General features: G+C 55.1%; 34 protein-coding genes. 16 read left to right on the top strand and 18 right to left on the bottom strand.

Going from position 1 to position 44,691, the window contains the following annotated elements; genetic code table 11:
* The 5 genes from B2R17_RS20605 to B2R17_RS20585 form a co-directional block, all read left to right on the top strand.
* The coding region (locus B2R17_RS20605; RefSeq protein ID WP_286765452.1) for a hypothetical protein at window positions 1-2,606 on the top strand (2,606 nt) is incomplete at its 5' end.
* A 309-nt stretch (window positions 2,607-2,915) separates the two neighbouring features.
* A complete protein-coding gene (locus tag B2R17_RS28505) occupies window positions 2,916-3,293 on the top strand; it encodes a hypothetical protein (RefSeq protein ID WP_422662599.1) in 378 nt (125 codons plus the stop codon).
* A 6-nt stretch (window positions 3,294-3,299) separates the two neighbouring features.
* Window positions 3,300-5,177, top strand: a complete 1,878-nt coding sequence (locus tag B2R17_RS20595) for a hypothetical protein (RefSeq protein WP_286765451.1) — start codon at window positions 3,300-3,302, stop codon at window positions 5,175-5,177.
* Window positions 5,174-6,847 carry a metal-binding protein gene (locus B2R17_RS20590; RefSeq protein WP_286765450.1) on the top strand — a complete coding sequence of 558 codons (1,674 nt, stop codon included), beginning with the start codon at window positions 5,174-5,176 and terminating at the stop codon, window positions 6,845-6,847. The genes B2R17_RS20595 and B2R17_RS20590 overlap by 4 nt, the downstream gene beginning before the upstream one ends.
* Window positions 6,848-7,118: 271 nt before the next feature.
* Window positions 7,119-8,747, top strand: a complete 1,629-nt coding sequence (locus tag B2R17_RS20585; protein ID WP_286765449.1) for a reverse transcriptase family protein — start codon at window positions 7,119-7,121, stop codon at window positions 8,745-8,747.
* Between the two features lie 68 nt (window positions 8,748-8,815).
* Here B2R17_RS20585 and B2R17_RS20580 read toward each other — a convergent pair whose 3' ends face one another.
* The 9 genes from B2R17_RS20580 to B2R17_RS20540 all read right to left on the bottom strand — a co-directional run bounded on the left by B2R17_RS20580 (window position 8,816) and on the right by B2R17_RS20540 (window position 20,216).
* On the bottom strand, window positions 8,816-9,220 hold the full coding sequence (locus tag B2R17_RS20580) for a cupin domain-containing protein (protein ID WP_286765448.1): 405 nt from the start codon (window positions 9,218-9,220) through the stop codon (window positions 8,816-8,818).
* Window positions 9,221-9,463: 243 nt separating this feature from the next.
* Window positions 9,464-10,630: a hypothetical protein gene (locus tag B2R17_RS20575; RefSeq protein ID WP_286765447.1), complete on the bottom strand. Its 1,167-nt coding sequence runs from the start codon at window positions 10,628-10,630 to the stop codon at window positions 9,464-9,466.
* Window positions 10,631-10,729: 99 nt separating this feature from the next.
* Window positions 10,730-11,227, bottom strand: coding sequence for a hypothetical protein (locus B2R17_RS20570; RefSeq protein ID WP_286765446.1), 498 nt, complete (start codon window positions 11,225-11,227; stop codon window positions 10,730-10,732).
* A gap of 13 nt (window positions 11,228-11,240) precedes the next feature.
* Complete coding sequence (locus B2R17_RS20565) at window positions 11,241-12,053, bottom strand: DUF2262 domain-containing protein (protein WP_286765445.1); 813 nt, start codon at window positions 12,051-12,053, stop codon at window positions 11,241-11,243.
* A gap of 112 nt (window positions 12,054-12,165) precedes the next feature.
* Window positions 12,166-13,632, bottom strand: coding sequence for a DUF1501 domain-containing protein (locus tag B2R17_RS20560; RefSeq protein WP_286765444.1), 1,467 nt, complete (start codon window positions 13,630-13,632; stop codon window positions 12,166-12,168).
* On the bottom strand, window positions 13,629-16,418 hold the full coding sequence (locus tag B2R17_RS20555; protein WP_286765443.1) for a DUF1553 domain-containing protein: 2,790 nt from the start codon (window positions 16,416-16,418) through the stop codon (window positions 13,629-13,631). Before B2R17_RS20555 ends, B2R17_RS20560 begins: the two co-directional genes overlap by 4 nt.
* A 179-nt stretch (window positions 16,419-16,597) precedes the next feature.
* Window positions 16,598-17,824, bottom strand: coding sequence for a multidrug effflux MFS transporter (locus tag B2R17_RS20550; protein WP_008657430.1), 1,227 nt, complete (start codon window positions 17,822-17,824; stop codon window positions 16,598-16,600).
* A gap of 317 nt (window positions 17,825-18,141) precedes the next feature.
* On the bottom strand, window positions 18,142-19,014 hold the full coding sequence (locus B2R17_RS20545) for a c-type cytochrome (RefSeq protein ID WP_349676999.1): 873 nt from the start codon (window positions 19,012-19,014) through the stop codon (window positions 18,142-18,144).
* A gap of 287 nt (window positions 19,015-19,301) precedes the next feature.
* Window positions 19,302-20,216, bottom strand: a complete 915-nt coding sequence (locus B2R17_RS20540) for a metallophosphoesterase family protein (protein WP_286765442.1) — start codon at window positions 20,214-20,216, stop codon at window positions 19,302-19,304.
* 229 nt (window positions 20,217-20,445) lie between these two features.
* On the opposite strand from B2R17_RS20540, the gene B2R17_RS20535 reads away from it, so the two are divergent.
* The 5 genes from B2R17_RS20535 to B2R17_RS20515 all read left to right on the top strand — a co-directional run bounded on the left by B2R17_RS20535 (window position 20,446) and on the right by B2R17_RS20515 (window position 24,250).
* Window positions 20,446-21,387 carry a diacylglycerol/lipid kinase family protein gene (locus B2R17_RS20535; protein WP_286765441.1) on the top strand — a complete coding sequence of 314 codons (942 nt, stop codon included), beginning with the start codon at window positions 20,446-20,448 and terminating at the stop codon, window positions 21,385-21,387.
* Window positions 21,388-21,544: 157 nt separating this feature from the next.
* Window positions 21,545-21,910 (top strand): TraR/DksA family transcriptional regulator, encoded by a 366-nt coding sequence (locus B2R17_RS20530; RefSeq protein ID WP_008668660.1) that lies wholly within the window; start codon window positions 21,545-21,547, stop codon window positions 21,908-21,910.
* Window positions 21,910-22,617: a TVP38/TMEM64 family protein gene (locus B2R17_RS20525; RefSeq protein WP_286765440.1), complete on the top strand. Its 708-nt coding sequence runs from the start codon at window positions 21,910-21,912 to the stop codon at window positions 22,615-22,617. The genes B2R17_RS20530 and B2R17_RS20525 overlap by 1 nt, the downstream gene beginning before the upstream one ends.
* Complete coding sequence (locus B2R17_RS20520) at window positions 22,617-23,579, top strand: phosphatidate cytidylyltransferase (RefSeq protein WP_286765439.1); 963 nt, start codon at window positions 22,617-22,619, stop codon at window positions 23,577-23,579. Before B2R17_RS20525 ends, B2R17_RS20520 begins: the two co-directional genes overlap by 1 nt.
* A complete protein-coding gene (locus B2R17_RS20515; RefSeq protein ID WP_286765438.1) occupies window positions 23,576-24,250 on the top strand; it encodes a CDP-alcohol phosphatidyltransferase family protein in 675 nt (224 codons plus the stop codon). The genes B2R17_RS20520 and B2R17_RS20515 overlap by 4 nt, the downstream gene beginning before the upstream one ends.
* Before the next feature lie 48 nt (window positions 24,251-24,298).
* Here the strand turns inward: B2R17_RS20515 and B2R17_RS20510 are convergent, their stop codons facing one another.
* Window positions 24,299-25,843 (bottom strand): cytochrome P450, encoded by a 1,545-nt coding sequence (locus B2R17_RS20510; RefSeq protein WP_286765437.1) that lies wholly within the window; start codon window positions 25,841-25,843, stop codon window positions 24,299-24,301.
* 191 nt (window positions 25,844-26,034) lie between these two features.
* Between B2R17_RS20510 and B2R17_RS20505 the strand changes: the two genes are divergently transcribed.
* From B2R17_RS20505 to B2R17_RS20485, 5 genes are all read left to right on the top strand, one after another.
* Window positions 26,035-27,309: an SGNH/GDSL hydrolase family protein gene (locus B2R17_RS20505; protein ID WP_286765436.1), complete on the top strand. Its 1,275-nt coding sequence runs from the start codon at window positions 26,035-26,037 to the stop codon at window positions 27,307-27,309.
* Entirely contained in the window at window positions 27,306-27,875 is a 570-nt protein-coding gene (locus B2R17_RS20500) for a sugar O-acetyltransferase (protein WP_286765435.1), read from the top strand. The genes B2R17_RS20505 and B2R17_RS20500 overlap by 4 nt, the downstream gene beginning before the upstream one ends.
* A gap of 372 nt (window positions 27,876-28,247) precedes the next feature.
* On the top strand, window positions 28,248-28,667 hold the full coding sequence (locus tag B2R17_RS20495) for a hypothetical protein (protein ID WP_286765434.1): 420 nt from the start codon (window positions 28,248-28,250) through the stop codon (window positions 28,665-28,667).
* Between the two features lie 130 nt (window positions 28,668-28,797).
* The gene (locus B2R17_RS20490) at window positions 28,798-29,760 is read left to right on the top strand and encodes a methyltransferase family protein (RefSeq protein ID WP_286765433.1); all 963 of its coding nucleotides are present in this window, start codon (window positions 28,798-28,800) and stop codon (window positions 29,758-29,760) included.
* Entirely contained in the window at window positions 29,757-30,920 is a 1,164-nt protein-coding gene (locus tag B2R17_RS20485) for an AAA family ATPase (RefSeq protein ID WP_286765432.1), read from the top strand. The genes B2R17_RS20490 and B2R17_RS20485 overlap by 4 nt, the downstream gene beginning before the upstream one ends.
* A gap of 171 nt (window positions 30,921-31,091) precedes the next feature.
* On the opposite strand, the gene B2R17_RS20480 is transcribed toward B2R17_RS20485, so the two are convergent.
* From B2R17_RS20480 to B2R17_RS20465, 4 genes are all read right to left on the bottom strand, one after another.
* Window positions 31,092-33,689 (bottom strand): serine/threonine-protein kinase, encoded by a 2,598-nt coding sequence (locus B2R17_RS20480; RefSeq protein WP_286765431.1) that lies wholly within the window; start codon window positions 33,687-33,689, stop codon window positions 31,092-31,094.
* Window positions 33,686-34,291 (bottom strand): RNA polymerase sigma factor, encoded by a 606-nt coding sequence (locus B2R17_RS20475; protein ID WP_008668677.1) that lies wholly within the window; start codon window positions 34,289-34,291, stop codon window positions 33,686-33,688. The genes B2R17_RS20480 and B2R17_RS20475 overlap by 4 nt, the downstream gene beginning before the upstream one ends.
* Before the next feature lie 72 nt (window positions 34,292-34,363).
* The gene (locus tag B2R17_RS20470) at window positions 34,364-37,522 is read right to left on the bottom strand and encodes a CusA/CzcA family heavy metal efflux RND transporter (RefSeq protein WP_339886590.1); all 3,159 of its coding nucleotides are present in this window, start codon (window positions 37,520-37,522) and stop codon (window positions 34,364-34,366) included.
* The gene (locus tag B2R17_RS20465; RefSeq protein WP_286765429.1) at window positions 37,519-38,994 is read right to left on the bottom strand and encodes an efflux RND transporter periplasmic adaptor subunit; all 1,476 of its coding nucleotides are present in this window, start codon (window positions 38,992-38,994) and stop codon (window positions 37,519-37,521) included. The genes B2R17_RS20470 and B2R17_RS20465 overlap by 4 nt, the downstream gene beginning before the upstream one ends.
* 741 nt (window positions 38,995-39,735) lie before the next feature.
* On the opposite strand from B2R17_RS20465, the gene B2R17_RS20460 reads away from it, so the two are divergent.
* Window positions 39,736-40,614, top strand: a complete 879-nt coding sequence (locus B2R17_RS20460; RefSeq protein WP_286765428.1) for a membrane or secreted protein — start codon at window positions 39,736-39,738, stop codon at window positions 40,612-40,614.
* Window positions 40,615-40,652: 38 nt separating this feature from the next.
* On the opposite strand, the gene B2R17_RS20455 is transcribed toward B2R17_RS20460, so the two are convergent.
* From B2R17_RS20455 to B2R17_RS20440, 4 genes are all read right to left on the bottom strand, one after another.
* Window positions 40,653-41,825: a DsrE family protein gene (locus tag B2R17_RS20455; protein WP_286765427.1), complete on the bottom strand. Its 1,173-nt coding sequence runs from the start codon at window positions 41,823-41,825 to the stop codon at window positions 40,653-40,655.
* A gap of 63 nt (window positions 41,826-41,888) precedes the next feature.
* A complete protein-coding gene (locus tag B2R17_RS20450) occupies window positions 41,889-42,368 on the bottom strand; it encodes a bacterioferritin (RefSeq protein ID WP_286765426.1) in 480 nt (159 codons plus the stop codon).
* Between the two features lie 128 nt (window positions 42,369-42,496).
* The gene (locus B2R17_RS20445) at window positions 42,497-43,921 is read right to left on the bottom strand and encodes a rhodanese-like domain-containing protein (RefSeq protein WP_286765425.1); all 1,425 of its coding nucleotides are present in this window, start codon (window positions 43,919-43,921) and stop codon (window positions 42,497-42,499) included.
* 29 nt (window positions 43,922-43,950) lie between these two features.
* Window positions 43,951-44,691 (bottom strand): sulfite exporter TauE/SafE family protein (locus B2R17_RS20440; RefSeq protein WP_286765424.1); only part of this gene is annotated, 741 nt, incomplete at its 5' end.

The following is a 44,691-nucleotide window of genomic DNA, read 5'->3' as shown; positions in this document are numbered from 1 at the left end:
GCATCCGTTCGCCTAAAGTGCAGTCTCTATGGCAAGGGGATTGGACATCTTCAGAGGAACGCGTCAATCTCGCTGGATTGGGCCTCCAGATTACGTGGCGAGATACCCTGAGCGTCACGGAAACACTTTCGCAAGTCCGAACGATCGAACGAATTCCAAAAACCCAGGACTACGACCGGTTCATCTCCGACCTCGAATCATCGCGTTTTGATGCGGCCGAGGATCTGCTTGCCGGGCTTCAGTGGGTGACCGACAATGTCGTTGCTTATGGCGCAACTGACCACCAACGCTGCATCGCTCACTGGATCTCCCAAGAAGCATGCAGGCGATTCACCGAAGAAGATGTCCAAGGTGCATTAGTGCTGGCACTACTTTCAGCTGCACAGAATCACTTTGTTTCGCTTTTGGATAAACCACTTTATCTCGACGCACGGCAGGAGGGTGAATGGGTTGATCCGATTGAATCATTGGCGACCGAACAGCGCCGGCGTCTAATCAAGATGCTGGCCGAACAAGCTACCTCGAGCCACCACCGTCAATTTGCAACGCGATCACTCTTGCGTATCGAAGACTTTGAATGGTTGATCGAGGAAAGTGAAGGCAAAAATACTGACATCCCGGCGGCCGATTGGATTCGTTTTGCAAACGGTTTACCGTGGCAAGACAGTGCAGTCTGTGTGAATGCATGGATCGAAGCCGTGATCAAAGGTAATGAAGCGGTCATCCAAGTGCTTGGCCAAGCGACCTTCACAGAATTAGATAGCGAAGAAGCCACGCTGCTGCGTCAGCAGTATCGGCAGCAGCGAGGAGTAGCGTCGCCAGCGCCGGTTGCTTCGCCGACGTACGAAGCCGAGTTGGCCCACGCCCTTGCCGAATGCAATAATGATCCGCTGAATTGGCCGGGAGTATTTCGATATGTTTCTGGCTCCATCGGTCAGCGTGAGTATGCATCCTATCTGCACCTAAACGATGGCTGGAAAAATGCTGAAGAATCAACAAAAACGGAAGTCGTTGAAGCCGCTAAGGCGTACTGTGCAAACTGCGACATCAACAAGCTTTACGAGAGCATTCACCCCACTTCGTTTTGCTCGTCGCCTTTCGGAGCGATAAGTATCATTGCCCATGTGGATCCAAACTGGCTGACCACGCAGGACGAGAATTGGTGGTTGCAGTGGCTGCCGTGCATGCTCTACGACCTTTCTTTTGGTCATGCCTTTGAAGATACCGATCTCCGAGATCAAGTCTATCTTCTTGTCGGCGAATATGCGTCTGACGCCTTGACCAAATCTGCCTGTCGATTGGCAACCGAGGCTTCCGAACGCGACTGGAGAATCGAGCTCTCGCTACCGTTTCTCAAGGGTGACGCTGCTAAACAGACGGCTCAAGCGTTGCTGAAAGATGTTCGTTTGCTGCAGTCAAGATGTGCTTGTACCACCATGGAGTTTATCCTCAAGCACTTACCTGAAGCGTCGAGCACGATTGCCGAAGAATTCAAGTACTTTGCAAAACTTGTTCCGGACGGTGTCTGCGTAAACGCGCAGGAGGTTGCTGTCGCTTTGCTGCTTCATGATCCGGTAACTTTTTTTGAGGAGGTGCTCCCGCAGCTTGCCAATAATGACGACCTGGCAAAGGCGATCATCCGTCGCTACCTATACAAGTCGCGATATAGGGGTTCGGGATACCGATACGAGAAAGACTTTGGATCGGTCCCTGCCGAGAGTATCGGCCGACTCGTTTCCATTATGTTCCGACTCTACCCTGACGAAGCTCAGATGGCGGACGACCCAACATGGCGTCTACAAGAAGAATTTCGCCTACGCGATTCTCTCGTCGACTGCTTGAGGTCGCGACCGGACGCAGTTGCTGAGCTTAGGCGACTCGAAACGGAACATGGCGAACGCGCACCTTGGATTCGCAGAATTCGCGCGATGGCCGAACAGTCATTGCGATCTTCCGTCGGGGATCCTTTGCCGGTAAACGCAGTGCTGGCGATGCTCGCATCTGACGACAAACGGCTGATTTCATCGCCTGCGGAAGTTCAGGCCTCGATTGAGACCGCATTCGATAAGTATTCGAGAGAACTTCGGTCATCAAGTCCTTCACCCGTTCAGCGGCTTTGGAATACACCGAATGGAGAAGCTTCATCGACGAAGTTGGAAGAGGAAGTGTCCGACGAACTGTTGGTCGTAATTAGAGAATATCTCCAGTCGCACGGAGTGGTTGCCGCTCGTGAGATACAGATTCATCGTCGGAACCCGAAAAGCGACACACCAGGATCTCGGCTGGACGTAAAGATCGAAGTTCCGGCGACCGTCTATCAGGAAGGCAAACCAATTGAAATGCCCATTGAAGTAAAACTCTCGCACAACGCGGAGGCCAAGACTGGGCTCAAGAATCAGTTGGTTAATCGTTACATGGACCAACTCGGCGTCGATCACGGAGTCTATGTGCTTGTTTGGATGCAGTCGGATAATCTAGCGGATAAGCACAAGCCAAAATGGAAAACGATTGATCACGCACGGGCTGAGTTACAGCAACAAGCGAAAGACGCTAACGCCAACGGAAAGTCCGTGAGCGTTGTGATTATTGACGCGTCGCTCAGGTGAAGGCACTCACCTCCGGGGGCCGAAAAGGGGACGGGGGTCATTGTTGGGCTCGCGGAGGATGTTCAGCCATGCTTCGCTGTGGAATTGACTCGGAAACGGTTCAGATCAGGGCCGTTGGAGGTCGAGACCGATTGCCCAAGATAGGCCTGTCGATTGTCGGTGTGGCTCCGGTTTCCTGCGCGACTTCGTGCGGTGGGTTGAACGGTCGCTGAAACATCATGGCTTGCGTTTGCTTCGACGATGGGAACGTTGACAGAGCCTTTTCAGGGCGAATGAGATTGAACTCCGCCGTACACACTGGAGAACTTCATGAGATGGTTGCCTGCTGGGCTGATCACGCTCTCTTTGGCAATTCGGGCCGCTCACGGTGACGAAACGGAAGACTCCACCTCTTCGCAGGAAACAGGAAAACTCAACTCGCACGGGTTCGAAGGGCTCGCTGAATTGAGCGAATGTGGATGGCGAGCCGATCGCTATCAGCGACGGCGACCACTTCGCTATCCGGGAAGGCGGCAAGACCGTCGGCTCGGGTGTCGTCACGAAAGTCGTCGCCTAGTTCATCAAACGCAAAACGCCCGCGGTGGAGCAATCTGCTGCGGGCGTTTCTTCGTGTTCTCCGCCGTGCCTTGTCACGGATCAAAACTTGTTATCATCTCCGACAGTATCCACGACGGGACTTGTGAGTAGAGACCGATGGCGAATCAACAAAACACCTCCAAGGCTTCATCGCCGTCGAAAATACTGCTTGATGAGTTGTTCCAGAGTGAAGACGATCAGTTCCTGGACTTGTTCGTTCAGTTTGAATCGTACGAATTCTTGAAACACTTCTCGATCAAATGGATGGAGGACGCGCGGCCCTGGGCGAGAAAACAGTTGATCGAATACCTTCACGGTAGTCTCAACCATCCTGGACACGAGGTCGTCTTCAAACGAACGCTCAAGCTGGCTATCGAGCGAGATGACGATGAACTGATTGCTCACTTTATGGTAGCGCTCGATGGATTGGTGCGTCGAAATCGAACGACATCGTACGTTTACAATTATCGAACCCGCCAGAGTTATCGCCGTGAGTACTTGTTCGCCAAACCAAATCGAACCGTACGCGAGCAAACGGGGAGATTCCAGGAATTCACCTACCGCAAGCAAACATATCGAACGCCGCTTCCGGATTTATTGAATCGGCCGCACAACCGATTGTTCTCGCAAAAAACACGTGCCCACCTGCGCCGCCGAGTCTGGCGTTATTTCCGGTTCATGGCCTACCAGGATGCGACCCGCTACACCGACGCGATGGTCAGCGCCTTTGCACTCTACGACAATTCATATTTCTCGTCCGGAGAGGCGATCCTGGACAATTGGTCGCTAATGCACGCTGGTTTCTTTCATTCACCGGAGATCGCGTTTACGCCCTCGCACACGAACATCGTTGCCGGGCAGTCGCTGTCGAATTTGAAGCCGTCACCCTATCTGCCGGCCGTTTGGGACAACGACGAGGTTGCTGCGAAACTGTGGCTGCTATTGGCGGAAGCGAACAGCCAGTTCATTCGCTTGTGGACGATTGATATGCTGCGGCAAAGACACGCCGATTGGCTATCAAAGATTTCCATCGAAGAATTGGTTCAACTGCTTTCTTGCAGTGATGCGACGGTGGGTGAATTTGCGGTGGAGCTGTTCCGAAACCATAAGTCGCTTGCCCATGTGGAGATGGCAACTTGGCTTCGCTTGCTGCAAGAAGCCGATTTTTCGGTGCTGCCCACGATTTGTGATGCAATGCAAACGCATACCGATCCCAAACGTCTCAGCGACGACCAACTGATCGAAATGACAATGGCTCGTCCGGCCGCCGTCGCGTCCATGGGATTGAAATGGCTCCGAGCACGACAGGAAATGCGTCGAATTGAGCCTGATAAGTTGGCGAAACTGTCGGAAAGCAAGTGCGTTTGGGAATCCGAAAAGATCGCAGACTGGGCACTCGACCAGCTAGCGACCTCCGAATCTTATTCGGCCGAGCGTTTCGTCCAGTTCTTCGATTCGCCGACGCTGCCTATTCGGCGATCAGCTTGCAAATGGCTAGAGTCTGCGAAAACGGAAGTGGAAGCGGCCAAAGGTTCGGAGGCACTTCAACTTGACCCCGTGTTGTGGGCAAAACTGTCGGAGACACCCTACGACGAAGTTCGTTTTTCCTTGGTCAAAGTTCTGGCGGACGTTCTCGATCATGCTCCGCAACGATCTCATGAAGGTGCAATTGGTGACGGCATGAATCTGGATCGCTGGATGCGAATCTATTGTGCCGTTGTCTTGTGCGTTGATCGCGGATCGCGAACCAAGCCAAAAGCGATTCGTCAACTCGCCAAGATCGCCGAGCAGGATCCGCAGCGATGTGAGAGCGTGATGCCGGTTCTCGCAATTGCCGCTCGTTCGATTCGCAATCCCGAACGCTATGCCGCTTTGTCAGCAATCGCGACACTGGTGCAGCAGAAAACAGAACCTCTGGAAGTCGTTTCTCGATGCATGCCCGAATGGAATTGGTCTGAAAGCGACGGTCAGCTCGCTAGTGGAGAGGGAGTATGAAAGTCAGTATGAAATACGCGGGCCGAAGCGCTCTGCTGGACATCAGCGGCGGGGCAAAGCTATTGCAAATGGCTCCCAACTTGGCTCGCCAGCAAGTTTCGTTCGACGGGTCGCTGAACCGACCGATCGAATTTCGCGAGGCAATCAGTGCCCTGCACGACATTGTGATCAACGACTTGCGATTCCAACCACGGGATAAGACGGCGTACCAGCAATGGCTTTCGGAACAGCGGGCACGAGAGCGTACGATCCGACAGACTGCGATGGACCAGAAGCGTCGTGACATCGCCAGCGGCATCGTCGACAAGCCGACCGCGGAGCTAAAGAAAGCTCACGCCGATGCGCTCAAACGCTATTGGTCCGCTCGCAAAACGCTCGATAAACGACTGCGGAAAGAGAACGAGGCATTATGGCGCAAGTTGATGCCGTACGACCCAGTCATCACGGTGGCCGAAGATGTCGTCTTCTTTGAATGTTTCTCGGTTGACCAATCCAGCTATGGGTGCTTGACCGTCGACCGTGGTGACGGGTTTGGCGAAAGTGGCCAAACGCAGCTGGGAACGACAAACGTTGATTATTCCTGGGACCTTTACGACAGCTTCCAATCGCTCCGAACGTATCGTCAAACGCGATTTCAAATCGACCCCGCCGCGTTTGAAGTCTCGACCTCTGGCGGTGGCGACCAACATCGCGAGGAGAAAATTGACTTGCCCAGCGGTTGGCTCAGTGGATTTGTGCGACTGCAATCGGCGATGGCGATGCCAACGAAAAAAGTAACGCTACCGCTTGCAACGATGTATTCCCTGCTTGCGTTTTTGAAACGCAACAAGGCGAAAACCAGCCCCAGAGCGATTCGCTTCGAGTTACGAGAGAACGAGACACCGCGTTTGGTTTTGGAACCGTGGGGAAACACGATCGAAGCGATCGGCGCAACTTATCAAGGTATGCCCACGGAACCGATTCGCGTTTGGGGGCGGCGGCGATTGCTGACGCTTTCCCGCTTGTTACCGCTTGCCGATTCGGTCGATGTCTATTTGCTCGGCACCGGACTACCAAGCTTCTGGGTGGTGCAAATGGGTCCGATGCGTTTGACGCTAGGCTTAAGCGGTTGGACGACGAACGACTGGTCCGCTGGCAGTTCGATCGACATGCTGATGCCACCTCAGAAACCTGAACCAACCTTGGTAGCGTCGGTTGCCGAACATCTTAGCAATCGCCTCGCCGGAACCTTGGATGAGGTCACTCGTCATGCGGGAGTCCCGTCGGCGTTGGCGTCGTCGGCGCTGAACCAACTCGCACTTCGCGGCCAAGTCATCTATGACTTGCACGCTGGTCAATACCGTTGGCGGAGCGTTTTGCCGATGGCACTTTCCGACAAAGAAATCGGGCCGGCGCACCCCGAGTTGCAGGCGGCGGAGTCACTTGTTCGAGCGGGCAAGGCTGAAGTGCAAGAGGCAATGGCGGGACCACGTGGCGGAATCATATTGAACGGTACAGTGGAGGCGACGCCCTGCGAAGCATTGATCGATGGTGATGGCGTGATTCGTCGAGGCAAATGCCTATGCAAATGGCACCGCAAGGCGGGGATTCGCAACGGCCCTTGCCGTCACATCCAAGCATTGCGGATGAGTCACGAACAGCAAACTCATGCCAAAGTTTCGCAAGCTTGAAAACTGATTCAACACCCCTTACAACCAAGGAATAAAGATTAGAGCGAGGCGACGATTCAAGCCTACCTTGCTGCGGCGATCCGCCGTGGTTGAGTTTTGCTTCTCATTCGTCCCCAAGGTCGTTGTTCGTTTGGCCACCACCGCATGGTAGTGCGTCGACCAGGACAAGCCAAGGCTTTCGACGCACTACCATGCGGTGGTGGCCTTGGTGAACGACCTCGGTCCGCAGACGTGAAGTTGAATCGTCGCCCGCTCTGGTCTTTTCAATACGATGGGCCTGTTTCGAGTCTTAAAACAGTTCTTTGCCCCTGGACGCAATCCGCCACAGGATGCGACGCGAGCCCAGGCAACCGCTCCATCATCGATCGACCATCGTGACCTGACACCGCCAACGACTCCGGTTGTCACGACAGGCCCCGATTATGTTCCATTAAACAACTTGCCCGCCATACCTCCGCGAGAATCGTCCGGTTTTGACGGCCTGGATGCGAGTCAGTTTCAACCGCTGACGCAAGACGAAGCGATGGAAGCGACCGCCGAACCGGGGTGGCGGACGGCATACTGGGATCCGCTTGGTGTCATCCCGTCTGCGGATTTGCCGCGCATTCGAGTGATCGACCAAACAATGGTTGGGATGGGGCTGATCGACGCCGATGAACTGGCGCAGATCCACAGCCTCGGCGAGGAGATGTCGAGGTTTCGAACCGACTACTACGCTGTCCAAGACGCGGGTAATCAGGCGGTCCAGCAAACCAGAGACGCTCGCACGGCCAGAAAAGCCGAAATGAAGCAGCGTGCCGCTGAACGCAAGAAGCAACACGATGCCGACGTCGCTCATCGCAAAGCCACTGACATCGTGTTTCTGGGGCGAGGTGTGTCACGCGGACTTGCCGACCGTCGATCTAACATCGAGCGGTTGAAATCAAGCGAACTACCGGTGCTCTCATCGCCTGCCGATGTCGCAAGTGCATTGGGAATCTCAGTGGGAACCCTTCGTTGGTTGGCCTTTCACCATCCGGCCAGCAAGACGACTCACTACCACACATGGACGATTGCCAAACGCTCCGGCGGAGACCGAACGATCAGTCGTCCGCAAAAGAAGCTCGCCGCAGCCCAGCAATGGATCCTTGATTCGCTGCTCAGCCAAATTCCGGTTCATGATGCTGCACATGGATTCGTTCCTGGCCGCAGTACGTTGACAGGAGCCCAGTCGCATGTCGGATCTCAGATCGTCGTCAACATGGATCTGCAAGACTTCTTTCCGACGATTGATTTCGCCCGTGTAGCCGGATTGTTTCGCGCCCTGGGATATTCCCCGGCTGTGGCCACGATCTTTGCATTGCTCTGTACCGAGTCTCCTAGACGTGTGATTCGCAGCGGTGGCGAAACACTGCACGCCGCCGTCGGAAATCGTTCCCTTCCGCAAGGCGCGTGCACCAGCCCGGCACTGTCCAACTTGATCGCCAAGCGACTGGACAAGCGACTTGCCGGAACAGCAAAATCCATTGGCTGGCAGTACACGCGGTACGCTGATGACCTAACGCTTTCGACCAAAGTAAACTCGAGTAAAGTTGGCTACGTCCTTGCTCGAGTTCGCCATTTAGCGAAGGAAGAAGGCTTTGTCGTCAAAGAATCTAAAACGAGAGTCCTCCGCCAATGCACTCAGCAATCTGTGACGGGCATCGTCGTCAACGATCGTCCATCAATTGACCGCAAGACCATTCGAGAAATACGGGCGATTTTGCATCGAGCAAAATTTGAAGGTTTAGAAAAACAAAACCGGATTGATCACCCGAATTTCGCTGGCTGGGTCAGCGGCATGATCGCCTACATCAACATGGTCAACCCGCAACAAGGCGGCAAGCTCCGTCGCCAGCTCGAAGAACTGAGCATGAGGTAAGGCACGTCAATTCCGTCGCACTCCAGCCGAAGCAATAAGGGCATTGTGACTTCGCCTGGGACGATGCGTCAGTCAGCCATCAGTTCAGGGTCTTCGAGATCCGTTTGTATCCAGCTCTCGGAGACGTGAATGTCGGTTGTCTCGAGGGAGCCGGGGCCAACGTTGTGGTATTTGTGTGGAATGTTTGCTGGACCGAGCAAAATGTCGCCCGCTTTTGCTTCGATCTTTTTGTCACCAATGGTGAACAACGCATTCCCGCTGCGGACGATGAACATTTCGTCGTAAGGATGAACGTGCCAGAGAGGCCCGGCTCCAATTTCGTCCGTGCAATAAAACAAGACGGTCACTCCCGTCCCAATGTCCTTGCCCTGGACGTCTCCCTTCCAGAGCTGATCGTGTGATGCCCAATCAGAACGGTGCAAGATCTTCGGCTCACGACCGAGCGAGTTCGCAGTGACGGCGTCGCCTTTCATGACAAGCCTCCAATTCGTTGGTGTAGCGAGAAGCAAATCGTCGAATCAATCTTCCTGTTTGTGTAATTGCCGAAGACATCGAACAACCGACCATCGCGGGTACTCAGAAGCCATAAATAGGAAGACCGAATGTCAGTTGACCAAAGCACCGACGGCGGCTCTGGTCGACGTCAGTCCAGTCATAGACCGCGGGGTAAACCAGCCGACGAGCACGCTCATCGCAATATGCACAGTAGCGCAAGCTTAATCCAGCAAGCCACGTTTTCGCAGCGACGACTTGAGCATGCTGAGCGTGGGGTTGGCTTTTGCCATCTTCTCGGCACAATTGTGAGCAAGCTTCTTTCCCTTCTCTCCTCCGATGGCTTCGCGAAGATCGGCGAGGATTTCGGCGGCGGCTTTGTAGTTTTCCGTGCCGCGAGCAGCCACGGTCTTCTCAGCTTTGGCGAGCCAGGTCTTGGGCGACGCCTTCATCTTTTCCATTCGCGTTTGGCGTTCTTTCTCTGCCTTCGCAGCTTCTCGCTTGGCCCTTGCGAGTTCTTTTTTCCTTTTCGCTGCGTTCGCCTTCTCTCGCAATTCATTCGCCGAAAGAAGCAGCTCATCAAGCGAGTGGCCTCGCACCGTCGTGGGCCAATCAGCGGCCGATCCAGAATCGCGAATCTCGGCAAGCAATTCGGCTTTGAGTGACGCAGGATCCTCTTTCAACAACCGGCGCAATAGAGCTCGCGAACGCGCCTCGCTGATCGAACGGGACCATTCCTGAATCGGATCTTCTTCGTCGGTCTGCGGGACAAGCTTCCGCACGCCATCCGCTGCGGCTCTCAACGTCAACGGATCCAATCCAAAGAACGGCAGCAAATCGCTGCTGCCTGATGGCATCGTGTCCAGACCGTGCGGCACAGGAGGTTCAATGGTCTGTTCTGGGTCTTCGTTGTCATCGTACGCAGCACACAACCACAACAGGTACAACGCTCGCAAATCCCCGCCGATCAGTTGCTCACGGACTTTCGCCAGCGAATCCAAGTAATCATCAAAATCCCAGACGTCCTCGATCTCACCAGGTTCAAGAAAAGGGCAAACTTTCAGTATCCCGGCTTTGCCTTTGGGATCTTTCTTCCAAGCAATCCCGTCGCAGTTGAGAAACGGTTTGAGCGTCGACTTTGAAAAGGGGAGGCCGCTGGGCAATCGCAGTTTGATCTCACGACAACCGTAGTTCGCGTAGGCCAGATGCACATCAAAACCACACCGCAGCAAGCCATCAACGTCACCACCAAACGAACTGTAGTGATACTCAACCGACATCTCCCACCGAGAAAGCTCGGAACGCGACGATTGCTGTGCAGCAAACTCAAGTTGTTTATCATCCAGTGCCCGGTCAACGGCACGGAAGGCTACGTATTGGTATTCGCTCATGGGATCTCGTTGTTGTGGACGCCCAAAAGGGGACGGGGCATTGTTGCGTCGCGGATGGTCTTCGCCCCTGCTTCGTCTTGAAACGGAAAAGGAAACGGTTCAGCTCGGGTCCGCTGGGGGATGATACGGATTGTCAGAGGTGGGCAGATCCGTTGCAACATTGGTTTCGTCTTCCGGCGTGGCTTCGAGTGAAGGAGCGACCGGTCGCCGGAACATCATGGCACGGATCACGAACAGCGCCACGGCGACAATGCAGAAAAGCAGAAAGGCTTGGAAGCCGTAGATCAAAGGGCCCATGGCTCTGTTCGCGCCATCGACGGTCAAACCCATGTAGCCTTCCTCGGTCATTTCAGCCGGATGGGTGTCCGCCCACTCGCGGCGGATCCGCCACTTTTCTTCGATCTCGGACGAAGACCACTGCGTTGCGATGATCGCCAAACCAAAAATCGCAATCGCTTTTAAGAACCGACGGAAAACTTCATTCCGGATCACAGACAACGCAATCAGCACGCCCACTCCTGTGTACAAAACGACGGGATAGCCCCAAGAAAAAGCATTCGTCCGCGACGATTCCCAGACCTGTTCAAACGGGTCCATTGATATTGACTCCTTAACCAGGGATGTCGGAATCAGTGAGGCCTTCGCTCAACGAGCCGCTGATTTGAATCGAGTGACCATAGAAGATATCGCCGTCGTCATGCCAAAATTCAAACTCGCCATCGGGACCAATTGAGATCGACTCCAGCCCCATGCGATCGAGAAATTCTTCCGCGTCCATCTCTTTGCCTACCTCCTGCCAATCGTTCGCCAGCTCCAGCTTTTCGGCGACAGCGAACGCCTCAATCTTCTTTTGCCACTCAGCCGCATCGCGGAAAAGTGCTTCTGCCGTTTCGAGTTGGCTCGCAATGTCGAAACCCTCGTCAGAATCGATTGAAATCTCAACTTCGACTCCATTCCAATCAGCGAGACCTTCGAACCAGCCAATGCTTCGGTTCAACGTCAGGTCGCCAAACCGTTCTGTCTTGATGATGACAGGTTGTTCAAGCTCTTTCGCAATGGATGCGAGTTCGCGATTCTCGATGTTCTGCTGCACGAGTTTGGAAACCACCGCACGAGTCTGATCGACCGACAGCAGCACTTCGAACTGGCGCAGGGTTCCCGCCGCGAAGTCGCGGAAGTAATCAGCCGTGGCCGGAACGGGGCGAAGCAGCAACAGCGTATCACGCCTCAGTGGTTCTCCCATTACCCGCCAAGCCGCAAGTGAAAACAGATGAACGGTGTAGCCTTCCGTTCCAGGCCAACCACTCTGACTCGACTGCGAAACCACCCCTTCGACTACCACCAACTCGGACGAGTACTCACACCCCGCGGCGTCCAACGCTGCAAGTTTATCGCCCATTGGTAGTTGAAAACGCTCGCTCATGGATTGGGTCCGCTCTGCTTCGTCGATAAAAGCCCAACTGTAAGCGTATCGGTCCTTCCGATCACGTTCCAAGTGTTCGTCCAGTCAACCACTCGATCTTTCGACACCAAGTTTATGCCAAAACGTCGTGGATCACTTCACCGTGAACGTCGGTCAGGCGGCGTTGGATTCCGTTGTGGTAAAACGTCAATCGCTTGTGATCCAATCCCATCAAATGAAGGATCGTGGCGTGAAAGTCGTGCACGGTCATCACGTTTTCCTGAGCCCGGAAACCAAATTCGTCGGTCGCACCGTAGCTGAATCCCGGCTTCACTCCGGCGCCCGCCAACCAACACGTGAACCCGTTGGGGTTGTGGTCGCGACCGTACGTTCCGGCTTGGAACATTGGCATTCGACCAAACTCCGTGGCGAATACGACCAGTGTTGATTCCAATAGCCCACGCTGCTTCAAATCCTTGAGCAATCCAGCCACCGGTTGATCCAAGATTTCACCGTGGACGTCGTACTGTTCCTTGAGTTTGCTGTGGCCGTCCCAGTTGATCTTGCCGCCCGATGCGTATGCTCCATTGAACAACTGCACGAACCGAACGCCCCGCTCAATCATTCGACGGGCGAGGATACAATTGTTTGCAAAATCGGCTTTGGTCTTGTTGGAACTGTCAGCACCATACAGCTCGAGAATGTGTTCTGGTTCCCCTGACAGATCCACCACATCGGGAACCTGCAACTGCATTCGAGCCGCCAATTCATAACTGGCCATCCGTGCGGCCAGTTGCTGGTCACCGGGAAAACGATCCTGGGTTTGTTGTTCCAAAAACCGGAGTGCTTCGCGTGATGCGAGTTCCGTGTTGGTGGAGATCGAATCGGGACGGTCCAAGTAGCGAATTGGTTTGGTGGTACTGAACGGTGTGCCTTGAAACGCTGCGGGCAGAAACCCATTGGCCCAGTTGTTCGGTCCCGACTGCGGCATGCCACGCGGGTCCTCCATCGCGACGAACGATGGCAGGTCACGGTTTTCGCTGCCCAAGGCAAAGTTGACCCACGCTCCCATGCTGGGAAAACCATCGAATGTGAATCCCGTATTCATCACATTCTCGGCGGGTCCATGCGTGTTGGACTTGTTCGTCAACGAATGAAAGAAGCACAGGTCATCCGCCATCTCGCCGATGTGGGGCACGAGATCGCAGATCATTTTCCCGCTCTCGCCTCGAGGGCGAAACTTCCATAGCGGCCGCGTCAAATTGCCGTTGGGCCCTTGGAACGACACCAGGTTTTCATTGCCAGGCATCGGCTGCCCGTGAAGACGTTCGAGCTCTGGTTTGAAATCGAACGTGTCAACGTGACTCAATGCCCCCGAACAAAAGACGACGATGACATTTTTGGCTTTCGCCGGAAAGTGAGACTGTCGCGGCTCATAGGGATTCGCTGGATCAATCTCGGGAGCGGGACCATGAGACGATTCGGCCAGCGCCGCTGCCACACCGAGCGCCGACAATCCGCCGCCAGCACTCGCGAGAAAATGACGGCGACTGAAAGTGGATTGCAACGCCGAACGAGGGTGCATGTTTGAAAGCTTCATTGGATATACAGGAACTCGCTGGTGTTCATCAGAATTCGGCAAAGCTGTGCGAGACCATGTTCGCTCGCGAAATCATGCATTTTGCTTCGTTCGACTTCGCTTGGTGAACGGGACAAAGCGATCTGAAAAGCGTGATCAATTTGTTCTGAAAGACTGTCGCCCACTTCGGCTTGAACTCGATCGGCGAAGTAGGACGCTTGCCGATTCACAAAGGGACTGTTGAGCAAACTGAGGGACTGGATCGGCGTGATCGATCGTGTTCGTTTGGGAGTCATTTGCCCGGCATCGGGACAATCGAACGATCCGAAGATATCGACAGCTTGCATGCGAATCTTATGAGCGTAGATCATCCGCCGCCAACCTGATTCATCAAACGTTTCCTTTGCCGTGTAGTCCGCCAGCCCACCGCGTCGGTCAAAGAAATCAAACCCGGGGCCGCCCATCTTCAAATTCAACTTGCCGCTGGCCGCCAACATCGAATCGCGAATCGCCTCGGCTTCGAGACGTCGGGCAGGGAACCTCCATAGCAATCGCGAATCGGCGTCGATGGCGATGCCTTCTGAATTGGGTTGACTTGATTGCTGAAACGTCTTGGATGTCACGATCAATCGATGCAATCGTTTGAGAGACCAACCACCGGCAACAAAGTCCGATGCCAACCAATCAAGCAACTCAGGATGCGACGGTGCGGCCCCCATGACTCCAAAGTCTGATGGAGTTTCAACCAATCCGGTTCCAAAGTGCTTTTGCCAAACCCGATTCACAATGACTCGTGCGGTCAACGGGTGATCGGGACGTGTTAGGTGTTCCGCCAGTGCGACACGACGATCCGGCTCGGGTTGATCCACGTTCATTCCCAGATCCCCCAGTACAACGGGAATCGCGGGAGGCAGTTTCTTGGTTGGTTGCATGGCATCGCCGCGACGAAGCAACCAAGTGGGCTCCGGTGAGCTCTTGAAGCTTGCAGCGTAGACTTTGGGACCGCCCGACAAACGGTTCAATTTCTTTTGCGTTTGACGGATTTGGTTGAGCTTGCCAACCAACGCTTGCACTTGAGCGGAATCCAAATTCGCGAGCTGGATCTGATCTGCCTTTCGCTGGTCGTCTTCACGCAGCATTCGGTCCCTGGGAGTGGCAACCGTCTGCCACTCATCGGATCCCGAAAGTTGTACTTCGATCGTGTAGTCCACCGGCACGCTACTGCCTCGATCCCAGACCACTCGATCGATCATCACTGGCTCTTCAAAGTCGACCTGCAGCCAAGCCGGACCGCCTTTGTCAGAAACCCATGGGAAGGCTTGGCGACGATCCGTCTGACCATCGACCAGATTGTCAAAGTGCCGAGTTTGATTCGCCAACGCGAAACCGGATGCCGATGGTCGAGCACCGCTAGATGCCAACGCTGCATTGCGGGCGGGCTGCTCATCGGTGGCGACCGTCCAAGCCTCGAACTCGTACAACGATGCGGGAGCCCCATTCGCGGTCGCTTGAATGTTCATCCTGACGGAGGATGCAAGTTGCGGAGAAAACGATTCTGTTTGCAGGTCGACCAAAGCCGGCTGCAAATCATAGTTCTGTCGCAAGGTCTCCAACTTGGACCGCAAGGCTTTCAATTGGTCCCGTACCGCGGGGACTTGTGCGACCATCGCATCGTTTTGTTCTCCGCGAAGACGTCGTTCACCATAAGTCAGCCCAGCAAAAACCGCTTGCATGGAATAGTAGTCGCGTTGCAGGATCGGATCGAACTTGTGGTTGTGACAGCGGGCACAGCCGATGGTCAGTCCAAAGAATCCTTGTGAGACCGTGCGAATCACTTCGTCCAGTTCGTCTTGGCGAGCTTGACGCATCGCTTCTTCGTCGCGTCTGATTTGGCCCGGCAAGTTGGCGGGACCGGCGACCAAAAAACCGAGTGCGGCATCTTCGCCCACCGTATCGCCCGCCAACTGTTCAAAGAGAAATCGATCGTATGGTTTGTCGTCATTCAGCGACCCAATGACCCAATCACGGTAGGGCCAAGCGTTGGGGCGAGGCGAATTGGTTTCAAAGCCAACCGTCTCCGCCCACCGAATCACATCCAACCAATGCTGGGCCCATCGCTCGCCATAACGTGGTGAATCCAACAACCGGGTGACGAGCTCTTCGTAGGCGACTTCCAAACCCTCTGGGTGTTCGACAAACGCACGAACCTCTTCAGGGGTTGGAGGCAAACCGGTCAAGACCAGTGAAACGCGTCGAACCAAGGTTGCGGCATTGGCTTGCGTCGACAACTCAAGTCCACGCTGATTCAGCGTCTCGACAACAAAAGCGTCGATCGGGTGCGACTGCGACGTTTGACTCAGCGGCGGTTGGATATCGGCGATGGGCTGCAACGACCAATGGTCGCTTTCGACCTCATCCGCTTCCGCATCCATTTGGCCTGGCCAATTTGCTCCCTCCTGAATCCAGCGTTCCAACAGCGACACCTGGTCCGGTGAGAGTGGCGGTCCCTCCGGAGGCATTTGCAGATCGGGCTCATCCCCGTTTACCACACGGAGCAAAAAGCTAGCATCAGGGTCGTTGGGAACGATCGTCGCTTCGCCATAGTCACCGCCGCGAAGCATGTTGCCGCGTTGATCGAGTCGCAATCCGGACTCGTGTGCGTCTGGACCATGGCATTCCAAACAATGAGCAGCGAAGATGGGCTGAATTTGTTTTTCGAAATCCACCGGTTCCGCATGGATTGATTCGATGTTGAAAACAACGAGTACTAGCGCGAAAAACACGAGCGTCGTTTGTCGATGATTCATGTCGATCCGCCTGCACCTCGAGTCACTCGGTCAACTTGTCCTGCCGCCAACGCAGGTTTGTGAACAACTGCTTCAACCATACAAAACCATCTACGTCGAAGGTCGCGAACGCATTGTAGTCGTTCACGAGGGCGCATCGAGGCATGGCCCGTCGCGAAAGGCGAGATACAACCAATCGCTTATGAAACGGTTGTGCACGGCTGCACCGCAGCACTTTCGACCCATCGCATGACCAGCAATGACAGTGCCCCCAAGACCGCGAAACCGCCTATCAAGGGCAGAATGGTTCCGTTGTAGCTGTGACCGATCAGGATACCCAGCGGCACCGAGATCAACGTTGAAATAGAACCAACCAGTGCGGAGCCTATCCCGGCGACATGCCCGAGCGGTTCCATCGCCAACGAATTCAAGTTTCCAAACAGGATTCCGATGGCAAAGAATATCGCTAGCAGATAAGCCATCGTGCTCCACAAAGGAGGACTTCCGGCGTAAAGAAATGCGAATCCCAAAAAACCAACCGAGGTGACGGCGAGCGATAGCATCGCGCGACCAATCAAGGCTCTCATACCAAATCGCATCACCAAATTGGCATTCATCAGTGAGGCAACACCGGCGGCCGATGCCAACACGGCGAAGTAGATCGGAAACCACGAACCAAGATCGTATTGTTGCTGAAAGATCTGAGCCGCCGAACTTAGAAACCCAAGAAACGCCCCCGAAACTAAACCGGCGACCAGCGTGTAGCCAAACGCGATTCGATTGGTACAAACCTCTCGCGAGACGAGAAGGATTCGCTGGAGCGAGAACGGCATTCGATGCGCGGGCAAGAGTGTTTCCGGCTGTCGCAGTGCGAACCAACCAAACAGCATCAATGCCATGACGGCGAGCACCGCAAAGATCGCTCGCCAATTCGCCACCATCAGAATGGCTTGGCCCAACGTCGGCGCGATCACTGGCACCAGGATAAAAATAGTCATCACGAATGACATCACCCGTGCCATGGCCCGCCCTTCGTATTGATCACGAATCAACGCCAGCGAAACGCTGCGAGGACCGGCGACGCCGAGTCCCTGAACAAAGCGCCCCACCAACACCAACGTGAAGGTCTCGGCAAACAGTGAGATCATCGAACCAACAACAAACAGCCCGAGTCCAGCACTCAGCGCCGACTTTCGTCCGATGCTGTCTGAAAGCGGGCCGAAGAACAGTTGCCCCAGAGCCATGCCGAGGAAAAGCAACGACACGATGAGTTGGCTGTCGTTTTCATGCGTGGCCCCGAGCTCCTCACCGATGATCGGCAAAGCGGGCAACATCGCATCGATCGCCAGCGCAACCAGAGCTATCATCAACGCCATCAGCGTCACGAACTCACCCAACGGCAAGGCAGGTTTTTGTTTCAAATCCATTCCAATCCAAACCTATCTCACCACCATAAAAGTCATCTTCTCAGTCTCGCTTTGATGCACTCGGCCGCTTTGATGCACTCGCACCGTCAGGCACCACATCCATCCAAACTTCGCGAACGAATGAACCCGTCACGCCCCATTCTTGGTTTGGCCAACCGTACGATGGACTTCCAAGTCCGTCGAATCACAACAACGATCTTTGCTCGATGCAGGAGCTAGACATCGCTAAAACGGCCGATCTGAATGAAAAGGCTCTCGGTCGCTTCAACAACTAGATCAAAGCATGACATGGATGACAAAGCGAGAGGCGACCGGGTTCAGTTCGGTGCGAAGTTTGGTCGATTGTGCGAATTCACGTAAGCGGCGATGTCGTATGCTTCTTGGTCGGTCAAATCAGCGTCATCCAGTGGCATCGCGACTTGGAGCCACGACGCCATCTTCTGCACTCCAGCCAATCCGGCACCATCGTTGAAGGATTGATCGCCCCAAACCGGCGGGCCGTCATCGCTTCCCAGACCATCATCGGAATGACACGAAGCACAGCGATCCATGTAAAGCGACTCACCTCGATCAACACTGGGTGGCTTGGGAGGTTCGGTGAGCAACGTCATGTGGTTTGGACCGAGCGGCTTTGCTGGGTTCATCTTCAGCGGCGTGCCCTCTGATAGCCAACTGATGTAGGCGGCGATGGCGACCGGCACTTTCGAACCGTTCGGCGGTCGTGTTCCGTTTTGGCTTCGGATGAAACAATTCAGTATCCGATCTTCGAGCGTGATGACGCTCTTTTCTCTGGGTGAGTAAGCGGGATACGCCGCTGCAACCCCGATGAATGACCCCGCCTTTTTGTGCCGACCGGCGTCCAAGTGACACGATGTGCACTTCAACGAATTGCCAACAAACGGCTTCGAAAGCGGATGCTCATTGGTTGTGTTGACCAGCGACTCACCCAGCCTCACGACTTCGCCGAGTTCTCCTGGAGGGTAGGGCGGGCTCGATGAAGATTGATTCGTTGCAACCAAACGCACGTCGCCGGGATGGCTTGCTGCTGGCGATGCAGTGTTCTCATCCGCCACCGCCATCCAACCCAATGACACCGCAACTGTCCCGAACGTCAAGACAAACAGAACTCGCAACGATCGAAAATCACCAAACCTACGCATTGCACTGTGCCAATGAGGGAACGGAGCCATTGAGGAAACGGAGTTAGATAGAAACAGAACGGCCATCAAAAAGCAGCCAACGAACACCTATCGCGGAGACGGTGATTGACACCCGCAAACGCAGCCCACCCTGCGACCGGTCACTGAGCTAGAGATGGCTTCTCAAAAGCCGGAACCGCCAAGGAACGTGCGGACAAGCACTGACTGGCACTTTCCCAACCGGCGGACTGTGCGGCGGACAGTGCGTTCCAGCACATGGCCGCTCATGTCCCACATACGATCGTCGGTTGTTTTGGGAAAATCCACACAGTTCCGGTCTATGCCCTCGTCGACCGAAGCGTTTGCGGTCGTTGGTTGGACTCAACGGTCTCAGTCGCTCGCGAATAGTGACTCGGTCGAATCGAAGCCGTCTCCAGGCGACGACCACCTCGGGCAAATTCATGTCGGCTCAATGGAGCGAACTGGCCCGTTTGATCGTCAAAGATATGGTGGGTCACGATGATCGTTTGATCGGTCACGTCAATTTCGTTGAAAGAGTTCTTCTCTTTCTCGCGTCCTCGACCACGGCGTGACGTTGTTGTTCCACACTGCACGATCACGATGCCATGAGCGCGACCTGCGCCGGGATAGAAATCGAGTGTGTTGCCGATGAAGGCACGGTGCAAATGGCCGCCCATGATCAGTTCGACTCCGAGTTCGACGAACAAATTGATCGCACGCTTCGCCTTCGGCATCGTTTGATCGTGCAAGTAATCCGGTGCTGGGGCAAAGTGATGATGCGCGACGACGATCTTTGCCAAACCATCCGGAACACGATCAAACGCGTCGCGACAAAAATCGAGCTGGGACGGATGAATGCGTCCATTGCTGATGGCTGATCGCGGAGCGGTGGAATCGAGCCCCACGAAAAGTGCATCCGGAGTTTGCAACACCGTGTTCAATTCGTTGCTGATGTACTGACGGTAATATCGATGCGGGTCCGTCAGCCGTTCCACGATCCGGTATAGCGGAACGTCATGGTTGCCTGGAATGACAATTCGAGGAACATCCGGCAATTGATTGATGAACTCGGCGGCCTGCTGAAACTGTTCCGGCTTGGCACGCTGAGTCAGATCGCCACTGACCACGACCACGTCAGGATCAATCGACGGAGCCGTTCGAAGCAACGCCGAACCAACGTTCGGCAGATAAGGTGGTCCGAAGTGAACGTCGGAGATATGCAAGATTTTCATGGCACACGGATTGCTCGATCAAAGGTTCGTGAAGCGGGTACGGAGAAAGGATTTGGCAACCCCATCAACCGTTTGGTCGTTGGCTTTGGTTCCGTGTTGAAACCGTGGCGACCACAAACGGCTGAAGCACCAAAAAACTCCTCGATACCTGCTTCGTTCCGGGCAGCTTGAACTGGCAAAACCAAGGAAGCTTGCCCCACCGCTCCTCATTGTTGCAATTCGCATACCGATGAACTCATCCGTTTCCATCCTCTGCAACCCTCATGCATCCGGCTGGGATCGCTGTCGCGATGACCTTGAGCGTTCAGCAAGCGAGCGGGGACATCGTTTGGTCAAACTCGATCCAGACGACAAGTGGCTTGACCAAATCCGAGACACCCCGCCGCAACGTCTCTGTATCTTCGGAGGCGACGGGACACTTTCCAAGGTGGTCCAGAAACTCGACCGCGAAAAGATGCTGGATCGATTTGAACTGGGTTTGATCCCGGGCGGAACGGGAAATGACTTTGCTCGCTCGATCGGGATGCACGGACTGCCTTGGCAGGATGCTTATGCCACCGCAACGGAGCAACCAGCAACACCGATTGATTTGATTGACATTCAAAACGGGTCCGCACATCTGATCATCAATGCCGCCACGGCTGGCTTTGGCGGATTGATTTCGGGTGAAGTCAGTTCTGCTGACAAGCAGCGGTGGGGATCGATGGCTTACTGGATCACCGCGGTCACCCATCTGACCTCCTTGCCAAAGTACTCCCTCGAATTGACATTCCAAGATGACACACATGCCAAGTTCGAGGTGTTTGGATTGGCGATCGCGTCAGGTCGGTATGTCGGTGGCGGGTTTCCGGTGGCGCCCGAGGCGACGGTCAACGATGGTTTGCTGGATGTCACCGTCGTGCCGGTGATGCCCGTTTCTGAATTGTTGGCTGCGGGAGTCGATACGACGTTTGGCTGGTATCACGAATCAGGACGAATCGCGACGTTCACCGCCCGCTGGGTTCGCGTCGAGTCCACGCCTCCACTGCCATACAGTTTGGACGGCGAAACCGAACAAAGTGACGGCGTTGAGTTCTCGATCCGCCCCGCTGCGATGCGTGTCGCATGCCATGCCGACGCCGTCGGCGTGCAGTCACCGGGTGCATTCCAAACCGCTACGCAGTCTCCATGATTGAGGCTCCATGATTGAGGCTCCATGATTGAGGCTCCATGATTGAGGCTCCATGATTGAGGCGGCGATGGAACGAAAAAGTTCGCCGATGGTTTGCTTTCAAATTGGCGCGGCAGTTGCTCGCCTATGGGGCATCCAACCCCAATGAGGTGACACAATGACACGAAACGATTTGATTCGCAGCCTGGTTAACAAACTTCAACGTCGAGCAGCGGAAATCCAGGAAATGGTTCGCACCGAGTTCGATGAGTTTCAACGCGTGAACGATCATACGGTAGGCGATGCCGGCGATCGTGGCATTGAATCTCACGCCAGCGAACTGACCAGTCGCATGGCCGAATCAGAAAGCCGCGAACTGGCGGACATCGAAGAGGCTCTGGATCGATTGCGAGACGGTACGTTTGGTGATTGCGAAGATTGTGGCAAATCGATTCCGATGAATCGGCTGCAAGTCGTACCTCACGCTCGCCGGTGTGTGCGATGTCAAAAGGCAAGTGAAAACAGTCAACTGATGGCGGTGTGATGCGACGATGGCTGATCTTGGTGCTGGTCGTGGCACTCCTCGCGACGCTTTGGTATTTCTCGGGTGCTTCCATGCATCACGACACCATCGCAGAAAATGAGAAGTGGCTTCGATCCCTGATCAATGACCATCCGATTCTTTCGGTCGCCGCCGCCACGGGCATCTACATTCTGACATCTTTGATCCCCGGAACGACAGGCAAATCCATCCTCTACGGATGGCTCTTCGGACTGTGGATTGGCCTGGCAATTGTCAGTATCTCACTAACAGTTGCCGCCTGCATTGCGTTGCTATCCGTTCGACTGATGTTTCGCGAATGGGCACTGCGCAAGGTCCCGCGGCTGGTTCGAAAGATTGAGTCAGCTCTCAACGTGGGAGGCCAAGCGACGTGCCTGCTAACACTTCGGTTGCTGCATGCACCCTACACGGGAGTGAACTATTCGGCCGGAGCAACCAACGTACGGATCTCGACGTTCGCATGGACCACGTTGATTGGCATGATCCCCAGCAACGTCGTCTTCGTGCTAGCAGGTTCGCGGCTCCCCAGCGTTGATCGTTTGGGACAGCTCGATCTGTGGACCGTGGTGGATTGGAAAATTCTTCTGATCAGTTCGGTCGTGATTGCGATTCCACTGATTATCACTCATTCATCGCGACGATTTCGTGGGATGGGCGATGAAGCGACTCCCGTCGAAGGAGGCTCGTGATGACTAATGTTGCGATCTCTGTGTTTGGATTGCTGTTGGTAGGAACTGTCTATCGCTTGGCAACGCTGAAAGACTGGACCAGCGACCTTGCTCGCAAACGCTTGGGCAGCTTGCTTTCGTGGTGGATCGTTTCCACTTGGGTTCTGCTCTGTGCAGTTGGTGCAACGATCATCGCCTCGCTATTGTTTGCGACGGTGAGCACGCTTGCATTCCGAGAGTATGCAAGACTTGCTTTTCATCACGACAATGAGAGCAGCCAACCCAACATTCAACGCCACTCACAGAACAAGACACACGCTCTGCCGGCCATGCCAATCATGGCGGTTGGTTACGTCTGCATCGCATCGCTGTACGCGGGGCTCGCCGCGGGCGCGGATTATACTCTCATCCTTTGCCTTCCACTGGCTTGCGTCATCATCGCCGGCAGCGTGCTGATGGTGACGACATCTACGAAACAATTCACCAGCGATGTTGGTGGACTTGTTTATGGTGTCACGCTAACGGGGTGTCTTCCCGCAGCATCGATTTTGCTGCTTCCGTCTGACGCAACTCCGTCGCTCGCAATTCCAGGTTGGTTCTTACTGTTGATTTGCTTGACCGAAGTCAACGACATCACCGCCGCTTGGTTCGGCAGAGCATTGGGACGACACAAACTCGCCCCGACCCTTTCGCCCAACAAAACGATGGAAGGATTCATCGGCGGGACTCTCACCACCATCACGCTAGCCATCCTCATCGGCCCACATCTCACCGCCGTGTCACACGCGACGAGCGGAGTTATAGGTCTGGCAATCGCGATTGCGGGAACTCTCGGCGATCTCAACATGTCCGCGATCAAACGTTCCGCAGGCGTGAAAGACAGCGGCGATGTCTTGCCCGGGCAAGGCGGTATTCTCGATCGCATCGATTCCCTCACATTCACCGCCCCGGTCGCGTTGCTGCTAATGAAGGTCCTTTCATGAACAACGCAGAACAGATCGCGCCGCCTCCCGCCAACCGTGGCCCCAACATGCCAAGCGGCGATGGAAAACCCAATTCCACTGCGCCCGAGCATGTCACGTCCAATCCAGTCATATCCAACCTCACAGTGCCCAACATCATCTGCGTCCTGCGAGCGTTGCTTTCGCCGTTCATGGTTTTGTTGGCTTGGAACGATCAAGCTCAAGCCACGCTGATCTTGTTCATCGTTTTGACCTTATCAGACACCGTCGATGGGAAGATCGCTCGATGGCTCGACCAACGCACTGAGATTGGCCCCAAACTCGACAGCATCGCGGATGCGGCCATGTACGTCTGCTTGGCATTGTCGCTGTTGTTCTTACGAGCTGACCTATTGGCGAACGAAGCAATTTGGATTGCCGCAGCGATCGGCAGCTTCATCGCAGCGGAATGTTTTGCCCTGCTCAAGTTTGGCAAGCTACCGACCTACCACACGCGAACCGCAAAGACCGCCTGGTTGTTGGTCGGGATCGCCGCGGTCAACCTTTTGATCGGCGGACCAGCTTGGCCACTTCATATTGCCATGGCGAGCGTCATCGTTGCCAATATCGAAAGCGGATTGTTGACCTATTCTTTAAAGAAACCGGTCAGCGACGTGACATCAATCTTTCATGTCCGTGGCAACAAAATCTGACATAGCGTTCGCCGCTGGCAGTCGAAGTCGCCTGGCCACCGCGCCACCTCATGGCGAACGAAGCGACATGCAAACGCGGGTTCCATCAGCGGGTTTGGTGGAGACACCCGCGCGGGCAGGATTCTGTGGCAATTCCGACCGGAAACGGAACGTTTTCACCAATGCCCCAACGGTCAACCCGACCTCCAATTCGCCCAGGTGTTTGCCGGGACAAACTCTCGGGCCGTGCCCAAAACCGAAATGCAACGTGTCCTTTGTTGCCCGACCCGACTCGGCAAGAATTCGCCAGCGATCGGGTTCAAACACGTTCGCCGGATAGCCGGACACCTCCACGCCCCAGTGGTCCTCATGACGATTGGCATGCCACACGTCCAGCAACAAATGGGTGCCCCAGGGAATGAACATTTTCCGACCGTCGGCCGACGTTACCCAAGTATCAGCGGTGGCTCGTCGCGGCAAAAAGTACAACGAAGGTGTCAACCGCAATGTCTCGTCCAGCACCGCTCGCAGGTATTTCGCCCCCGCCAAGATCTCCGGTGTGTAAACATCTATGTCCTTCACTTCTTCGAAGACTTTCTCTTGCGCGTCGGGATGACGCGCCAAATGAGAGATCGCCCAAGTCGCGTAGGACGTCGTCGCCTCCAAAGCACCCGCCAAGAAGACCTTGAGGTTGCTGATCAACTTCGCATCGGGTGCATCTGACTTGAATTGCTTCCACAAAGCTTTCTTCTCGCCGCGTGGAGCCAAAATTCTCTGCGTCAATTCCTCGAACGTGGCATCATCTGCTTTCGCTCGAACAATCCGATCGCTCAAGCTCGGAAACTTCCGCCATGGAACCCCAAGCCGATTCTTCACCGTGTCTGAGACAATATGGTCGATCACACGCTCCAAAGCAGGAACATACTTTTCACGCAGCTCTTCATAGCTGATTTCGGCACCAAAAAAGTTGTTGGTGAGCATTTCCAGCATCACCACCTTGACTTCGGGTTCCAACGGAATGCCCACGGTCTCTTGACCACTGGCCGCTAGATGTTGTCGCAGCACATCGATCCGTCCGCGAACCGTTTCTCGAAACGTGTCGGCGAACTCGCAAAACTGTTCCGGTTGAAACAAGGTCGTTTTGCCGAATGGACAGGCCGCGATTTTCCGCTGTTTTTTCCACTCCGCTCCGTTGGCGTATAGCAACGTATCGGTGCCGGTCGCTCGAGCAATGCCGACCGAGGGAAGCGTGTCTCGATCGAATTGCCCCTCTCGATCTCCAGTCGCTGTCGCGATGGCTCGGATCATGCCCGGATCACGAGTCACCAGCACAGGTGCAAACCCGGGAACATCGAGGTACCGATTGTGGCGGCCCGGACCTTGTTCTTCTTCAGCATTCCAAAAGTACGTTTCGAGAATTCGAACTGGATCTTCGAAATTCCAGCGGTGCGGAAACGGCTGGGTGGGCCGACCTGATCTCGGATCAAACAAACGCACGCGTGACGGCATGCAATCCCCATCAAACGGACTGATCGCCAAGAATTGCTTTGGCAATCGCGAAAGACGTCGATAGCCAGGAAGGTGATCTTTCAAGTTGCTCGTTCCGTTCTGCATGAGTGAACTTCCTTTCTGAACCTATCGAAACCAAACTGCGGTCCGAACCGAAAACCCAAATCACCTCGCAATCGCAGTTACAATCGCGATTCCCGCCGGCAAAGCTCACGCACTCTCGCAGGATTGTAGCACCAGCGACGGCCATCAATCTCTCCCATCCCAAACGCCTCCCGCTCACCGATCTCCGTTCAATGCTCCGACCCTCAAGCACGCTTTGCTGTCTGATCTTTTGTTTGTTCACCTCGCATCAAGCTCACGGCGAGTTTGAACTTCGAGATACGGTGGAATGCCATCCTCGCGCCGGACTGCCTCACTTCACCGCCAAGGTCGAATCAGGCGAAACCGTTCGCGTTGCCTATCTCGGCGGCAGCATCACTGCCGCACCGGGCTGGCGGATCCAGTCGCGCCAGTGGCTGCAACAGCAATACCCAGCGGCAACCATCGAAGAAATTCATGCGGCGATTGGTGGCACCGGGTCAGGCCTCGGTGTGTTTCGTCTTCAGCGTGATGCGTTGCAACACGATCCGGATTTGTTGTTTGTGGAATTCGCTGTCAACGATGGCGGAACCTCCCCCGAACGCATCCATCAATCCATGGAAGGGATCGTGCGTCAAACCTGGGCCGCGAATCCGAACACTGACATTTGCTTTGTCTACACACTGACGCAGCAGATGCTCTCTGATTTGCAATCCGGCAAGATGCCTCGTGCGGCCAGCGCGATGGAAGTGTTGGCCGACCACTATTCGATTCCCTCCATCCACTTTGGCGTCGAAGTCGCACGCTTGGAATCCGCTGGCAAACTTGTTTTCAAAGCACCCAAGCCTGCGGACATGAACGCGGAACCAATGGTCTTCTCAAGCGACGGGGTTCACCCGCACGTCGAAACCGGACACCGCGTCTACACCGAAACGATTGCACGATCATGGCCGAAGATCATCGATGCAAACCAAACCACACAGCCGCATTCGCTTGGAAAGCCACTCCGAGATGACAACTGGGAACAAGCCAAGATGGTCACCATTGAGCCCGAGATGTTAAGCGGGGACTGGACCAAGCTCCCCTCGGACCATTCGTTGGCCAAGCGGTTTCAACGGAACATGTCCGAGCTCTATCAAGCCAACGGCCCTGGTGCCAGCTTGGAGTTCACGTTCGAAGGTACCAACGCGGGAGTGTTCGACATCCTTGGCCCGGATGGTGGCGAAGTGCGTGTCCAAATCGACGGGAATGAATTCACTCGCAATCGAATTGATGGTTATTGCACCTACCACCGAATGGCAACACTGAAAGTTGGCGCGGAATTGGAACCGGGACGACACACCGTCAAAATTGAATTGACGCCCACACAACTGGACAAGCGAGAGATTCTCTTTGACCGAAACCAAGCGGATTTCGATGCGAAGCCAGAAAAGTACAAAGACCAAACGTGGTACGCCTCCTCGTTGATGCTGATTGGCGACTTGAAGTGAGCGGTGCCCCGCTGAGATCCGAGAAGGAAAAGATGCTTGCCGGTGGGCTTTATGATGCGAGTGATCCGGAACTGGCGGAAGCACGCTTGGTCGCTCGCGAACGTTGTCACGAACTCAATCACAGTTCACCTCGTGATGAAGAAAATCGACGACGTATTTTGAAAGGACTGTTCGCCAGCGGTGGCGACTCCGTTTGGTTGGAACCGCCGTTTCGCTGCGACTACGGAACCAACATCCATCTCGGCGAGCACGTCTACTTCAACTTTGATTGCGTGGTCCTGGACGTTTGCGACGTGCGAATCGGAAACTCCGTCTTCATTGCCCCCGGCGTCCACATCTACACAGCAACGCATCCCTTGGAATCACATTTGCGCTGCACCCAGGAGTATGGAAAACCGGTCACCATCGGAAACGATGTTTGGATCGGCGGCAAAGCGATCATTTGCGCGGGCGTCACGATCGGTGACCGCAGCGTGATTGGTGCGGGCAGCGTGGTGACCAAGGACGTGCCTGCAGGATCTCTCGTCGTCGGAAATCCAGGCAAAGTGATCCGACAAATCAACTGACGCCGGGTTTGTTGTGACAGCGACCTACGTTGGTCATTGCATTTGTTACAGACAAAAGCAGAGAAAAACATTTTCATTGTCGAAGCAACTCGATCCAGCGTCACACGTGACAAACACTCGTGAATGGTAGCTTTGCTGGCTCCGCCGGTGCGTGAGAAGACCACCTGATCGAGGAGCGTTTTCGCCCCAAAAAGGCACAAGAACTTCGACATCACGCGCGACTTCGTGGCGGATGCAAATCCAGAATCCGCATCAGGTTGGATCACGGGACATGGAGCTGTGTCCCAATCGAACCTTTGTCGATGAGAAACCAAGATGAAATTTGGATGGAAGGACTCTGTAGTCGCGTTCGCCGCTGTATTGGTGGTTGCCATGAGCAGTGATGCCAGCGCACAAAGCGGTTCATGCGGAGCGGCTTGTGCAGCCGCTCAAGCGGTGTCGCCGCAGGTGACTTATTCCGCACCCCCGGTGCATTCCACGACCAGCATGTACACGTCGACTCAAGCGGCACCGATTGCAGTTGGATCAGGTTGTGCATCCGGCAACTGCGGCGGAACCGTCGCCTCGCCCCAACCCATTGCCCAGCCAACGATCCGTTACTCGACACCCGTCTCGACTCCGACCAGCTCGAGCTACACCAGCTACGCTCCGAGTTATCAGTCCACCCAAGGTGTGCCTGTCTCGTCGGCACCCGCCAGTTCATGGCAAGGTGCCCGATACCAGACGTACTCGGCTCCGACTTGCTCCGGTGGCACCTGCTCGGCAAATCGAGTTTATCGCCAGCGCCGCTAATCGCGATCTAGAAGAAGCTGCCAAAGACACGTGCCTTGGAAAAGGACAACGTGTCTGCTGATCCGCTTTCAGAGGACGACTGAGCGATTCCGTCGTATCATGGAGTCTTTTCGCAGCAGTCGGATTCAGTGTGACCAACCGCCACGCGCAGCAAACGCCAAGCAACGAGACCGCGACCAGCGACACTCCCGTTCGGATTGTCTCGGCCTATCTCGCGGTGCAAGCCTTTGGCACGCTGGCGTGGTGGGTGTTGCTGTTCGCTATTCCATCCAGCATCGATTGGTTTCAGCCGAAGGATTGGCCCGACGGTGCACTGCTTTCGTTTTGGATGGCGGACTTCGTGTTGATCATCGCTGGCTCACTCTTGGCCGCGATTTGCGTGTGGCATCAAGCGTCTTTGGCCGCCACGTTGGTCTGGGTCGTTGCCGCGGTCACTTGGTACCCGACCTTGGTTTGCATCGCGACCAGCCTGCAAACCGGAGAAGCTTGGATCGCATCGGCGATGATGATTTGCATGGCTGGGTTGTCGCTGTCCATGGCAACGATCCATGGAAACACTTCGCAATCTCCCGCCACGATTCGTGTTGCTTCGATGAGTCCTGCCGTTGCAACCGCGTTGACTCTGGGGCAAACCGTGATCTTCTGGGGGACGTTTCTGTGGGTGCTGCCGATGGGAATCGTTGAACTGCAACTTCGACTCGGATGGCAAGTGTTTCAACATCCACTGCAGTCACCATTGTCCGGTGGTTTGTTTCTTGTTGCATCGTCGCTTGGGCTATGGAGCGGTATCACGATGGCGATTCGCGGCGATGGCACGCCTCTGCCCACGGTCACCGCACCTCGTTTGGTGATCGCCGGGCCGTACCGCTACGTTCGCAACCCGATGGCACTCGCGGGCATCGTTCAGGGCATCGCAGTGGGATGGTTCCTCGGCAGCCTTCCTGTCATTGCTTACGCCCTGTGCGGGGCAGTGGTCTGGCACGTCTTTGTCCGCCCGGTCGAAGAACGCGATCTTCAGCTTCGGTTCGGGGCAGACTATCATCGTTACCAGAAACACGTCCGACTCTGGATCCCCACGGTGCCTTTCTCTTGATCCACCGCATTGCAATCGCCGGCTACCGTTCGATTCGCTCGCTGACCGTGCGACTGGGTGAGTTGACGGTGGTCACCGGTCCAAATGGCAGCGGTAAAACCAATCTGTATCGTTCGCTGCGTTTGATCGCCTCCGCAGCCAATGGCAACCTGAATCAATCGTTGGCGGAAGAAGGCGGATTTGAATCGGTCCTTTGGGCTGGCCCAGAGACGATCCCCAACGAAATGAAACGCGGTGAGGTTCCCGTGCAAGGAACCTTGCGTCGAAAACCAATCGCATTGAAGCTCGCCTTCTCCGCCGATCCGATGAGCTACTGCATCGACCTGGGTCGCCCCGTTCCATCCAACTCCATGTTCGATGCTGATCCGGAGATCAAACGCGAATGCATTTGGACCGGGCCGACGCCGGATGCGAGATCGCTGTGTGTTGATCGCAAAGGAGCGAACTTGCGATGCCGATCGGGGAAAGGCAAATGGCAAGAAATCGACTTGCATTTGTCTCGCGGGACAAGCCTGATGACCGAGTACGCCGATCCTTTCGCTGCTCCCGAGATCATCGTGATGAAGGAGCAATTGCGGGGTTGGAGGTTCTACGACACGTTCCGATGTGACTCGCACGCGCCCGCTCGATTGCCATCGCCTCAGACGTTCACTCCGGTGATGGCCAACGATGGATCCAACTTGGCCGCGGCACTGCAAACGATCCGCGAGATCGGCGACAGCCACATTGTCGAACAAGCGATTGAAGAAGCCTTCCCTGGTTCGCAACTCCACGTGCAATCCGGCGAGAGCGGCATGCAAGTCGTGCTGACTCAACCCGGCATGCTGCGTGGTCTCACGGCGAGAGAATTGTCCGATGGGACGCTTCGGTATCTGCTGTTGCTGGCCGCGTTGTTCTCACCGCGACCACCGGAGTTGTTGGTGTTGAACGAACCCGAAACCAGCTTGCATCCGGACCTGATCGGACCGCTGGCAAACATGATCTGTCGAGCCGCCGAGCGAAGCCAAGTCATTGTCGTCAGTCACAATCAACATCTCGTTGTCCAACTGGAACGGGACGACATCTGTGTGCCGGTGCGTCTGAACAAAGAGACGGGCGAAACCATCGTCGAAGGAACCGACTTGCTGAGCCAGCACGGATGGAAGTGGCCGGCGCGGTAGGCATTGCTTTCGTGGGTGGCTGGGGAAGAACGCGTTTTCGATTCGGTGAGTATCAAGTGGGATAGGCTTCCAGCCTGTCATCTTCTTCACGAAAGGCTGGAAGCCTATCCCACTGATTTCTCTACCTTGTTCTGGGCAAATAGCAGGTCCGACTCTCGACTCAACACAAAATCAGTTTGGTTCAAAACCTGCCCGAAAATCATCCTCTCCCGAAAAGACCTCCGACACTCGCTCGAAAACACTCTTCTTGCCAGGTCGAATGAGAACTAAACCAACCCCAAACTCAAAATCAAGATTCAGTGGGCTCTCAGACAGCCCCTCAGCGACTTGAATTTCCTGTTTCTTCCCCTGCATTGATGGCCGCGTGGGTTCAACATCCTGATCAACAACCGCGAGCGATAAGTCGTCCACCCAAAGGCGACCAGCCCCGGAGAGAATCGCACCAAACGTCAGCACCGATGCATCCTTGGGAACGTCCAAAACGATTTGCACTTCCTGCCAGTCATTGGTTCCCTCAATTCGGCGAGACTGCATGTTGTCGAACCCGACTGTCCCACGCTCGGCAGAATCGACTCGCAACCACAAGCCGGCAGCCTCCGTCTTGTCTGTCTTGATAAAACCGCTGAAACGAATCCGCTTTCCGGTGTACTCGGTAGCTTGAATCGCCTGGACGATTGTCCCGAAACTTGGCTGCCACGATTGACTGGTGCTTTCCAACGACGCACTGAACTCACCCGAGTGTTTGACTGATTGATCAACCAGCACTTGATACCCAGCGGGACCGCCTCCCCAGTGCATTGGGAACCGATTTTCGAGTGGGTCGGTTGACTTAACATCGCCGTCATTCTCCGGTTGATTGTGCTCATTGTCCCGATACAGTTCGTTTCGATTTGCCTCGGTCATTTTCGCATCGACGATCGTCCTCCTTTCGCCTGTCTCTAGATCCTTAAGCGAGAGGTCCACCGTGTCCCCAGGAAAGTGCTTCATTTCCCAGAGCAACTCGACCAAGTCCTCACTCAAGCGCTTTTTCCATTTACGACCGTAGAGTGCTCGCGATTGCAGAACAAGGTTTGCGATGGTGAACTGATCCACACCTGACAGCTGATAGGTCTTGGACTCGAATTCAACCAAGACTTTTCCGTGGTCATATTCCATCCGAGTGAACGGAGAGATCTTGGGCGGTTCTTTGCCTTCCATTCGCCAGTCGCCCGCGCTGGGTCGATCGGAGGCTTCTGTGTCAAGCAAAGCGATCCTTGCCACCTGTGTCTCGCCACGTTGAATGACGACGGACTGGTCCAACACCTCGAACCCGTCCGCTTCACCAGCGATCTCGATCACGTACTCGCCCGCCTTCACTTCGACGGAGGCACCGTCGCTGGTCACCGTCAATTCCTCGACGACTTTGTTTCCTTTGCGAATCACAATCGGCACGTTTGCATCTGCGGAGCTTTCGATCCGGAGTGTTCCCTGGTCGGTCTGCAGGATGATGACGGTCGCGGCCCAAGCGAAGAAACCAAACATCCCGGCGACAAGAACCCAAGGCAGCTTGCCATTGAAACGCCCGCTGATGCCGGAACGACTTGCCAGCGGTTTCGCTTGCGATGCGGACTCAGGTGCCTTGGCGTTGGCCGGATCCAGCAAATGAGCTTGCCAAGCTGTTAGCAACTCAGCGACCTCCGACGAACTTTGGTAGCGAAGGTCGGGATCTTTGCTCAGCAATCTCGCCACAATCGCATCAAGCCACTCGGGAACATCCGGGTTGATCTGTCGAAGCGATCTTGGTTGGTCGTTGCCAATCCGGTTGAGAACTCCCATCGTCGTTTCCGCTCGGAACGGGCTGCGACCGGACAACATGAAGTGGATCACACTGCCCAACGAAAACAGATCGCTGCGATGATCGATCGAATCCCCATGCGCTTGCTCCGGAGACATGTACTGCGGCGTTCCGGCGATCACGCCACTGCGAGTCATGCTGGCGTCGTCCACCGCTCGAGCCAAACCGAAGTCCGTGATCTGGACTCGCTCGACGCCATTTTCCAGCAACACGTTGGCAGGTTTGATATCGCGATGCACTAAACCTTGCTCGTGTGCAGCGGCCAAGCCATCGGCGATCTGCGACGCGATGCGGACCGTTTCGATCAACGATAACGGCCCATCGCGATCGACTCGCTGTTGCAGGCTCGGGCCATCCACAACCGACATGACCAAGTAGGGCAGTCCCTCGTGTTCGTCGACCGTTTGAATTGGAACCACATGCGGATGAACCACCGCCGCGGCACTTTTGGCTTCCCGCGAAAATCGTTTGCGGGCGGCGGCGGACGTGGCCAACTCAGGCGCGAGAACCTTCACCGCGCAGCGACGGCCGAGTGACGTGTCCGTCGCTTCCATCACGATTCCCATCCCGCCGCGGCCAAGGATTTGATGAATCTCATAGCGTGCAAAACGGCCGATGGATCCGGGGGCTTCGGAAGGCTGAAGGAACTGAATCCAACTCGAGCGATCCTTGGCTTCGGATTCGAATTCAAAGTCGTCCGAGCGGTGTTCGCAACCGTTCGCGATCGGCTCCCGAAGCAACTCGCCGACTTCCTCCCACGTCACGTCACCGGTGACCAAACGTTCCACGTGAGCCTGACATTGCTCGCACACCTCGATGTGCTGGGTGACTTCTTGCGTGTCCGCGTCCAAGCGATCGTGCAGGTAGTCGTTGAGCGTTTCTCGATCGTAGTGAAGTCCACCGTCGTGCTTCTCATCTCGAATGCGTGCGATCATGCTTCCGTCTCCCACTGGCCAGAAATTGCTTGAGCTTCTTGTTGCAAACGAGCCAACACGCGGCACTTTGCCATTCGCACGGATCCCTCGGACTTCCCAAGCGATTCCGCGACACAGGAGATGGATTTGCCCTCGACGGCCGTCATCCAAAAGGATTGCCACGTCGCGGGAACCACATGCGGTTGCACACGATCGGCGGCGAGTTGGAATTGCTGACGACGCAGTTCGTGGTCGAACAAGGTGGCTGTTTCGTTCTCTCGTTCGGGTTGCTGCATCAACCACTGTTGAACGTGACTGTCACCCGATCCGACCGGTCCCTTGGAACGCGTCAGATGATTGACGACCAAGTTGCGAGTGATTTGGAACAACCAAGCACGAAACGAACCGCTGCCACGCGATTCAAACTTTGTCAGCGACCGTCGCACCGCCGCGAAAACGTCTTGCGTCAAATCTTCCGCGTCCGCGTGCTGCAACCCTTTCGCCAAGGCGACACGAACCACCAGCGGCCGATAGATCGTGACAAACTCCGTCCAAACCTCTTCCGAAGTCGGCTCATTCAGCTTGCCAATCAGCGACGCTCGTGTTTCCGGACCTTGCGACATTCTTTTCTCCTACCAGCCAAACACAGCGTTTCGAGATTTGTCACACAGGAAAACGGAAAATCGATCGAAAGATCAATCATCAATCGACGCCGGCGGCGGTCCCGATGAAAACCAAGGGTAAATCGCGGGGATTACAACGCAAGTTAGCAGTGTGCTGGTGATCAGGCCACCAATGACGACCGTTGCGAGTGGGCGTTGCAATTCCGCACCGTCGCTGGTGGACAGGGCCATCGGCAGGAATCCCAAACTGGCAACCATCGCGGTCATCAGCACCGGACGCAATCGATCGTCGGCTGCCCTTCGCGCCGCTTCCCGAACCCCCGTGCCAGCGACGCGGTGATGCTCGGCATCACTCACCCATACCAATCCGTTCAAGACCGCCACACCAAACAGTGCGATGAAACCCACTCCTGCTGCAATGCTGAATGGCATGTCACGAAGCATCAACGCGAACACGCCACCACTGGCGGCGATGGGCACACACAAAAAGATCAGCGAGGCCAACGAAGCGGAATTGAAGGACGTGAAGAGCAGTAAGAAGATCACAATCAAGATGATTGGTGTGATGATGGCCAAACGACGACTGGCGGATTGAAGGTTCTCAAAATCGCCTCCCCACCGCAGTTCGTATCCTGGCGGCAAAGTCACATCGCGAGCCACGATGGATTGGGCTTCGGTAACAAACGAAGCGACATCGCGTCCCCGCACATTCGCTGAAACAAACGTGCGTCGGCGGCCGTCCTCATGCTCCACCGTTGGTGGCGTTTGTTCCAACTGAATGCTGGCAACCTCATACATCGGTACCGGTTTTCCTCCCGCCAAAGCAACGGGCAACTGCTTGAGCAATTCAACATCGCTCCGCCAATTTTCCGGAAGACGCACCTGGATCGGGAATCTCGCTCGGCCGTCAATCACTTCGCCCACCGGACGGCCGCCCAATGCATCCACCACATCCATGACTTGCTGAGCATCGATGCCATACCTGGCCAACGCTTCTCGGTCAGGTTCGATCGTCAACGTCGCCAGTGTCGATTGAATGTCGGCCTTCACATCGGCTGATCCTGGGACACTGCGAAGCGCACGTTCGATCTGCTTGGCTTTCGTTGAAAGAGTCTCCAGGTCGTCTCCATACAAAAGCACCGCCACATCCGCCTTCACTCCGGCAACCAACTCGTCAACACGCATCTCGATGGGCTGCGTGAATCCAAAGGCGACGCCAGGAACGCTCTCGGACAGCATCGCTTCCATCTCCGTGATCAGCTCTTCCCGCGATTTAACCGTCGGCCATGTATCCGGCGGATTCAACATCACCCACACATCGCTTTGGTGAACCCCCATGACATCATTGGCTATTTCAGGTCGGCCGGTTTTTGTGAACACCGTTTTGACTTCCGGCAACTTCAACAATTCTGTTTCGACTTGCCGTGCCATGATCTCGGCACCTTCCAACGATGCACTGGGCAACCGAACCGCTTCGACCAACAGATCGCCTTCGTTGAGTCGCGGCATGAACTCGGCACCCAGATTCAGAGCCACGGGAATACTGATCGCGAAAACACATGCGGCGACCAATGCGGTGACTGCGGGCGACTCGATCGCACGACCGACCAAAGGCAAGTAGACCTTCTTCAACATCCGAATCGGCCACAGATCGTGATCATGCGGATTCTTTGGAAGTGCCAACGACGCAAGCGCGGGCATCAACGTCATCGACAAAATGAAGGAGCCGAAAAGAGCCAAGAGGACCGTCATCGCCATCGGACGAAACATTTTCCCTTCGGTTCCTTCGAGCAACAGCACGGGGACATAGACCACCGCGATGATCAGTTCACCAAACATTGTTGGCCCGCGAACTTCCATGCAGGCATCTCGGATCGTCGCCATTCGCGTCTTGGCTTTTCCTAACAATTGCGAATGCCTCGGCGAGCTGCCAACCTCCGCTTCACCGGATGCCTCCTCATCACCCGAATCTCTTTGCGATAGTCGACGAACACAGTTTTCGACCATGATGACGGAGGAATCCACAATCAATCCAAAGTCAATCGCCCCCAAACTCATCAAACTCGCGGAGATCCCCATAGCCAACATCATGTTGGACGCAAACAACATCGACAGCGGAATGGCCAACGCAACGATGATTCCAGCTCGAAGACTGCCCAACGTGATCAGCAAAACAATGGCAACCAACGCCCCGCCTTCGAGCAAGTTCTTCATCACCGTGTGAAGCGTTCGGTTGATCAAGTCTTCCCGGTCATAAATCACGTCCAAGATCACATCGTCGGGAAGCGTCGCCTGCACCTCTGCAATCCGTTCTTTGATGCGTCCAACAACTTCGCGAGAGTTCTCGCCGATGCGCATCATCACCATTCCCGTCACCGCTTCGCCCCTGCCGTCTCGACTGACCGCCCCCTGGCGCGACATTGGTTCGATGATGACGTCGGCGACGTCAGACAACAGCAACGGCGACCCGTTTTCGCCCCGCCGCAAAACGATGCTCTTCAGATCATCCACGCTGGTGAGCAATGCCTGCCCGCGAATGAATCGCTGCTCGTCATGGTGAATGACATAGCCACCACCGGCGTTCGCATTGGCCGCTTCGATTCGCGAATAAAGTTCCTCCAGAGTCAAACCCTGATCCATCAATCCGTCTGGGTCAGGCCGAACCTCGAACGTTTTGTAGAAACCTCCCATCACGTTGATCTCGGTCACACCGCTGACTTCCTTCAACTTCGGTGCGATTTCCCAATCGAGCAACGTCCGCAGCTCCATCGGCGTTTTTAATTCGCTACGAACTTCAAACTGCAGGATCTCTCCCAAAGCGGTGGTCATTGGTCCAACTTCAGGCGGGCCGTAGCCTTCCGGCAAACTTGCCGCGGCTGCCGACAACCTCGAACCAACTTGTTGGTTGGCGAAGTACACATCGGTTCCTTCATTGAAAACGATCGTGATGACCGACAACCCAAATTTAGAAACACTGCGAACTTCGTCGACGTCAGGCAGTCCGCCCATCGACCACTCGATTGGATAGGTCACTTGACGTTCGACCTCGACCGGCGGCAACGATCCGGCCGACGTGATGACCGTGACCTGCGTGTTAATCAAATCGGGAACCGCGTCAATCGGCAGCAACAGTGCGCTGCGGATTCCTAAACCTGCCATCAACAGGGTGCCGACAATGACCAAAAAACGATTCTGGAGCGAAAACTCAATCAGTCGCTGAAGCATGATCACTCCTCTCCTTCCAGCAGCAGTTCACTCTTGAGAGCAAATGCACCGGAGACAACGGCCAACTGCCCCTCCGTCAAACCTTCTCGGATTTCGACCATTCCGCCGCTCTGCGACCCAACCTCGACAGAGACCGATTCAAATCCGTCTCCACTGACCACGAATACACTCGTCTGGCCATCCAAATCCACCACGGCGGCCCCAGCAAGAAGAATCACGTCGTGAAGCGTTTCCGTTGGCACCGCCATGCGAGCGAACAAGCCCGGTCGAAAGCGTCCCTCGGAGTTATCAATCTTTGCCACCAAAGGAATCGCCCCCGACGCCGGATCCACTTGTCGACCGATGGTGTAAACCGTGGCAGGCTGCGGAGGCATGTTCATGGCGGGAGTGCTCACCATCACAACGTCCCCCTCGCTGACATGAATGGACTGCCAATCCCGTCCGCGAATGTCCGCTTCAACCCACAAGCTCGATGCGTCGGCGATCACGAACAACTCGTCCTGGGCCGCCACTCGCTCCGAAGCCGAGAACGTCTTGCTTTCGATGGTTCCTGTCAGTGGAGACTGAATCGTCAACCGAGAAACATCGAGTTCGTTAGGCGAAACATCCAAACCACCCATCGAATCCGCCAGTGTCCCCAGCAAGGTACCAAGCGTTTGTTTCGCGATCCGCAGTCGACGTTCCGCTTCGTTCCGCCTGGCTTCGGCTTGATTCATCGATTGGCGAGTTTGGAACAGCGATTGTTCGATGGCCGCCTCGAGCGCCGCTTCGCTTTGCTGCCGATCACTTTGCCGTTCCTGAATGACTCGACCGCTGATCGCGCCGCTGTCACCAAGATCGCCAACCGAACGCGAAAGCTGGTTGGCAAGGTTTGATTTGCTGTACATCGTCAGCAATTGACCGCCAAATTCGCCGATCGTTTTGTCTTTCAATGATTGCTTGATCACATCAATCGCTTCCCCGGCGCGAATCCGTTTGGCCAGATCCGAGACGCCAGCATGGATGTCGGCTTCCCAGCGATAGGTTTCTTGGGCGAGGTCCAACATTGCCTTCTCGCTCAAAACTTGGTTCCGAGCCGTTCCGATGGACGGACTGCGAAGCACCGCGACGGGTTGCCCACGATCAACCGAATCTCCAGGTTTGACCAAGATGGATTCCAACACACCATCTGTTGGCGTCCGCAATGAAACGTGACGCGTGTCGTCGTAAGCGAATCGAGCCGGCAAAGTCCGTGTGACGACGAGCGTCCCACGCTGGACTTCTTCCCAACGAATTCCTGCGACGTCGATCTTTCGATCGCTCAGACGAATTCGTTGTGCGCCGTCGACGTCACTCGTCGGCGACGCCTCGCGGTCAACTTCGTCACTTGCGGAAGCATCGACCTGATTTGTGCCCAGTTCGCGGTTCTTTAAATTCCAGGCAGCGGCGACCACGACGAGTAGCGCAACGAGCGCGCTCAACCAATATTTTGATTTCATGTTGATGTTGATATAGAAAGGTTCTCGGATTGCTCACGAACAACAAGGATCGTGAGCAAACAATCAAACGAGAACCAAAATCAACAACGCATCACGCAAGAAAGCGTGCAACGGTCGCGCTGCCATGACGCGGATGCAATCGGGATCCTTGGGTCGCAAACCGACCGCGTCGACGCCAACGTCGATTCATGATCAATGGAGACCAACAACCACGAAAGGCTGGTCAATTGCTCCACCACGGAAACCAAACTTACCCCCGACTCACCAGCCGAACCGACATAGTCCCGGGGCGGAATCGGTAATCCATCGTGGGTTCCATCGTCACCGCAACGATGTGAAGGAAGCACCAAGTGCCAATGGGCTTCGTCCGGCTCGAGACACTGAAGTTGCGACTCGGAATGCAACTGGCCCAAGTGGTTTTCCAACGCCTGAGGAGCTTCGATGCAATCGTGACGGTGCATCATCGGCACCGGCAACGGAAGCAACATCACGCATCCCAACCACGCCAAACAAACACGCGCGTTCAAGCGGCTTTGAAATTTCGGGTGTGGTAAACTGGCAAACATAGCGATTGATTTTAGTCCAACCCAAAATGAACGAATAGTCTGATGTCCAGCAATTGGCAAATTTGAGCTGGTCAATTCGCTCCTCGCCATTGGCTCGCCCACCATCGACAATTGCGGGCTTGCACGAACAACGAGATGACGCGGCAGCAGCCTCCTTCGCACCGAAAGCAATTTCATGAGCCGACTGGTCTATCTAGGTTTTGCGATTTGCTGCGTTGTTGTGGCCGCCGCTTTATGGACGAAGATTCCATCCAAGACGACGGTTTCCGACATCGACATTCTGGAACAAACCTCGAACTTTGTCTTAGTCCGACACCAAGAAGAAACGGGCAAAATGTATCGTTCCTTCTTCGACGACTTCTCGGAGCCTCAGTTCCGAAACTGGTTTGGCGAAGACCGCTGGACCACAATCGATACTCTCTCGCCCGCCTCACCGTCGCTGGAAGCCTACGTCAGTCTGCGTCGAAAGATCTTTTCGGGCGAAAGCGATTTCTTGGACAACCGGATCGAGTCAGCGAACGGGATCGCAAAATTCGCAGCGGTCGCGCCAACCGAATCGATGGTGACATCGAAGTCCATGTTGGAAAACAATCGACTTTGGTTCGTTGAAGGCGACGACCTTTGGTTCCGAGGCAGATACAAACTTCAATCCGGTGTCCCATTCACTATCGCCGACTTCCAAGAACGTGGACGGTACAACAGCCCCGGTCCAAGGATCACGATTTGGGATCAAAAGTATCTTGGCTATGAACTCAAATCAGGTTGGAAACCCAAACTGCGTCAGTCCAATGTGGAAGTACCAATCGGTGAGTGGTTCTTCTTAACAGTGCACCTCGTTTTGGATCATAAAAAGGGACAAGTGCAAATCTGGCAGAACGATCAACTTTTGATCGACGAAGAGATTGCAACTTTGCCCGCATCGGACTCCTTGCTCAATGCCTTGGAAGTTGGAATCACCGCAACCGATCATGCGGCGGAAGTTTGGATTGATGAAGTTCAGATTTCTCACGAGCCCATCGAAGTCAAAACGATTCCCACGACGCAAACGGAGTGAAGCGTCCTAAACGCTAGACCTGTCAAACACCACGTCCCTCATCGACTGACGGGAACGTAGGCGAAGCCATCCGACTGCAAGTTGACGACAGCAGTCAAAGCTGAAACGGCCGTGTCGACAAACACGACCACTTCATCCGGTTTTGATCCCGATGCAATCAACGATTGGCCGCACACATACAAATCTACTCCGGCCTCGTGCAATTGATGCATCAGTTCCAGGTTCGGGTTGGTCTCTGTGCCAAACTTCGCCGCGTAGGCGTCGGAGTTCAGTACAGCCAACGTCGCTCCGCCATGAAGGACCACCGCAATTTGAACTTCCGTCGGAAGTTCACCCGCCCCCGCGTAGATGTTCAGATACTTCGCAACTTTCTCCAGCCCGGGATTGAGTTTGCCAGGCTCGGCACCGCTGGTTAAATCCACCAGCAACTTCGCCCCAACCTTCGGTTGTTGAACCGCGTGGGGCAGTCTCACGACCTTTCCAACACCGTCGATCACCGGTGTGGTTGCTTCAAACGTCTGCTTTTCATCACCCGCTGCGTCGCTGGACTTCTCGGGGACCGGATGATTCTTCATGGCTTCGGCGAATCCCCGCTCGACAAAACCAGAAACAGCTTTCGCGTGAGCTTGAATCAACTTCACCACGTAGGCATCGTCGGAGGTTTCCGTCACACGAACGCCTCTTTCGGTGTTCTCGTGAACCATTTTGATCTTGTCCGTGTGACGAAAGATCTCCGCAAACAACGGATCTCGCATGCGAATCGGATTGGTCTCTTCGATCCGATATTCCATCCACTCGACGTGCTCCTGAATCGCCTCGGCAATCTTCGGATCATCCGATTCGGTCACCGTTTCGACGCCGGCAGGCAACTCTTTGACCGTTCGCCGAATCGCATCATGGTTTTGAAGCAGGAACTGAAACACTTCATGGTCAGCATCGTGCCGGTCATCATGGCCAACCTGTTCGGCCGTCGGCCCGTTTCCTCCCGCTCCATTTTCTTCCACCCCATGTCGCTGGCCGTTCCTCATCCCACGGCCTCGACCAAAGCCCCGACCACCTTCCGGTCCACGTCCGGCTCGCGGCCCACGGCCAAAGCCTGCCCCTCGCTGGACTTCTGACTGAGCATCCCTGGAATTCTCTTGCGTGAACCCTGGCAGGCTCACTAGGAACGACAAACACCCAAACGTCATCAAGCCAATCATTCGGTTCATTGAATCGTTCCTATTTCAAAGTTCGTGCCGGAAAAAATATCTCAGTCAAAAGCCAACAGCAGCCTATTCGTCTGAATTCGCGGGCATGTGCTTCGCGATGTAGGCGGGTTCGCCCATTCGTTCCAGCAAGTCCAATTGCAGCTCCAACCAACCAGCGTGACCTTCTTCATCCACGGCAATTCGTTCGAACAACTGGCGAGTCCCAATGTCTCGGTCTTCGCTCGCCTGAATCGAGGCCGTCGTGTAGAAGTCGATGGCTTCCTGCTCGTCAGCCAGGTCAGATTCAAACATCTCTTTGAGAGTCTTTGCCTGAACAGGCGTTTTCTGCATCGTCAAGTTGGGATTCCCTTTCAAGAACAAGATTCGGTTCAAGAAGTCTTCCGAGTGCCCCAGCTCTTCTTGCAGTTCTTCACGCATTTTGGAAGCCAACAGGCCCATACCCCAATCGTCCAGCACGCAAGCGTGCAACTGGTATTGGTGCGTTGCCGTCAATTCCATGGCCAACGCTTTTTGCAAGTTCTCAATCGTTTGCGTTTTACTCATCGTTTGACTCCTGATGTCTCAAAAAATGTGAATCGTATTGCCGTGCCGATCGCGTCGGCCACGGATGTCATATGACCAAATGGCCTTCTCATCAACCAACCGGGGTTCATCACTCATGGTCGATCTACTCAGCTCGACAAAGTCACCGTCTCTTTCTGCTTCGGCAAATCCGCTTGTACCCAAGCCTTGTAGCCGCCCTCCATGTTGATGACGTCTTTCACGCCATTCGCTTGAAGAACACTGGCCGCAATCGATGATCGGGCACCACTCAAGCAATGGACGACGACCGTTTTGTCCTTGGGCAGTTCACTCAAACGACTTGGCAAGCGACCAAGGAAGTGGTGATTGGCATTTTGAATGTGCCCCTCGTTCCACTCTTCGTTCGACCGAACATCAACCAGCGTCACTTGGCCCAATTCGATGCGAGGCAGCAACTCGGCCGGTTTGGCCGTCGAGTAGACCTCCACTGCCTCCCCTGACGCCTGCACGCTGTGTGCGTCAAAAGCACCGACGATGTCTTCGACACCAATCTTGTGAAGCACGCGAGCGGCTTCTTCCAGCTGTTCTGGCTTGCAGATCAAGTACATCGGTTTGTCATAGTCGACCAACCAACCCGCCCAAGCCGCTAGCATCCCAATCGGAATGTTGATCGCCCCGGGCACATGCCCTTTCGCAAATTCGGAAGAGGGTGCTAGATCGACGACGGTCCCTGATTTCAAAGCACCATGTAGTTCTGCTAGCTCGAGCATCTGATGATGGTGCCCTTCACCCAACACTCGAGGGCCTTCTTTGTTGACGCGTTTCATTACCGCAAAGTACTTCGGTGCCTCCGGTTGATCGGCGAGGATGTAACGAACGAAGGATTCCTCGTCGTCGTATTGCAGTGCGGGATTATTGAGTTTCTCGTAACCAACGGTCGAAGAGGGAATCGCCCCCAGTCCTTTCCCACAGGCACTGCCTGCTCCGTGAGCTGGCCAAACTTGCAGGTGATCCGGCAAGGCTCGAAACCGCTTCATCGATGCAAACAGATCCCTTGCTCCTGGCTCGGATGTTCCGGCAATCCCGGCTGCCTCTTCCAGCAAATCGGGGCGACCGATGGAACCAACGAAGACGAAGTCACCTGTAAAAATCCCCATCGGACTGGTGGCTCCACCGCCTTGGTCAGTCAAAACAAACGACAAACTCTCAGGGGTGTGACCAGGCGTGTGCATCACTTCGAACTTGATCTTACCAATCGAAAACGAATCGCCATCGTGAAGCAATTGATTGGCGTATCCGTCGAGGTACAGATACTTCCACTCGGCCGGTCCTTCATCAGAGACGTACAGCTTGGCCCCCACGCGATCAGCAAGCTCCCGAGCACCGGATACATAATCCGCATGAATATGCGTCTCCGCGACAGCCGTGATCTTGAGACCTTCCCGCTCCGCTAACGCCAAATAGTCGGCGATGTCGCGACCTGGATCGATCACGATGGCTTCGCGGGCACGCTGGCATCCGACCAGATAGGACGCGTGAGCGAGTTTGTCATCGTAGAAATACTTGAGCAACATGATTGTCTCCTCTCGAAAGTGACTGTGAGCTACAAAACCGTGGATTTAACAAGGACGAACGTCGCGACCAACACAACCGCGATTGAGAAAACTTTCTGAAGCGTGGGACCTTCCAAACGTTTCGCAACGATCCCGCCCAACCACATCCCCACGAATCCGCCCGTCGTGAACAACAACGCGGTTGAGATGGAAAGTTCATTGCCACTGAGCAGATGAGAAGCGACTCCAGAGACGCTGACCAAGACAATGACAAACAACGACGTCCCAACCGCTCGGTGAATCGCCATTCCGCTGAACAAGACCAATGCGGGCACGATGACAAACCCTCCACCGACACCAAACAAACCTGAAAGCACTCCCGTCATCAGTCCCACCAGAACGAGCAACCGTGCACACCTCGATGTCAAACGTAGTGTGCCATCTTCGTCACGCTGACAAGCACTGCGGTCGCGTCCCGTGCTGGTTTCGCTGTTGCACACGCCGCTGGCAATGCTTGGATCTTTTGTTTTGGCCCACATTCGGTACGCAACAACCAGCATCAACACCGCGAACATCAACAACAACGCCGTCTCCGGTACCAACGACGACAAATACGATCCGATCGGGGCACCCACCATTCCAGCAACCGCGAATAACAACCCGGTCCTCAATTCAACTTCGCCATGAATCAATCTTGGGACCGCACCAAACAACGCGGTGCCGCCAACCGATGCCAATGAGATCCCAACGGCTTCACGCGGCGCGATCGACATGCCATAGACCAACAAAGG

This window comes from Rhodopirellula sp. UBA1907, assembly GCF_002337565.1.
GTDB classification, from domain to species: Bacteria; Planctomycetota; Planctomycetia; order Pirellulales; family Pirellulaceae; genus Rhodopirellula; species Rhodopirellula europaea.
The sequence above is the reverse complement of the archived record's forward strand: the minus strand, read 5'-3'. Positions and strand labels throughout refer to the sequence as shown.

What these genes read in the sequence shown, in the direction of transcription:
- B2R17_RS28505 (WP_422662599.1), top strand. Translation starts at nt 2,916, where the DNA reads ATGAGATGGTTGCCTGCTGGGCTGATCACGCTCTCTTTGGCAATTCGG.
- B2R17_RS20595 (WP_286765451.1), top strand. Translation starts at nt 3,300, where the DNA reads ATGGCGAATCAACAAAACACCTCCAAGGCTTCATCGCCGTCGAAAATA.
- B2R17_RS20590 (WP_286765450.1), top strand. Translation starts at nt 5,174, where the DNA reads ATGAAAGTCAGTATGAAATACGCGGGCCGAAGCGCTCTGCTGGACATC.
- B2R17_RS20585 (WP_286765449.1), top strand. Translation starts at nt 7,119, where the DNA reads ATGGGCCTGTTTCGAGTCTTAAAACAGTTCTTTGCCCCTGGACGCAAT.
- B2R17_RS20580 (WP_286765448.1), bottom strand. Translation starts at nt 9,220, where the DNA reads ATGAAAGGCGACGCCGTCACTGCGAACTCGCTCGGTCGTGAGCCGAAG.
- B2R17_RS20575 (WP_286765447.1), bottom strand. Translation starts at nt 10,630, where the DNA reads ATGAGCGAATACCAATACGTAGCCTTCCGTGCCGTTGACCGGGCACTG.
- B2R17_RS20570 (WP_286765446.1), bottom strand. Translation starts at nt 11,227, where the DNA reads ATGGACCCGTTTGAACAGGTCTGGGAATCGTCGCGGACGAATGCTTTT.
- B2R17_RS20565 (WP_286765445.1), bottom strand. Translation starts at nt 12,053, where the DNA reads ATGAGCGAGCGTTTTCAACTACCAATGGGCGATAAACTTGCAGCGTTG.
- B2R17_RS20560 (WP_286765444.1), bottom strand. Translation starts at nt 13,632, where the DNA reads ATGAAGCTTTCAAACATGCACCCTCGTTCGGCGTTGCAATCCACTTTC.
- B2R17_RS20555 (WP_286765443.1), bottom strand. Translation starts at nt 16,418, where the DNA reads ATGAATCATCGACAAACGACGCTCGTGTTTTTCGCGCTAGTACTCGTT.
- B2R17_RS20550 (WP_008657430.1), bottom strand. Translation starts at nt 17,824, where the DNA reads ATGGATTTGAAACAAAAACCTGCCTTGCCGTTGGGTGAGTTCGTGACG.
- B2R17_RS20545 (WP_349676999.1), bottom strand. Translation starts at nt 19,014, where the DNA reads ATGGCTCCGTTCCCTCATTGGCACAGTGCAATGCGTAGGTTTGGTGAT.
- B2R17_RS20540 (WP_286765442.1), bottom strand. Translation starts at nt 20,216, where the DNA reads ATGAAAATCTTGCATATCTCCGACGTTCACTTCGGACCACCTTATCTG.
- B2R17_RS20535 (WP_286765441.1), top strand. Translation starts at nt 20,446, where the DNA reads ATGAACTCATCCGTTTCCATCCTCTGCAACCCTCATGCATCCGGCTGG.
- B2R17_RS20530 (WP_008668660.1), top strand. Translation starts at nt 21,545, where the DNA reads ATGACACGAAACGATTTGATTCGCAGCCTGGTTAACAAACTTCAACGT.
- B2R17_RS20525 (WP_286765440.1), top strand. Translation starts at nt 21,910, where the DNA reads ATGCGACGATGGCTGATCTTGGTGCTGGTCGTGGCACTCCTCGCGACG.
- B2R17_RS20520 (WP_286765439.1), top strand. Translation starts at nt 22,617, where the DNA reads ATGACTAATGTTGCGATCTCTGTGTTTGGATTGCTGTTGGTAGGAACT.
- B2R17_RS20515 (WP_286765438.1), top strand. Translation starts at nt 23,576, where the DNA reads ATGAACAACGCAGAACAGATCGCGCCGCCTCCCGCCAACCGTGGCCCC.
- B2R17_RS20510 (WP_286765437.1), bottom strand. Translation starts at nt 25,843, where the DNA reads ATGCAGAACGGAACGAGCAACTTGAAAGATCACCTTCCTGGCTATCGA.
- B2R17_RS20505 (WP_286765436.1), top strand. Translation starts at nt 26,035, where the DNA reads ATGCTCCGACCCTCAAGCACGCTTTGCTGTCTGATCTTTTGTTTGTTC.
- B2R17_RS20495 (WP_286765434.1), top strand. Translation starts at nt 28,248, where the DNA reads ATGAGCAGTGATGCCAGCGCACAAAGCGGTTCATGCGGAGCGGCTTGT.
- B2R17_RS20480 (WP_286765431.1), bottom strand. Translation starts at nt 33,689, where the DNA reads ATGATCGCACGCATTCGAGATGAGAAGCACGACGGTGGACTTCACTAC.
- B2R17_RS20475 (WP_008668677.1), bottom strand. Translation starts at nt 34,291, where the DNA reads ATGTCGCAAGGTCCGGAAACACGAGCGTCGCTGATTGGCAAGCTGAAT.
- B2R17_RS20465 (WP_286765429.1), bottom strand. Translation starts at nt 38,994, where the DNA reads ATGAAATCAAAATATTGGTTGAGCGCGCTCGTTGCGCTACTCGTCGTG.
- B2R17_RS20460 (WP_286765428.1), top strand. Translation starts at nt 39,736, where the DNA reads ATGAGCCGACTGGTCTATCTAGGTTTTGCGATTTGCTGCGTTGTTGTG.
- B2R17_RS20455 (WP_286765427.1), bottom strand. Translation starts at nt 41,825, where the DNA reads ATGAACCGAATGATTGGCTTGATGACGTTTGGGTGTTTGTCGTTCCTA.
- B2R17_RS20450 (WP_286765426.1), bottom strand. Translation starts at nt 42,368, where the DNA reads ATGAGTAAAACGCAAACGATTGAGAACTTGCAAAAAGCGTTGGCCATG.
- B2R17_RS20445 (WP_286765425.1), bottom strand. Translation starts at nt 43,921, where the DNA reads ATGTTGCTCAAGTATTTCTACGATGACAAACTCGCTCACGCGTCCTAT.